The sequence below is a fragment of the Marinococcus sp. LNHM3E3-2.2 genome, from assembly GCF_056034385.1.
The window spans coordinates 1-57,671 of record NZ_JBQLIC010000007.1; the positions used below are offsets into that span (position 1 = coordinate 1).

Here is a 57,671-nt window from a genome sequence, read left to right on the forward strand (position 1 = left end):
TCAGCGAACGTTTTTTACTTCGAAAGAGTGGAGTCCTCCTCCAGCTTTTTCATCAGCTCCGTAATAACGTCATCCGGGAGCGAAAGCTGTTTAAAATCCTCAAAGGATGCCTCCTTCATTTTTTTCACGGAACCAAAATGCTTTAGAAGCATCTGCTTGCGCTTTTGTCCGATCCCGTTGATATCGTCCAGAAGAGAGGAAAACATCGTTTTTCCGCGCGTCTGACGGTGAAAGGTAATTGCAAAACGGTGCACTTCATCCTGCACACGCTGCAGCAAATAAAAGGCGGAGCTGTGCCGCTCAAGGGGCACTCTGACAGCCTCTTCTCCCATTATAAGCTCCGAGGTGCGGTGCTTATCGTCTTTGGCAAGTCCCGCTACCGGAATATTTAAACCAAGCTCATCCTCGATAACGCTGACGGCTGCACTCAACTGGCCTTTCCCGCCATCAATAAGAATCAGATCCGGCAGTGCCGCTTCGTCTTTTAAGAGGCGGATGTATCTTCTGCGCACAACCTCGCGCATGGACGCATAGTCATCCGGCCCCTTTACATCCCGGACCTTATACTTTCTGTATCCTTTCTTCCAGGGCTTGCCGTCCACAAAAGTAACCATTGCCGCTACCGGATCTGTACCCTGGATATTCGAGTTGTCAAAAGCTTCCATACGGTAAGGAGTATCAATGCCCATTGCTTCACCGAGCTGTTCCACCGCTTTAATTGTCCGTTCTTCATCCCGTTCAATTAATGCAAAGCGATCGCTGAGCGCCTGCCGGGCATTTTTTTCTGCCAGATCAAGCAGCTCCCTTTTTTGGCCGCGCTTTGGCTGCTGGACCCGGACGTTTACGAACTGTTCAGCCATAGAGGCATCCACCGAGCCCGGAATAAATATTTCCGACGGCTTTATATGCTGCTCCTGCATGTAGAACTGGCCCAGGAAGGTAAGAAAATCCTCCTCCGGCTCCTGATACATTGGAAAAAGGGAAACGTCCCTTTCGATCAACTTTCCCTGTCTTACAAAAAATACCTGCACGCACATCCAGCCTTTGTCGTAGCTGTAGGCAAACACATCGCGGTTCACCTGATCCTTTACAGACATTTTCTGTTTTTCCATCACAGAATCAATATGCTGTATTTGATCCCTCAGCTCTTTGGCGCGTTCAAACTCCAGCTGTTCAGAAGCGGTTTCCATTTTCGTTTGAAGCTCCGCCCGGATTTCATGATGGCCGTTGTTTAAAAACCGTGCAATCTGCTGAATCATATCGTCGTACTGGTCCCTCGTCACCGTAAACTCACACGGGGCCAGACACTGGCCGATATGGTAATACAAACAGACCCGGTCAGGCATCGTCCGGCATTTGCGCAGTGGATATAATTGATCAAGCAGCTTCTTCGTTTCATTTGCCGCCCCGGCGTTTGGGTACGGACCAAAGTATTTTCCGCCATCCTTTTTAATTTTTCTCGTAATGATCAGCCGGGGATGCTCTTCGTTGGTGATTTTAATATACGGGTAGGATTTATCGTCTTTAAGAAGCACGTTGTATTTTGGTTCGTACTTTTTAATTAAATTCATTTCAAGTATTAATGCTTCCAGGTTGGAAGAGGTCATAATATATTCAAAATCGGTAATTTCCATTACGAGCCGCTGGGTCTTTCCGTCGTGCGACCCTGTGAAATAGGATCTCACCCGGTTTTTCAATACCTTTGCCTTACCTACGTATATAACGGTCCCGTGTTTATTTTTCATTAAATAGCAGCCGGGCTGATCCGGCAGAATAGCCAGCTTTTCTTTTAATTGAGTCATGTGCCCAACCCCTCTTGGCGTGTAATATCTATGGTGTTCCTTTCCTTTTTTAAATCAGAAGAAACAAAAAACTGCCGGCCCAGAGACCAGCAGTTTCGTGTTTTACAAATGTTTGTTCAAAAGCTCCACCAGTTGTTCCTTAGGCTGGAAGCCGACAACCTGCTCGACGACTTCGCCGTCTTTAAAAATCATTAGTGTTGGAATACTCATTACGCCGTATTTTCCGGCTGTTTCCTGGTTTTCATCAACATCTAATTTAGCAATTTTAATCTGCTCGCCCATTTCGGTGTCGATTTCTTCGAGCACCGGAGCGATCATTTTACAAGGTCCGCACCAGGGTGCCCAAAAGTCAGCAAGTACTACACCATCAGACGTTTCACCTGCAAAGTTTTGGTCCGATACATTGACAATAGCCATGAATGGTTCCTCCTTTATATCTCTATCCTTGCATTTATTCTTCGTTATTATAGCATTCCCGTGCTTTACTGGCTAACGTTTAGCTTAAAATTTTTAAAGGCTCCATCTGATTATATTTCCGTCTTCAGTGCCTGATAAACTATTTCCGCAAGGGCCGGCCCCTGGGCTGCCAGTGAATAGCTTCCTTTTTCCATTACCCATGTCGTAATCGCTTCATTGAGTATGCCGACAAAACAGATTCTTCCGATTTCAATGGAAAGCGAGCGAGAAAAAACCTGTTCCTCTTTTCCCCTCTTTATAATATCAATAACCGCCTGAAAAAACGGGGATAGTATGCGCTGCATGTTGTCATGAATCTCACCCTTTGTCTGCAAAAGTTCAAAATGGGCAAGCGTAGCAAGCTCCGGCCGGCCTTCCATGAATTCAAGCTGCAGCTGGGCCATTTCAAACAGCTGCTCTTTAACAGAAATATCCTTTTGCATGATTATTTCAAGCTTCTGCATGAATTCCTGCATTTTTTCCTCGAAAATGGAAATTAATATGTGCTCTTTATTATTAAAATACAAATAAATCGTGCCGTCTGCCACCTTTGCCTCTTTAGCAATATCCGACACCTTAGCCTGATGATAACCATGTTCAGCGATTACTTTGATTCCCGCCTCAATAATCTGTGCATGTTTCCTGTTTGGATTTTTCCCCATATATATCTGCCACCCTTTCAAACAAAACCATCCATCATGCCGGTTCCTGCTTCACCCAACCGATATAATGCCTTTAAAAACGCCTCACTCCCGTAACAGAGTAAGGCGCTTCATTGCGTTTGGGTAATACTGGCACAGTATTTTAGTTAGTTATAAATGTACATAATCCATAAAGGGATGTCAACCAAAATGCACATACATAGTCCTAATTAATTAACTATTTGTGGATTTTTCGTTACATTTTCTTCTATTTAAATGATAATTCCGGCACCTATTACAAAAGAAACCCCTACCGAAATAATAAAGGAAATGATTCCCACTGCACGGTTATCTTTGCTGATTTCCTCATCCACCTTAAACATGGGAGTAAGAAATTCAAATATTAAATAGCTTAAAATTAATAATACAAAACCATAAAAACCCCATAGAAGCATAAACAGGATACCGTCGTTATGCATGATGGAATAATGAAGAATGTTGGAAACCCCAAACAGTTTCCCGCCCGTCGCCAGGGCGACAGCGATATTTCCTTTCTTGATTTCTTCCCAGTTACGGTAAGGAGTAATAATTTCAAATATCCACAGAAAAATTACCAGGGAGAGTACAGCAACGCTGAAGTTGCCAGCTGTATTTATAAAAGCATTATCCATCCACGCATCCACGTGCACCCCTCCGCTTACTTAAGTTCTGCCACCGTGTTACCGATGCCGCCTTCATTCATCCCGCCATCCCTGGTTGATTTTACGCTGGGATGGTTTTTCAAATATTCTTTTACACCCTTGCGTAGAGCGCCGGTGCCTTTTCCGTGAATAATATGGACTTCCCGGTAACCGGCGAGCACTACTTCATCGAGGTATTTTTCGAGGCGCTGTACGGCGTCTTCGTATCTTTCCCCGCGCAGGTCCAGTTCGGGCTTTGCCGGGGCGGCTGTAGAAGTCGTTGCGACCTGACGTTTAGGCTCTTTCACGGGCTCTGATTTGAGCTTTTCCATTTCTTCGGGTTTCGCTGTCATTTTCATGATGCCAAGCTGCACCTGAAATTCCTTGTCATTTACCTTTTCTACAATATGTCCACGCTGCCCGAAGCGAAGCACCTTCACTTCATCTCCTACTTCAAAGGTACGTTCTTGCTGGGCTTTTTGTTTCACCTGTTTCTGCTTTTTGGTCATCGCAGGAGCTGCCTGTTCCATCTGCCTGCGGGCTTCGATCAGGCGGTGTTCTTTAATTTCCGCGCCTTCCTTCTGCATCTCCTTCAGCTCGGCAATAATTTCCTCCGCCTGGGCTTTCGCCTTATCGACTTCGCTTTTTGCTTTACCTTCTGCGTTCGCAATAATCTGATCCCGTTTTTGCAGCACTTCATTCCAGGCAGTATTCAGCTCCTGCCAGAGCCTGGACGCTTCCTGCCGGAGGTCATCTGCCTCCTGCCATGCCGATTCTGTTTCTTTTCTTTGTTCATCCAGAGAAGCAATCATCGTTTCGACCTGCTTTGTATCTGTGCTCATTTCTTTTTCTGCATTGGAAATAATAGAATCCGGCAGGCCGATCTGCCTTGAAATAGCAAACGCGTTGCTTCGGCCCGGTACACCTACGAGCAGCCGATACGTTGGCCTCAATGTTTCCACGTCAAATTCGACACTTGCATTCATTACCCCGTCACGGTTGTACGCATACCCTTTCAGTTCACTGTAGTGCGTGGTAGCAATCAATCTGCCCCCGGCTTCCTGGACATAGTCCAGAATGCTGACGGCAAGAGCCGAGCCTTCCTCCGGATCGGTGCCGGCGCCTATCTCATCAAAAAGCACAAACGATTCGCTGTCCACCTGCTTGACGATATCTACAATGTTCGTCATGTGGGAAGAAAACGTACTTAAGCTCTGTTCAATCGACTGTTCATCTCCAATATCGGCAAACACTTTCGAAAATACAGCGGCTTCTGCTTCTTCTTCTGCGAGGACAAACAGCCCTGACTGGGCCATGAGCGTCAGCAGACCAGCCGTTTTAAGTGTCACGGTTTTACCGCCCGTATTGGGGCCGGTAATGACAAGCGTTCCAAACTCTTCCCCAAGCTCCAAGTCAAGCGGCACCATTTCTTCCGGGTCAATGAGCGGATGCCGTGCCTCCATGAACCGGAACCTTCCTTCATTGTTCAGCTCCGGCTGCACCGCTTTCTGATCTCTTGCATAGTAGGCTTTGGCAAATGTGAAATCGAGCTCGGTCAGCGTATTCATATTTACCAGAATCTCTTCCCCGTCTTCAGCAATATATGAAGACAGTTCCTGGAGAATTCGCTCAATTTCCCGCTGTTCTTTCAGTCTTGCCTCTCTTAGTTCGTTATTCATCGAAACGACCGCCTGCGGCTCAATGAAAAGAGTAGCCCCTGTGGACGACTGGTCGTGAACAATACCGCCAAATGACGAACGGTATTCCTGTTTTACCGGCAGCACGTAGCGGTCGTTGCGTATCGTTACGATGGAATCAGACAGGCGTTTTTGCTGGTCCGGCGACCTGGTGTACTGTTCAAGCTTCGAACGCACCGATGACTCGAGGCTTCTCATCTGCTGCCGGAGTCCGCGCAGGGCGGAGCTTGCACTGTCTAGCACCGCCCCGTTTTCATCTATACAGTCACGGATCTGCTTTTCAATCTCGGGGAGAGTCACTATCTGCCGCACCAGCCCCTCAAGCAGCGGGAGATCCACCGTCTCTTCTGTCATATCCAGAATAAACGACCGTATCCGGCGGCCGGCATACAGGGTGTCCGAAACCTCTGTGAGCTCGCCGGCGTTCAGCATCCCGCCGATTTGAGCCCGGCGCACATGGGCATGAATCTGGCGTATGCCGCCGAGGGGTGCCTGTCCCCGAAGCCGTATTACTTTGGCTGCTTCCGCGGTGAAGCTCTGTGCTTCCTTCGCTTCCGCAAGCTCCCGGTAGGGCTGCAGCCGTTCAATCCGTTCTTTGGCAAGAGTGGAGCCGGCATGAGCCTGCAACTGCTCTTTCATTTTTTCGTATTCCAGCACACGGAGTGTTCTATCATTCAACAATGCTCACCTCTTTGGTTGTTCTATTGTTTCTTGCGCTTCAGCCATTTTTTTAACTGCTCCGCCGTCATTGTATTTATGATCTGCTCTGGCTGAAGAAGCGCTTTTTTGGCAATGGATATGCCTACGTCCATATGATCAAGCATACCAGGGTTGTGGGCGTCCGTATTGATTGCAATAAGAACATTATGCTCAGCAGCCTTTCTCAGCCATTCAGCCGAAAGATCCAGGCGGTTGGGATTGGCATTCAGCTCCAGCGCTGTGTTTGTTTCGCCCGCCCGTTTCATCAGCCGGTCTACATCTACTTTGTATCCGTCCCGTCGTCCTAAAAGTCTTCCCGTCGGATGGGCAATAACATTTACTTCCGGATGCTCCAGCGCCTGTTCCATCCGGTTCATAATTTCTTTTTCTGTCTGGGAGAAGGAGGAATGGATGGAAGCAATGACGACATCAAGCTCTTCGAGAACTTCATCCTCAATATCGAGCGTTCCGTCGGGCCGGATATCCATTTCAATACCGGCAAATATCTGAATATTTTTTTCTTCTTCTCTGACGTTACGTATTTCTTCTATCTGCCTGCGGATTCTTTCTTCGTCCAGTCCGTGGGCGACCCGCAGGTATTTAGAATGGTCCGTAAGAGCCAGCCATTCGTAGCCGTGTTTCTTTACTTCCTCCACCATCTCACGGATGGAAAGAGACCCATCGCTCCACGTAGTGTGCATATGAAGATCACCGCGGATATGCTTCTTTTCTATATATGAATACGGCTGCCGGAATTTATCCGTTTCATCTCTCCCCAGGCGCGCTTCGGGAGGAATAAAGTGCAGACCAAAGTGGCCGTAAAATTCGGTTTCATTCTGAAACGTAGTTTTGCGTCCATTCTGATCTTCAATGCCGTATTCACTTAATTTTTCGTTTCGTTCCTTTGCGAGCTGCCGCATTTGTACATTATGGTCTTTAGAACCGGTGAAATGATGCAGGGTGCTTGCAAAATCTTCTTCCTTTACCAGGCGAATATCTACTTGAACATTATATTCCCCTTTAATTTCAATGCTGACCTTGCTTGTACCGTCATTAATAACCTTCGTTATTTCGGGCATCTCCACCAGCTGTTTGCGGACATTTTCGGCGTTTTCCACACTCATAATATAATCCAGGTCCTTCACCGACTCTTCCACCCGGCGCAGACTTCCAGCCCGCGCATACCTTTGCACCCCTTCCACTTTTTCGAGGGACGCTTCAAGCTTTTCGGCCATTTCCAGCATATAGGCAATCGGCAGTCGCTCCGGTCGCTTGCCTTCTTCTGCGAGCGCTTCGAGTATTTTCTGCTCGGTTTTCGCCCCGAACCCTTCGAGATTCTGTACTTCATGAGTTAAACACGCCTGTTCAAGCGAGTCCCGGTCCGTTATGTCGAGCTCCTGATAGAGCTTCGACACTTTTTTTCCTCCCAGTCCAGGCAGCTTCAGCAGCGGAATTAATCCCTCCGGCACTTCTTCTGTCAGCGTCTGCATCAGTTCTGTTTCCCCGTTGTTGTCCCGCCATTCTTTTATCAGCGCAGCTGTGCCTTTACCGATGCCTTTTAAGCTGCCAGCATCTTCAATTTCATTTAGTGAACGCTCATCATATTCAAGCGCTTGAGCCGCTTTACGGTAGGCAGAAATTTTAAACGGGTTTTCCCCCTTGATTTCCATATATACAGCAATTGTTTCCAAATGGCCGATCAGATCTTTTTTATTCATGCTATTCTCCTCCACATGTCAGCTTTAATCATGTTAGGCATTCTTTTTTGAGTATAACGGGAGTTAATAATTCTGTCTAAGCTCACGCCGCCGGGCTGAAGACATAAAAACAGACTTCCCTGTGAAACACAGGGAAGTCAGCCTTCATTCTCTATTGGGCCGTCCATGTTCCCGGGGTCTGCCGGCATGATTTGCTCGTACCAGCCGGAAAGCCATGGGGTTTCATGTAATATAAAGCTGGCGACTGCCGAATTGTTTATTACCGGCTCAAGAGCCGGAAACGGCATCAGCATAGCTGCAGCCAGCACAACGAATAAAATTACGTACGTTTCGAGCACCCCAAGCACACCACCAAGCCAGTAATTAATCGTTCTAAGCACCGGAAGTCTGGCAATGCCGCCTGCTGCTCCGGTTAAAAAGCCGGCGATGATGCGGGTGCCGATAAACAAAAGAAGAAAGGCAATCGCATAATAAAACAAGCTGCGGGTATCAAAAGCAGCCAGGAACGTCCCCTCCGCCTGCTGGCCGAATGGGTAGGGGACCCATTGTTCTAAAAACTGCGCGACTTCTTCATAGAATAAAAACGCAACAATAAACGCTGCCACCAGACTGACAAGGCGAAGCAATTGAAGAACAAAGCCTCTTTGAAGCCCTGTAAAAAAGCTTCCGATTAAAATCACAACAAGCAGAACGTTTATTACTATTTCCATAGCCATTACCCTTCAGAATCTTTGTCCTTGTTTACTTCTTCTTTGAGTTTTATATAGTCATCCACTACGTTTAAAGCCGTCAATACCGCCAGGCGGGTCGTATCCAAATAAGGATTGTATGCTTTATACTCTTTCATTCTCTTATCTAAATAATTGGCGACCTGATTAATATGCGAGGGTTGTTCATCACCGACAATCGTGTACTGCTGGCCGTATATTGTAACCGTAGTGCGTTTTTTACTTTGATCATCAGCCACGTCTTCCGCCCCCTGTTCTTGAATGTGCCTTTTCCTTAATAGTAACAGAATAAAAAGGCTCTGAATATCTTTCCCTTTACAGGCCCTTTTTTAAACCGGGAGATGCCCGGCAGCTGTTTACTGCCTGAGCTCTGCCCCGGTTTTTTCTTCAAGCATGCGAAGCACCTGGTTGTGCGCGGAGCTGACCTCTTCATCGGTCAGTGTTCTTTCCGGATCCAGGTAGACCAGCGTGAACGCCAGGGATTTTTTGCCGGGCGTTAGATTCTCGCCCTGATAAACGTCAAACAGGGAGGTGCTGTAAAGCGTGCTTCCACCTGCGGACTCAATGACTTCTTTTACTTCAGCTGCAGGCACATTTTCATCCACAACAATTGCAATATCACGGGTAGTGGAAGGGAAGCGCGGAAGCGTTTGATAACGAACCGGCGTTTCCACCGCCTGAAGCAGGGAGGTTAAATCAACCTGCAGGGCATACGTTTCGGCTATATCCCACTCACCAGCCGTTGTTGGGTGAATTTGGCCGACGTATCCCACCGTTTTTCCATCCAGCTGTATGTCTGCGGTACGGCCGGGGTGCATATCACTGTGCTCTGCCAAAGTGAACGAAGCACGGCTTTCTACGTGCAGCTCTTCAAGAATGCCTTCAGCAATTCCTTTCATCACGTAAAAGTCTGCATTTTTTGTTTCTCCCTGCCATAGGTGGCTTTCCCATCTTCCGCTTACTACCGCAGCAAGCATAATACGTTCTTCCGGCTGTACAGCAGCATTCTCTTCTTCGGAAAGAAACACCGAGCCCATTTCAAACAAAGCGATATCTTTCGTCTGGCGGTTGCGGTTATAGCTGACTCCTTCAAGAAGCTGAGGAATCAGGCTCTGCCGCAGTACTCTGCGGTCTTCGCTCATTGGCATGGTTACTTCCATCGTATACTTTTCCGGGTACAGCGTGAAACGGGAAGCTGAGCTGGCAGTCGTCAGGGAATAGGTGACAGCTTCACTCAGCCCGGCACTTTCCAAAAAACGGCGTACTGTCCGCTTTCTTTTCTGTTCGGCAGTCAGGCTTCCGGCCGTTGTAGCACCTTTAGGAAGTGTACTCGGAATGTCCTGATAGCCGTGCATCCGAGCGATTTCTTCAGCCACATCCTCTTCAATGCGGATATCCGGGCGGCGGCTTGGGATATATACTTCGATACTGCTCGTTTCCTTGTCGGCGGTCTGAAAGCCGAGACGTTCGAGAATACGGACCATTTCTGAACCGCTGAGCTCCATTCCAAGCAGCTGATTGATACGGCGATCACTCACCCGTACCCAGCGGCCGCCCGGCTCCCGGTGGTCCTCCTGCTCGATGCCCTGAAGCACAGTGGCGCCCGCATATTCAGCGAATAAATGCGCCGCCCGGTCTGCTGCCTGCTCCACTCTCTCCGTGTCGAGCCCCCGCTCATAACGGACACTTGCATCGCTTCGTATCCGCGTATCTTTAGACGCCTGGCGGATCAGGGACGGATGAAACAGGGCCGCTTCAAGCAGAATATTTGTTGTCTGGTCGCTCACCTCAGAGTGCTCTCCACCCATCACTCCTGCAAGGGCTGTCGGCTTTGTACCATTGGTTACGACCAGATGCTCCGTCGAAAGATGATGCTTATTACCGTCGAGCGTCTGTATTTCTTCGTCTTCGAATGCTCTTCGCACGAGCACTTCGTCGGAGCCGAAGGCGTCAAAATCAAACGCGTGCAGCGGCTGCCCGTATTCAAGCAGCACATAGTTGGTAATGTCCACGATGTTGCTGATCGGCCGGATGCCGGCAGCCATCAAGCGGTTCTGCATCCAGTACGGAGAAGGATTCACCTGAATGTTTTCCGCGACTCTCGCTCCGTAATAAGGAGTGTCTTCGCCGTTTTCGATTTTCACATTAACCGCTGCTGATGCAGGCTTTTCGCTTTCTTTTACCGAAGTCACAGGGAGCCGGACGGTCCGGTCCAGCTGAGCTGCCACTTCGTAGGCGACCCCGAGGATATTCAGGCAGTCGGCACGGTTTGGCGTAATATCCAGATCCATCACTGTATCGTCCCAGCCAAGAGCTTTTACCGCATCCGATCCCGTCTCCGGATCCTCGTCAAAAACGAAAATGCCTTCAGCCACATGCTTAGGCACCAGCTTGGCTTCCACGCCGAGCTCCTGGAGAGAACAAATCATGCCGTTGGACTGCTGGCCGCGGATTTCCGCTGCTTTAATTTCCATCCCCCCAGGCAGAACGGTGCCCGGCTTTGCCACTACGACCTTCTGTCCGGCTGCCACGTTGTCAGCACCGCAGATGATCTGTACTGTCTCTGCTCCCTGATGCACCTGGCAAATGTTTAAGTTATCCGCATCCGGATGCTTTTCGGCTTCGGTAACATACCCGACCACGCATCCCTCAATCGGTTCGGCACGCCGGTACAGAGCGTCCACCTCTACACCTCCTGTAGTCAGGCGATCGGCAATTTCTTCGGGGGTAATATCTTCAATATCCACATAATCTTTCAGCCATTTATATGAGATCAACATATCTGCATTCTCCTTCTATACTCGAGTGAATTGTTTTAAAAAGCGCATATCGTTCGTGTAAAAATGCCGGATATCATCAATGCCGTATTTCAGTAGGGAGAAGCGCTCTACTCCCATGCCAAAGGCAAAGCCGCTGTATACGTCCGGGTCAAAACCGCTCATTTCCAGCACGCGCGGATGCACCATCCCGCACCCGAGAACTTCAATCCACCCAGTATGCTTGCAGATGCGGCAGCCTTCCCCGGCGCAGATACCGCATGAAACATCGAGTTCTGCAGACGGCTCGGTAAAAGGGAAGTAGCTCGGGCGGAGACGAATTTCTCTTTCCTCTCCGAAATATTTTTTCACAAATGTTTCGAGCACCCCTTTTAAATCACTCATACGGATATTTTCGTCAACCATCAGCCCTTCGATCTGCATGAACTGGTGGGAGTGGGTAGCATCGTCATCGTCCCGGCGGTAGACCTTGCCCGGGCAGATGATTTTCACCGGCCCTTCGCCGTGGTGGCGTTCCATCGAGCGGGCCTGTACCGGCGACGTTTGTGTACGCAGCAGCAGATCACTGCTGACATAAAAAGAGTCCTGCATGTCACGGGCCGGATGATCTTTTGGCAGATTCATCGCTTCAAAGTTATAATAATCGGTTTCGACTTCCGGTCCTTCAGTCACTTCAAACCCCATACCGATAAAGATATCTTCAATTTCTTCCACAACGCTTGTCAGCGGGTGCTTCGCCCCTCGTTGGACCTTACGTCCCGGCAGTGTTACATCGAGCGTTTCTTTTTCAAGCTTTTCCTTTAATGCTTCGTCGGCAAGCGTTTTTGTTTTTTTCTCCAGACGCTCCTGAATAGCTTCCCGTACTTCGTTTCCTTTCTGGCCGACCACAGGACGCTCTTCCTTGGACAGCTGCCCCATCCCCCGGAGCACTTCCGTAATCGGACCCTTCTTCCCTAAGTATTTTACTCTCACCTGCTCTAATTCCTTTGTATCGCCAGCTTCTTCAATCTGCTGCAGCGCTTCCTGCTGCAGCTCCTCCAAGCGTTCTATCATATTCTGATTCCCTCCATTTTTATGCCAAATAAAAAGAGCCCTCTCCCTGAAAGGGACGAAGGCTCGCGGTACCACCCTTGTTAGCTGCAGTGCACAGCTCACTCTCCTGTAACGACAGGTTCCGGCACGCTTTTCTTCCACAGGGAATACTCCAGCGGCTGCTCCGAAGCGAATTCACAAATCCTTACTGCAAGGTATTTTCAGTCAGCGATACCTTTTCCCTGTTCAGCAGGAAGCGATGCTACTACTCTTCATCTGCGCATTTGTGTTTATATGTTTCAATATGAATTATTATAGAAAAAGCCTGGCCCGATTGCAACCATCACCAATCTGTCTGCTTCAAGTGATACAGCAGAATGCCGGCAGAAACTGCCGCATTTAACGATTCTGCCTGGCCCGGAATCGGAATGTACAGGTTCTGGTCGGTCCGCTCGAGCCATTTCTTTTGTACGCCGGCTCCTTCGTTGCCAATGATTAACGCAAAGTAAGGCTGCGGCTCAAGTGCCGAATACGACGTACCTTCATCAAGCGAAGTGCCAAAGCACGGAATGTCCGTTTCCTGCAGCCATTCCAGCCATTCACCCAGGTCCTCCTGCAGTACCGGGACATGAAACAGTGAGCCCTGGGTCGCCCGGACCACCTTTTCATTGTACGCATCCACCGTACCTGTGCCGAGAACGACTACCCCTTTTCCAAGCGCGTCAACCGTCCGGATAATTGTTCCCAGGTTACCTGGGTCCTGAATGCTGTCCACCAGCACGAAAAATGAATATCCACCGCTTCTTACATTAGAAAATTCAGGAATTCTGCATACAGCTACAATATTTTTCGGGGTTTCCGTCAAGCTTATTTCTTTCATTACGCTTTCTGTTACCTCTGTGGCCGGTGTTGGAATTTCATTAAAAACCTGCGGCCACTCTTTATGCTCTTCAATGAAAATTTCTTCAATCCAGGCCTCCGACCGGACGGCTTCTGTCAGCGCGTGGTCTCCCTCAATTAAAAAAAGCCCTGACCTTTCACGTTCCTTACGTTTATGAAGTTTTTTTATCTCTTTTACTTTCGGGTTTTTTGCCGATTCTATCCGCTTCACTTCGCTGTCTCCCCCAGTATTTTCTCTCATCGTAGCACACTTTGCCCCGCCGCAGAAAGAAAATAAACAGCCCTCCCGTCCCTCATGGACAGAAAGGCTGGTATTTTATGCTTCGTACGTTAACGAATCTACTGTGTCGCGGTCCAGACGCTTAGCAATTTCTACGATTAACTGCACGGCATGCTCAAAGTCATCCCGGTGCAGAATAGCCGCATGCGTATGGATATAGCGGGTCGGAATCGTAATGGCCATCGCCGGTACTCCTTCGCCGGACAGATGAATAGACCCTGCATCTGTGCCGCCGTTTGCCATCATGTCGAACTGAAAAGGAATTTCTTTCTCTTCAGCCACACCGACAACGAAATCACGCAGCCCTTTGTGTGCGATGACGGAGGCGTCCATCATAAGAAGCTGCGGGCCTTTGCCGATTTTCGCTCTGGCATCGTTACTTGTGACACCCGGCGTATCCCCGGCAATCCCTACATCGACAGCAAAGCCGATATCCGGCTGAATAAGGTTGGTTGCTGTTTTCGCTCCGCGCAGGCCGACTTCCTCCTGTACAGCACCGACGCCGTAAATTTCATTCGGATGGGATTCATTTTCGAGACGCTTCAGCACCTCAATCGCGATAGCACAGCCAATACGGTTGTCCCAGGCTTTTGCCATCAGCAGTTTTTCATTATTCATCACTTCAAAATCACATACCGGCACGACCGAATCTCCCGGACGCACGCCGAATGATTCTGCTTCTTCCTTGCTTGAAGCACCGATATCGATGAACATATCTTTAATTTCCATTGCTTTCTTGCGCTGCTCCGCCGGAAGAATATGCGGCGGCTTTGAGCCGATCACCCCGGTAATATTTCCTTTTCTCGTCATTACATTCACCCGCTGGGCGAGCATCACCTGGCTCCACCATCCCCCGAGGGTCTGGAATTTCAAAAAGCCATTCTCATCGATTCCCGATATCATAAAACCAATTTCGTCCAGATGTCCGGTAATCATTAATTTCGGACCGCCGGCCTGTCCGGTTTTTTTAGCAATCAGGCTTCCCAGCCGATCGGTGCTCATTTCATCGGCGTAAGGAGAAATATACTGGGTCATTACTTTTCTCGGTTCCTGTTCGTTCCCCGGAACGCCGTTTGCGTCCGTGAGGTCCTTTAGCATCTGCAATGTCGGGTCTAATTCTGCCATTTCGTGCTGCCTCCTTTATGTACGGTTGTTTTACACACACATGCAAAGGGAAAATATTATTAATGCTGCGGGCTAATATTCTCATCCATACAAGCGGTGTGGTGCGGGTTCTTCCATATTCAGTATAAAGAACTTTGCCGCAGGGCTCAAACATAATCTATCATACCCTGGTGCCTGTGAAACTTTTTAGCAGACTGTGCGTATATATTAGAAATGAGAAGGCTTATGTACGCTTAATCCGATAGATGCAGAGGAGGGTGTAAAGATTGGGTATTCTTTTACGAGTGCTGCTGTTGATCGCTCTTATTATTATCATATACTCGTTTTGGAGATACTGGAATAATTCTAGGAGAAAGCTGGAAGCAGCTCACCATAAAAAACAATTCTATCTGCTTGATGACCAGCAAAACGTGCGGAAAAATTTACTGGCGACCCATAAAGGCGTCATGTTTGAAGGCGAAAAATACGTAGGTACAACCGAAAAATCGTTTGAAGTCGTTACGATTTCGCTGTGGGTGATTGAAAGTGAGCATTTGCGCGGCTTCCAGCGCGAGGATTTCACCTTTCTCGAGCGGGAAATTTTATCCCTCTATCCGGAAGCTGCTATCGAGTGGAACAGCCCGGTGAAGGAGTTCATGCAGCAGCTTGAAGCAAAACAGCCCGAGAAACAATAAAAAGCGGAACGCCTGATTTACCGGGCGCTCCGCTTTTTTGTTTGATTATAAGTTTGATTTCGCTTTTTCAGCAAGCTCTGCAAATGCTTTTTCGTCATTTACCGCAAGGTCTGCGAGCATTTTACGGTTCATTTGGATACCGCCCTGCTTCAGGCCATGCATCATGCGGCTGTAGGACAAGCCGTTTAAACGGGCTGCTGCGTTAATACGTGCAATCCACAGCTTACGGAATTCGCGTTTGCGCTGGCGACGGTCCCGGTAAGCATACTGCAGGGACTTCATTACCTGTTCCTGTGCTGTTTTAAACAGTCTATGCTTAGAACCTCTATAACCTTTCGCGAGTTTTAATACTCGTTTACGTCTGCGACGTGCCACATATCCGCCTTTTACTCTTGGCATCGTCAACCCCTCCTTAGCTTATCTTAATTATTTGGTCGTGCTTATTTTTTCGTTTTCGGCAGCAGTGTCTTGATACGCTTGTAGTCGGACTTGGAAACAAGCTCCGGCTTACGCAGGTTACGCTTTTGCTTTTGGGATTTATGCGAAAACATATGGCTCGTGAATGCGCGTGCGCGTTTTACACGGCCGCTTCCTGTTTTGCGAAAACGTTTTGCTGCTCCGCGGTGAGATTTCATTTTTGGCATAAGTGACATCCTCCTTTTTTAATATAACGGGCTGACCGCTGTCTACTCTTTACTGGATTCTTCTTTTTGCTCCCGTTCCTGCTCTGCTTTTGGAGCGAGCATGAGGAACATGCTGCGGCCATCCATTTTCGGCTTCGTTTCAATCGTACTCACGTCTTCACACTCTTTTGCAAACCGGTCAAGCACCTCTTTACCGATATCAGAGTGTGTGATCATACGACCGCGGAAGCGGATAGCTGCTTTTACTTTATCGCCTTTAGACAAAAACTTTCTTGCGTTACGCAGTTTTGTATTAAAGTCGTGTTCTTCAATGCTCGGGCTCAAACGAACTTCTTTCACGTTGATCGTTTTTTGCTTTTTCCGGGCTTCTTTATCTTTTTTCTGCTGTTCAAAACGATATTTACCGTAATCCATAATACGGCAGACAGGCGGTTTTGCGTTTGGAGCGACAAGAACAAGGTCAAGGTTTTCTTTCCCGGCCAGCTCTAAAGCTTCGTTTCTTGATTTTACTCCAAGCTGCTCTCCGTTAGAGTCGATGAGTCGAACTTCACGGGCACGGATGCCCTCGTTTACCTTTTGGTCCTTACGAATAATAAGCCACCTCCAGAAATTTAGTGCGCGGGGCTTCCACGCAAATACATACCATTGGCACAACGAAAAAACGTGCAGACACCCTCTAAAACAGAGAAGCGCCCACACGTATACAGAATATATGCTCTACACATTCAATATATTAGTAATAACCAGCCAACGTTTGTCGGTCAGGTGAGAAGCGGGCGCTTCTTCTTTAGGGATTAATTATTTTCACACTAGGACATCTTAGCACGGCCCCATTAGGACGTCAACCTTTTTATCGATATTCGTTGATAGCCGCTGTTACATTTTCCACGAAATCATTCAGCGGCTGTGAGTCCGAATCCTGCTGACCGTATCTGCGTACATTTACGGCGTTCGCTTCCTGCTCTTTGTCACCAAGCACAAGCATGTAAGGAATTTTCTGCGTCTGGGCTTCGCGGATTTTATAGCCGAGCTTCTCATCCCTTGTATCCACTTCCACCCGGACATCCGAGGCCTGCAGTGCCATTTCCACTTCTTTCGCGTAGTCAAGATGAACGTCAGGCGAGACCGGTATGATTTTCACCTGTACAGGGGAAAGCCACGTCGGCAGGGCGCCTTTGTACTCTTCAAGCAGAAAAGCGATAAAGCGTTCCATCGTGGACACAATGCCACGGTGGACGACTACCGGACGGTGCTCGCCGCCGTCGCTTCCCACATACGTGAGATCAAATCGTTCAGGCAGGTGAGTGTCGATCTGGACAGTGGAAAGTGTCTCTTCTTTGCCCATTGCTGTCTTTACCTGGACATCGAGTTTCGGACCGTAAAATGCTGCTTCGCCTTCTGCTTCCACGTATTCAGCGTCAATCGCATCCATCGCTTCTTTCAGAATGCGCTCGGAATTTTCCCACATCTGGTCATCGTCCACGTATTTTTCTTTATCCTCCGGATCCCGGTAGGAAAGCCGGAAGGTATAATCCTTGATACCGAAATCATGATAGACTTCACGAACCAGGCGTACAGCACGAATGAACTCATCCTTCAGCTGATCCGGACGGGCAAAAATGTGACCGTCGTTTAGCGTCATCGCCCGCACCCGCTGAAGACCGGCAAGCGCTCCGGATTTTTCATAACGGTGCATCGTTCCGAGCTCTGCAATGCGTACCGGAAGATCGCGGTAGCTGTGCTTTTTATTTTTGTAAACCATCATGTGGTGCGGACAGTTCATCGGCCGAAGCACAAGTGTTTCATTATCCATTTCAATCGGCGGGAACATGTCGTCCTGATAGTGGTCCCAGTGGCCCGACGTTTTATAGAGCTCGGAGGAACCAAGTACCGGCGTATACACGTGATCATAGCCGAGACGCACTTCTTTATCCACAATATAGCGCTCGATAATCCGACGGATCGTGGCACCGTTTGGAAGCCAGAGAGGAAGGCCCTGTCCGACTGTCTGACTTGTCGTAAATATGTCGAGCTCTCTGCCAATTTTACGGTGGTCGCGCTCCTTAGCTTCTTCGAGCATTTTCAAATGATCGTCAAGCTGGGACTGTTTTTCAAAGGCGGTTCCGTAAATACGCTGCAGCATTTTGTTGCTGCTGTCCCCGCGCCAGTATGCCCCGGAAATATTCATCAGCTTAAACTTTTTTAATTTGGATGTCTGCGGCACATGAACGCCGCGGCATAAATCGACAAATTCTCCCTGCCGGTAAAGCGCGATCTGTTCTCCTTCCGGGATATCCTCAATTAATTCCAGCTTCAGCTCGTCGCCAAGCTCTTTAAAAAAGCGGACTGCTTCTTCCCGGGACACTTCCTCGCGAATAATTTCAAGATTTTCATCGATGATTTTATTCATCTCTTTTTCGATTTTAGGAAGGTCTTCCGGCGTCAGCTGGTGCGAGGTATCAATGTCGTAATAAAATCCGTTTTCAATCACCGGGCCGACACCAAGCTGCACATCATCAAACAAGCGCTTCACCGCCTGGGCCATCGCGTGCGCGGTGCTGTGCCGGAGCACTTCAAGGCCTTCCGGGGACTGATACGTGATGATTTCAATCTGACCGTCCTCCCGGAGCGGAGTGCGGAGATCCACCATTTTTCCATTAATTTTTCCTGCCAGCGCACTCTTTTTCAGTCCCGAGCTGATCCCGCCGGCTACTTCTTCTGTCGTCGTGCCAATGTCATATGACTTTTCATTTCCATCTGGAAATATGAGCGTAATTGCCTGTTCTGCCACTGTGATTTATCCTCCTTTTATTACTGTAATATACAGAAAAACACATAAAAAAACCGCCCCCTCGAAAGGGGCGGGCTCAGCCGCGGTTCCACCCTAGTTTCCCTCCCCTGTAAAGGGACGACTCTATCCGGGTAACGGCCGGGGATCCGCCGGCAGATACTGCTGTTCCCTGCCGAAGCTCCGAGGGGGTAAAAATAAAACGGTTCGTAGAGAACTTCCAGCCATGGTTCTCTTCTCTGGGACGCCTGTTTTATTTTCATGGCCTCATCCTTGCATTTTCCTTTTCGCTATTTCAGCATAGCGAAAAGCTTCTTTTCATGCAACCTGTATTTAGTTTTGCATTACAAAGTCTTTTTCGCTGTTCTCTTCTCCCTCAAACACCCGGAGTGTATGATACTTCGTATTACGTTGAGCCGGCGTGTAGCCTGCTTCCCGTATTAAACGAAGAATACGGTTGATGTTCACTTTGTGTGTGGTACCGGCTGAAGAAACAACGTTCTCTTCCATCATAGTACTGCCAAAGTCGTTACAGCCGTAGGAAAGGGAGCGTTTCCCCGTTTCTGGTCCTGCTGTTACCCAGGAGGACTGGAAGTTCGGGATATTGTCCAGGAACAAGCGTGAAATGGCAACGTTACGGAGATAGCCTTCCGGTGTAATACGCTCGCCTTTCATGCTTGTGTAATCCTGCTGGAAGGTCCAGGATATGAAAGCCAAAAAGCAGTTGGATTCATCCTGCGCCTCACGAATGCGCCACAGGTGTTCTGCCCGCTCTTCATTGGATTCGCCAAAGCCGATAACCATCGTTGCAGTGCCGTGCATACCGACCTCTTTAGCCATTTTCATGCAGTCAATCCATTGGTCGGCCGTGCATTTCAGGCGGCTGATCCGTTTTCTCGTTTTCTCTGTGAGAATTTCGGCGCCGCCGCCCGGAAGTGAATCCAAACCTGCTTCGTGAAGAGCCGTTAATACCTCTCTCAAGGACAGGCCGGACACTTCCATCATTTTGTACACCTCTGCCGGTGTAAACGAGTGCATCGTCACATCAGGGAAATGACTTTTAATTTTTTTGAGCAGGTTCGTATAGTATTCAAATGGGAGGTTCGGGTTGGTCCCGCCCTGCATTAAAATTTCGTCTCCTCCTACATCCTGAAGCTCTTTAATCTTCTGCAGAATCTGGTCATCCGAAAGAAGGTATCCCTCTTCCGATCCCGGCCGGCGGTAAAATGCACAGAAACGGCAGAAGGTATCGCAGACGTTTGTGTAATTGACATTCCGTCCTATGTTAAAGGTAGCAACAGGCTCGGGGTGCCAGCGTTTTTTAATTTCATCTGCGGCAGCTCCCATTTTTTCTATTTCATCGCTTTCATACAAGCGCACAGCGTCATCCATTGTCAGTCGTTCTCCGTTTAATGCACGTTCCAGTATTCCATCAATGCTCATTTGTATACCCTCCAGAAAATTCCTTTGTGGCGCTCGCATGAAAATACCGCGAATCCAACCCATTTTCTGCATGCTGGGCGCTATCATCATGGTAGCATATTTATTTGTATTATACACTTAGAATGCCCTATGCATTTCCAATTATCCCCGGCGGTTCTGTCCGTCCATGAACACTTCTTCTGTGAAAGGGCGGATGCGCTCCATGATACGCTTAGCTTTCAGCCGCTCGTTACCACCCTTCTGGGAATACGTCAAATGCTCTTCAAGTTCACTGTAATCATAGTTGGAAGTATAAACAGTAGGAAGCTTTTCCATCATCCGGTACTGCAGAATAACTCCTAAAATATCGTCTCTTGTCCAGGCACTCATCGATTCGGCTCCAAGATCGTCGAGTATGAGCACCGGCACGCCTTTGACGCTGTCCACCTTTTCCCTCACCGTATTATCCGAAAGCGATTCTTTGATCTCACGGAAAAAGTCCGGCACGTGTACAATCATCGAGCCGATGTTTCGCTCCGCCAGTTCATTCATGATGGCTCCGGCAATATACGTTTTACCGACCCCGAATTTTCCATACAGGTAAAGCCCCTGTCCGTCTTCTCCGGGCACGGTGGTCGATGCGAAATGCAGTGCTGCGGTTCCTGCCTTCGCTCTTGATTCATGGTCCATATCCACCTGGTCAAAGGAAGCATGCAGTATCTCTTTTGGAATATAATAGCTTTTAATAAGTGCCTGTCTTTTTTTCTTTTCATCATCGTGTATCTTTAATGAACAGCGGTGATAGGCAACCGTTACTTTCCCTTTGTCTTCCATCAATTCCGGCTGATAGCCCTGCATCAGGTTCGGGCAGTTTTCAAGCCCAGGACAGGCATCGCAGTTACTGCGCTCCCTTTTATACTCAAATAAAGCTGCCTTGTTTTTTTCGTATTCTTCCGCTGGTATGTGCGGATGACGGCGCTTGAAATCGATAACTCCCGGATAGGCAAACACTTCTTTTTCAAGTCTGGCCATCCGTTCCTTCCAATCCTTATCCATCCATCTGTTCAACGAGGATCCGATCGAATCCATCCAGCCGCCTCCTTTCTTTTAACGGTTTGCTCTTTCCCGTCGTTCCTTAAGCATTTCTTCAAAGCGCTCTCTTTCCTTCGACAGCTGCTCCTCCTGCGTGGAATTTTCACCTTCTGCCGGTTTATTCTCTGCCTGCTCTTCTTTTTCCAGCCACTTAGGCAGCTTATCGTTTCGGACGTAGCCCTGAGACCGCTTATTCGTATAATTGTTTTTAGGTGCCTGGCGTTCCTGGGCCTGCTTGTGTTCTTCCTTTGCGAGCTTCATGGCATCCTCTACGGTATGTACTTTTTTTCTTGTCCACTGGCCGGCAATTTTATAGACAAGCGCTTTGCTTAATTTCATATTATTTTTCTTCATCACGTAATCTGTCAACACGTTCACAACTCCCGGGGATAAACGGTAGCTGAATAAAAGCTCCTCCACGAGATGGATATCCGACTCCGGCACAGTAGCTCCTTCGGCCACCGAACGAAGAAACGTCACGGGGGACGTCTGTTCATAAAACTGCTTCATTTGCTCCTGTTCAGACACCGGGCGGCCCTTTGCCGGTGCCGGCTCCTGACTTTCTGTACGGTTCCCGAGCGCAGGCGGGGCTGCTCCGTGCTCCATACGGTAATGATTTTTTGCCTTTTTACGCAGGTCTTCTATATTTACTTCATCGTCTGCTGATAGGGACTCCTGAATCACTTTTCCCATATCAATCGGCGATAGCTGATACACAAAAGCAAGCCGGCGGACGGTCTGCTGCAGCGAAGGTGTTAACAGCCGGGAGCTGTCGAGAAAGGAAGGAAGCGAAGCTTTTAGCAGCTCCATGTCGAATCCATTCTCTTCAAGCTGCAGGCGCGACGGCTCACTGCCACCGACAAATTCTGTTCCTTCATCTGCCGGAGGCGGCTCGGAAGCCATTTCCGACGCATGCAGGGAAGCAAATACTTCATTGAACGAAGCCGTAATTTCTTCTGCTCCTTCAGGCACAGCCGAAATGCCAAAACGCTGGCGCAGCTGAATGTATTTGCTTTTCCCAAGACGGTTATATAAAAATACGCTTAACACATCGTCCTGAAAAAAAGCCCGCGGCGACATAGGCGGCTGGATATCATAAACAAATGTTTTATCCTGTGAGTGTGTTTCGAGTTCATAAACCCTGAGAAGCCCGATGCCTTCAAGCAGGCGGCGGGCAGCGTAAATCTCATTTAAAGGCATCTGCAAAAAAGCCATCAGTTCATGATGGGTTGCTTCGGAGCTTTCATAGCAGTCTTTTTCAAGCTTATTCTGCAGAGTCTGGTAGAGAGCGATCGCTTTGCTTCCGACTAACGGCTGGTAGAGCATAGACATCGTTTTATCCGTGCTCTCGCTGAATTCTTTACTTGTGCGAACGTAGTACCCGTCCACCGGTTTTACTTCCATCCAATGCAGACTCAAAGCGCCGCCCTCCTTTTTATGATTTTGATGAATCTTCTTTATTTTCTTTATCAATCAGTTCTTTTAATTCATTGATGAATACATTTATATCACGAAACTGCCGGTAAACAGAAGCAAAACGGACATAAGCGATTTCATCAATATCCGCTAGCTCTTCCATGACAAGCTCCCCGGCTTCCTCGCTTTTCACTTCTGTTCGTCCTTCTTCCCGCAGTTTATTTTCAACCCTCGAAACGATGCCCTCGAGCGTTTCCATTGGGATTGGCCGCTTTTCACAGGCTCTGATCAAGCCTCTCAGCATTTTTTCCCGGCTGAATTCCTCCCGGTTCCCATTTTTTTTCACTACGACAAGCGGCAGTTCTTCCACAATTTCAAATGTAGTGAAGCGGTGGTGGCACGTATCACACTGACGCCGGCGCCGGATGGAACGGCCTTCATTGCTCGGCCTCGAATCCAATACACGTGTGCCATTGGAGTAGCATACAGGGCATTTCATTATTATCATCTCCAATTTGATGGGCGGTCTCTATTTTTATTGGTTCTATCATATCACATTCGCTCCTGGCGGGAGGATGACAATTTGTGTATTTCTTTGAATCCCTTGTACTGCAGGCAATAAAAAACCGTTCAAGCAGCTACCTGTGCTTAAACGGTGTTCGTATGCGTATTATAGGGCATTCGCTTCCGGGCGCTCTACACGGATAGGGCCTGTACCGCGGGGGATTTCTATTGTTTCTTCCGCTTCGGCACCGAGTGAACCGGCAATATATTTAGCCGCCGTGTTCGGATCAATATGGTCTCCGCAAGTATACACATCGATGCTTGCATAGCCGTGTTCCGGAAAGCTGTGAATCGTTAAATGCGATTCTGAAATGATGACTACTCCGCTTACACCCTGCGGTGCAAATTTATGAAAAATCACTTCTCTTATTTCAGCGCCTGCTTTTAAAGCGGCGTTTACAAAGATACGTTCGATTGCATTTACATTGTTTAAAGTTTCTTCGTCACAACCCCAGAGCTCGGAAATGACATGGCGTCCCATTGTTTCCATGGTACGTTTCCCCCTTTGTTTCTTTTTATTACATCATTAGGTCGTTGTATTTTTATCGGCCCGTCACGTTTTAAAGGCTACTCTGGGGGAAAGTTAGTCCAATTTGGCACTAACCCTTACAGTAACCGCTAGTATACCTGTATACGCCTGAAAACTGTGCATTTCTGCCGTCAAATTCAAGGACGCACAGGCACGAAATTCAGTATACGATGTTTATTTGCAATTTGCAACCAGTTTTCACATGCAGCATCTTTAAAGCTTTGATCCAGGGCTTTAATGCCTGTATATACTCCATAACTTCTGTACATAATTCCCCATAGAGGATAAACAAAAAAGCGCCCCACTTACGGGACGCTTTCCCACATTAACGATTTTTAAAACGAAGCGACGGAGGAGTAGCCGACAGCTGGTTCTCCGACCATTTTTACCAGATCCACTACCCGGCAGGAGTAGCCCCACTCATTATCGTACCATGCAAGCACTTTAACCTGGCGGTCGTTAATGACCATGGTGGAGAGAGCATCTATAATAGATGAATTTTCGTTTCCATTAAAATCTGTTGATACGAGCGGGTCCTCGCAGTAGGAAATAATACCCTTTAACTTTTGCTCAGAAGCTGTTTTCAGCGTTTGGTTGATCTCTTCTTCGGTGACCGGGCGCTTCATATCAATGACCATATCCACAAGTGACACGTTCGGCGTTGGCACCCGGAGAGCCATACCATTCATTTTTCCCTCCATGGAAGGAATCACTTCTGAAAGAGCTTTAGCTGCTCCGGTAGACGTCGGGATAATCGACTGGCCGCAGGCTCTCGCCCGGCGCAAATCCTTGTGGGGATTATCCATATTGTTCTGGTCATTGGTGTATGCATGTACAGTTGTTATTAAACCGCTTTCAATACCGATGTTATCCTCAAGCACCTTGACGACCGGCGCAAGGCAGTTCGTCGTGCAGGATGCGTTTGAGATTACGTGGTGGCGTTCCGGATCGTAGTCTTTTTCGTTTACTCCCATTACGATGGTTGTATCGACTTCTTTGCCGGGAGCAGTCAGCACGACTTTTTTAGCTCCGGCTTCTATATGCATTTCAGCGTCAGGGCCACGGTTGAATTTCCCCGTCGCTTCGACCACAATATCTACACCCAGTTCTTCCCACGGAAGTTCGAGGGGATTTCGGTTTTGAAGCAGGCGGATCCGTTTTCCGTCCACGATCATTTCGTCCCCTTCGGATTTTACTTCAAGCGGAAACGGACCGTGCACACTATCGTATTTCACTAAATGAGCCAGCGTTTCAGGAGGATACATGGCATTGATGGCTTTCACTTCAATTTCAGGGTCCATCATTGCCTTTCGAAAAACCATACGCCCAATTCGTCCGAAACCGTTGATCGCTATGCTTGTTTTCATTTAATATCCTCCTCTGGAAATATGTTATACTTTTATAAGTAAAATCTAAAAATAGTATAACACATTGATAGCGCATTCTTGCAACCTATTTTTAAAAAATAACCACTTTCTTTTACGAAAAGTGGTTATCCATCCGTTTTTATTTTATTTTCCATTGATGGAGCAGCTCGTTCACCTGGGTTTTGGTTTCCTTTTCTGTCCCCGAATTATCGATCACTGCATCCGCCAGCTCTCTTTTTTCTCCGAGAGGCATTTGCGATTTGATTCTCGCAGCCGCATCTTCTTCTCCCCGGCCGTCACGCTCCACGAGCCGCTGCTTTTGCGTTGCTTCATTGACATAAACGACGATAATGCGGTCGACCAGAAAGTTTAAATTGTTTTCGAGCAGAAGCGGGATGTCGAGCACGACATGTTCATTTCCTTCACGTACGAGATCATCCCGTTTGCTCATCATGCGCTGCCTGACAGCCGGGTGAATAATTTGATTAAGCACCTGGCGTTTTTCAGTATCATTAAAAATGACAGAGCCTAATTTTTTTCTATCGAGCGTTCCATCAAACTGGAGAATTTCCGGGCCGAAGTGCTCAATAATCTGCTCCAGGGCAGGCTCCCCCGGCTCCACCACTTCCCGTGAAATCACATCAGCATCAATCACGGGAAGGCCCTGCTCCCGCAGAGCGTCTGCCACCAGTGACTTACCGCTTGCTATTCCGCCTGTAAGGCCGATAACCATTCCGTCCCCTCCTTCGTCTGGCAGACTGGACAGTAGTGCGTACCCCGGCCCGCTACTACAGCCCGCTCAATTTCATGACTGCATACTTTGCACGGCTCCCCTTTTCTTCCATATACAAACAGATTTAATTGAAAAGCGCCGGCCTGTCCGTCTCCATTCACATAGGAGCGTACCGTGCTTCCTCCCTGTTTGACTGCCTCTTCGATCACTTCTGTGATCTGCTTTCGAAGGATTTCTACCACAGGCTTTTCAAGTCCTGCGGCCGGAGCGTCCGGCAGAACACCCGCCCGGAACAGCGCTTCATCCACATAAATGTTTCCGAGACCTGCAATAATTGATTGGTCGAGCAGTACCGCCTTAATACTGCGCGAGGTTTTTTGAAACCGGGCGTGCAGGTAATCAGCGGTAAAAGAAGCATCACGATAAGGCTCCGCCCCGAGCTGGTTCAGCGGTTTTTCGTTCCACTCCTCTCCTCGGCTGAACACGTGCATCGTGCCGAATTTACGCACGTCACGGTAGCGGAGCTCCGTACCGTCGGTGAAATAAAAGCGCACATGCGTGTGTTTATCCGGCTCCCCGCCGTCACTCCATTCGTAACGTCCTTCCATACGCAAGTGGGAAACAACAGCCAGATCTTCAAGATAAATTACTAAAAATTTCCCTTTACGGTGCACGCGCTCGATCGTCTTTCCTCCAAGCATCATTGAAAAGGCTTCATGGTCATCGGGGCGTTTAATAATATTAGGCCAGTATACTTTCACGGTCTCCACCGTTTTTCCAACGGCCGTGTCTTCTAAATTCCGCCGGACCGTTTCTACTTCCGGTAATTCAGGCATCGTTCTCTCTCCTTATTTCGCATCATACCATGTCGGGCCCTGGGCCACGTCTGCTTTTAAAGGCACCGACAGTTCAATTGTCTGCTCCATCAGCTCCGGGACAAGCTCCTGCATGGTTTTCACTTCATTTTCGGGTACTTCAAAGATCAATTCGTCGTGTACCTGCAGCAGCAGCCGGCTGTTCAGTCCTTTTTCTTCAAGGGCTTTGCTTACATCCACCATCGCTTTTTTAATAATATCAGCCGCCGTGCCCTGAATAGGAGTGTTCATAGCTGTTCTTTCTGCAAAGCTGCGCTGGTTAAAGTTGCGGCTGTTCATGTCGGGCAGATACCTGCGGCGGTGCAGAAGTGTCGTTACAAACCCGTCGCGTCTCGCTTCATCCTTGATCTCATTCATGTAATTCTGCACGTTGGGATAGCTTTTTAAATAGCTCTCAATAAATTCTTTCGCTTCGTTTCTCGTAATGCCAAGGCTCTGCGAAAGGCCGTAATCCGAAATGCCGTAAACGATTCCGAAATTTACAGCTTTCGCACTTCTGCGCATGTTGGATGTCACTTCGTCGTGCCCTACGCCAAACACATCCATCGCAGTTTTTGTATGAATGTCCATATTGTTCTGGAAAGCTTCCTTGAGCCCCTCATCATCTGCAATATGAGCGAGCACCCGGAGTTCAATCTGTGAATAGTCTGCCGATAAAATAGACCACCCGGATTCAGAAGGAATGAAAGCCTTCCGGATACGCCGGCCTTCTTCAAGGCGGATTGGGATGTTCTGCAGATTCGGCTCAGTAGAACTCAGCCGTCCTGTCTGCGTAATCGCCTGGTTGAACATCGTATGAATTTTGCCCGTAGTTGGGTGAATAACTTTTAGGAGCCCCTCAATATATGTCGAACGCAGCTTCGAAATCTGGCGGTACAACAACAGACTTGGAATAATTTCATGCTGGTCACTCAGTTTCTCGAGCACATCCGCCGACGTGGAATAGCCGGTTTTCGTTTTCTTAACAGCCGGCAGTCCGAGCTCTTCAAACAGAATTGGCCCAAGCTGCTTCGGCGAATTAATGTTAAATTCACGCCCGGCTTGTTTGTAAATTTCTTTTTCAAGCTCTGTGAGGCGGCCGTCCAGCTCATCACCGATCACCTCAAGCTGCGAACGGTCCACAGAGATGCCCTGGGTTTCCATCTGTCCGAGTACAAGCGACAGCGGCATTTCCAGCTCCTTAAACAGTTCGAGCTGCTCGTTCTGTTTTAAGTCCTCTTCAATTTTCCCCTGCAGCCGGTAGACGGCTTCACCTTTCCGGATCAGATGCTCTGCCAGTGCTTCTTCCTCCGGCTTCGTACGTTTGGCCCCTTTACCGTAAACAGCTTCGTCGGTGTCCACCACCTGCAGATTCCGACGTTTTGCTATATCAGATACGTGATGCGAAGATACAGAGGGATCAATTAAATAGGAGGCTATCAGCGTATCATGGGTGATACCCCGGAGTTCCACGCCTTTCCAGCCCAGAGCAACGACAGCACGCTTTGTATCAAACGTATATTTTTCTTTGGATTCGTCTTTAGCCCATTCCTGGAATGCTTCACTCTGCAGCGCGTCTTCTGTGGAAACAAAATACCGGCCGGTTTCATTAATAACCGCTATGCCCCAGATACTCCCGTGGTGATAATTTTCTTCCGGCACTTCCACCACCAGGGCAGACGGGGAAACGAGCATATCCTCCTGCACGTCTTTTACATGCTTGTATGCCAGCTCATCGAATGTCTGCTGCGCTTCATCAACGTCATCAAATTTGTTTAACAGCGTTTGAAACTCCAGCTCGCGGAAAAGATCTGTCACTTCTTTTACGTCATAGTCTTCATGCTTTAATTGCTGAAGCTCTAAATCGAGCGGCGTTTCCCGGTAAATAACAGCGAGTTCTTTGCTCATTTTCGCCTGTTCTTTATTTTCTTCGAGCCGTTCCTTCATTTTTTTTCCGGAAATTTTATCAATGGACTCCAGTACTTTATCCACGGAGCCGTATTCCTGTAACAGCTTTAATGCGGTTTTTTCCCCGATCCCGGGCACGCCTGGAATATTATCCGAGCTGTCCCCCATCAGCCCCTTCATATCAGTAATCTGAAGAGGAGTAAGGCCGTACCGATCCTGAATCGCATCCGGGTCATACAGTTCGGTGTTTGTTATTCCTTTTTTGATAAAGGAAACATGCACGTGAGGACTGACCAGCTGCAGCAGGTCCCGGTCACCAGTATAGATGCGCACGTCCCAGTTTTCATCCTCGGCCCGTTTCGAAAGGGTGCCGATAATATCATCTGCTTCATAGTTCTCCTTTTCGATATAAGGAACTTTAAAAACGTCCAGCACTTCACGAATGACTGGAAGCTGTTCGGATAACTCAGAAGGGGTTTTTTCCCGGCCGGATTTGTACTCGCTGTAAGTATCGTGGCGGAAGGTTGTTTTCCCGGCATCAAAGGCCACCAACACGTGGCTTGGCTCCTCGTCCTCCAAAATTTTTAAAAGCATGGTTGTAAAGCCGTAAATCGCATTTGTATAAACGCCTTTATCGTTATTTAAAAGAGGCAGGGCAAAAAAGGCCCGGTAAGCAATACTGTTTCCATCCAATAATACTAGTTTACTCAAATTATTGTCCTCCTTATTACAAAAAGCCGAACCGGCTTCTTATGTACTTCATCAAGCGGGCTTTCACGTTCATCGTTATATTTTATCATACACCGTGGACAGCGTCAGAATGTCTACCTGAAAAAAGCATAAAAAAAGAACGAAAGCCAAGGGGTGCTTTCGTTCCAGAGGGGATGCAGCCCGCTACAAAAACAGACAGCGGATGAAAACCCGTTCGACCACTATGTTATCGCATAAATGTAAATAGGTCGTTTACCGGAGGTTAAGAATTTGTAAATTCTTCCTCTACGGGCTGTCTCTCCCCGGGAAAACGCAGTGTGAATACCGTTCCTGCGTCCCTGGTGCTATTCACTTCGATACGGCCGCCGTGGGCGTCCGTCAGATGTTTAACAATAGCAAGTCCGAGCCCGGTGCCGCCCGAACCGCGGCTTCTCGCTTTATCAACACGATAGAACCGCTCAAAGATACGCGGCAGCTGCTCGGGACTGATACCGATGCCGTTGTCTTCTACTTCAAGCACTACTTCCTCTGCTTCTTTAAACAACCGGACCTGCACTTCCCCGCCTTCTTTTGTATAAATAATGGCGTTATTGACCAAGTTGATAATAATTTGTTTCAACCGGGCTTCGTCCCCATCCATATAAATTCCTGCGTCCACACGCGAAGTAAGCAGCAAATGTTTATCAATCGCTTTAGGCTCAAGCAGGCGGACGGCTTCTGCAGCCGTATTGCTCACATCGAATCGTGACCGGTTTAATTCAAAATAATCCTGCTCAATTCTTGAAAGCTCCAAAAGATCACTGATTAAATCCTGGAGCCGGTCGCTTTCTTTCCAAATAATATCCAGGAACTGTCTGCTTAGCGCTTCGTCATGCATAGCCCCGTCCAGGAGCGTTTCGGTAAAGCCTTTTACGGAAGTAACCGGCGTTTTTAATTCGTGTGATACGTTCGCGACAAAATCTTTCCGCACTTCCTCCAGCTTTTTCAGCTCTGTAATATCATGCAAAACAAGCACAATGCCGCGCAGCTCATCTTTTTCCCCCAGCACCGGAGCACCGTAGACGTGGAAAAAACGCACTTCAAGTTCATGAAGCATCTGCACAGTGGCACTGGACCGGCTCTCTGTTAAAAATATTTTCTGGATAAGCTTAATGATCTCTTTCTCGTCCATTGCTTCATAGTACAGTAAATCGAGCCACTGGCTTGTGTCTTCCTTAAAAATACGGGCACAGTAGGCATTCATCAACGTAATTTCGCCGCGGCTGTTTATAAATACCAGGCCGCTTTCCATCGTATTGATCAGCGTTTCAAGCCGTTCCTGCTGCTCCTGATTTTCCTTTGTCACACTTTCAAGATTAAATGCGAGCACGTTAATCGAACGGGTCAGCTGACCGACTTCATCCTGCGTACTTCCATAAGCCCTGGCGCTGAAATTTCCTTTAGCCAGTTCATTGGCCGTTCTTGTAGCCTGAGTAATTGGTTTCGTCAACTGATTTGTCACTTTTGTTGTAATATATAAAATGATCAGAAGCGCGATACCAAAGCTCCCAATCAAAGTTCCCCAGATCAGCCAGTTAGTGGCATTGATCCGTTCAACAGGAATAGCCAGCCTCATATAATGCGTATCGTTTTCATACGAAAATGGCACAGCGTAATAAAGGAGCTCTGCTTCCACCGTCTCACTGTACCGCAGATTACTGCCTTCACCGTTTTCCCGCGCTGATTCTATTTCCGGACGCCCGAAATGGTTATCGAGTTCTTCAGGCTCCGCTTCAGTTTCTCCAATCACGGTTCCGTTTTCATCCATAATCGTCACACGGACATCCAGCTGGCTGCTGATATTCTGTGCCAGTGCTTCCCAGCTTTCTTCATTTCGTTCTTCAGCAATCGAGGCAGAAAGGTTGGCCTCCCTTTCCAGACTGTTCTCGAGCTCATCCACGTAAAGAGAACGGACAATCTGTCCGATCACAAGCCCTACGACGGTCAAAACGATTAAAATAATCGCCATCAGAGCTACGATCAGGCGGGTACGGAATCTCCTCATGCAGGTGCCGGCTCCTCAAATTTATAGCCAAGGCCGCGGACCGTTTTGATGTATACCGGTTTTTTCGTATTCGGTTCAATTTTTTCACGCAGATGACTGATATGTACATCAACGATTCTCGTGTCTCCGACAAATTCGTAATTCCATACTGCATTCAACAGCTGGTCACGCGTAAGCACCCGTCCTTTATGGTTAATTAAGTACACGAGCAGCTCAAATTCCTTCGGCGTCAGCTCAAGCGCTTCTTCTTTTACATATGCTTCATAATTTTCCGGATACACTGTTAAGTGGCCGATGCTTTTTCTTTCTATCTTTTCCATTTCCGTTTCCTGTCCGGAATAGTCCACTCTGCGCATGATCGCCTTGACACGGGCAACCAGCTCACGAGGACTGAACGGCTTTGTCATATAATCATCGGCTCCCAGTTCAAGACCGAGTACTTTATCAAACTCTTCGTCTTTTGCCGTCAGCATCAAAATTGGTACCTGAATCTTTTCTGTCCGGATTTTCCGGCACACTTCAAGGCCGTCGATCTCTGGAATCATTAGATCGAGCACAATTAAATCGTACTTTACCTCCTGTGCTTTCCGGAGTGCTTCCACGCCGTCGTAAGCTGTATCCACCACGTATCCCGACTGCTCAAGATTGTATTTTAACAGCGTTACGATGGATTCTTCATCGTCTACTACCAATAACCGTGTTGCCATATGAACCCTCCGCCTCTCAGCGCCCCCCTTGGCACTGATTATTTTCCCGAGCTGCTACATCTGTCACATTCATCATACTATAAGCGAGTCATACAGCTCAATGTTTATCGCTTTTCTCCTGATGGCATAAAAAAAGCTGCCTGTATCGTACAGGCAGCTTCAGCACTTCTTTAATCGTTCGGTAATGCCTTCATGACATCACGAACAGAATCAGCAGAAGTATTCAATTGATTTTGTTCTTCATCTGTCAGCTCGAGCTCGATAATTTTTTCCAACCCGTTACCGCCAAGAATGGTCGGTACCCCGAGGTAAAGATCATTATATCCATATTCGCCTTCAAGAAAAGCAATAGATGGAAGCACTCGCTTTTTATCTTTTAAAATCGCTTCAACCATTTCCGTGAGAGCGGCGGCTGGGGCGTAATAAGCACTCCCATTACCGAGAAGCTGCACAATTTCCCCTCCGCCCTTGCGCGTGCGTTCAATGATTGCGTCAATACGTTCCTGGGATATGAGCTTAGTCAGCGGCACTCCGCCAGCGTTAGAGTAACGGATCAGCGGTACCATGTCATCTCCGTGGCCACCAAGAACGAATCCCTGGATGTCTTCAACGGAAATGCCGGTTTCCTGGGCGACAAACGTACGGAAGCGTGCCGTATCGAGTACTCCGGACTGACCGATAACACGGTTTTTAGGAAAGCCGGATTCTTTGTACACCGCATATGTCATTGCATCTGCCGGATTGGTGAGCACGACAATAATGCATTCCGGCGAATGCTTCACCACTTCTTTTGTGACAGATTTCATGATTTTTGCGTTTGTATTAATCAGATCATCCCGGCTCATCCCCGGCTTTCTTGCAATACCTGCTGTGATTACGACAATGTCCGATCCAGCTGTATCAGCGTAATCCGAGGTGCCGGTCACATTAACATCCGACCCATATACTGGAGTCGACTCGAGCATGTCGAGTGCTTTTCCTTTTGTCGGCCCTTCATTGTCCGGGACGTCTACAAGCACTACATCCCCAAGCTCTTTCTGGGCAACCATAAGAGCCGTAGTAGCACCTGTAAAGCCGCCACCTATAACTGATACTTTTCTGCGCGTAATAGCCATGCATGCTCATCTCCTATCAATTGATTGGATTACATATTGCTGATTAGAGCGTCACCGAATTCAGAGCACTTCACTTCTTTTGCACCGTCCATCAGACGGGCGAAGTCATAGGTTACGACTTTGCTTCCGATGGTTTTGTCCATGGATTGAAGCACAAGCTCGGCAGCTTCATTCCAGCCAAGGTGACGAAGCAGCAGTTCTCCGGAAAGGATAACAGAGGAAGGATTCACTTTGTCCAGGCCGGCATATTTTGGCGCTGTGCCATGTGTAGCCTCGAAAATAGCGTGTCCTGTCTCATAGTTGATGTTGGCGCCTGGAGCAATACCAATGCCGCCAACCTGCGCAGCCAGTGCGTCGGAAACATAGTCTCCGTTTAAGTTCATAGTGGCTACTACATCAAACTCTTTCGGACGTGTCAGAATCTGCTGCAGGAAGATGTCTGCAATAGCATCTTTTACGATGATTTTGCCTTCGCTTACCGCTTTATCCTGAGCAGCGTTTCCTGCTTCCTTGCCTTCTTTTTCTACGATTTCATCGTATTCGCGCCATGTGAAGACTTTATCTCCGAATTCACGCTCTGCAAGGTCGTAGCCCCAGTTTTTGAAGGAGCCTTCGGTGAACTTCATAATATTTCCTTTGTGTACGAGGGTTACACTTTCACGGCCTTCATCGAGTGCGTATTGAATAGAAGCACGGACGAGGCGCTCAGTGCCTTCTCTGGAAACAGGTTTTACACCGATACCGGATGTTTCAGGGAAACGGATGTTTTCGGAGCCCATTTCATTTTGCAGGAAGTCGATTACTTTTTTCACTTCATCTGTGCCTTCCTGGAATTCAATACCGGCATAAATGTCCTCAGTGTTTTCACGGAAAATAACCATGTTAACGTCTTCCGGACGCTTTACCGGGGAAGGTACGCCTGTAAAGTGCTGTACCGGACGCAGGCATGTAAACAAGTCAAGCTTCTGGCGAAGTGCTACGTTCAGGGAACGAATGCCTCCACCGATAGGAGTGGTGAGCGGGCCTTTAATAGCGATTAAGTATTCACGGATAGCATCCAGGGATTCTTCCGGGAGCCATTCGCCTGTTTTATCGTAAGCTTTCTGACCTACAAGAATTTCTTTCCAGTGAATTTTCTTTTCACCGTTATAGGCTTTTTCTACAGCTGCATCCAATACTTTCTCTGCTGCAGCCCAGATGTCCGGACCAATGCCGTCCCCTTCGATATAAGGGATGATTGGTTCGTTTGGCACCGTTAAATTACCATTATTAGTTTGAATCTTTTCTCCGTTAGACATAAAATAAATCCTCCTTTAATGTGATCAACTTTTCTTTTTTACCCGGACATCAAATCATGCCCGGGACGCTGAATAAGCGGAAGCAGGAAAACGAAGCACCGTTTTCCACAATTTCAGTTCCAGTTTACCGTTCGTCAAGAGAAACATACGTTTTATTTTCCGGGCCGACATATTCTGCACGCGGACGGATTAAACGATTATTTTCATACTGCTCAAGAATATGAGCGATCCATCCGGACGTACGGCTGACGGCAAAAATCGGTGTAAACAAGTCGTGGTCAATGCCGAGACTGTGATATACAGACGCTGAAAAGAAATCCACGTTCGGCAGAAGACCTTTTTCGTTTTCGATTTTTTCTTCAACTTTCATCGACATGTCATACCATTTTGATTCACCGGTAACTTCTGTCAGCTGACGGGACATCTCGCGCAGGTATTTGGCACGAGGATCGCCATTTTTATATACCCGGTGCCCGAATCCCATAATCTTTTCTTTGTTATCAAGAAGCTTCTGCACATAGCTGTCCACATTTTCCGGGGTTCCGATTTCTGTCAGCATCCCCATTACACGCTCATTGGCGCCGCCGTGAAGCTCGCCTTTTAATGCGCCGATAGCCGCTGTTACTCCAGAATACATATCCGAAAGGGTGGCTACACAAACACGGGCAGTAAATGTAGATGCATTCAGTTCATGGTCAGCATGCAGAATCATCGCTTTGTTAAACGCTTTAATCGATGTTTCATCTGGTGCTTCTCCGTTTAGCATATACAAAAAGTTTGCAGAAAAGCTCAGTGCAGGATCAGGCTTAATCGGGTCTTTTCCTTTTCGAACTCTTGCAAAACCTGTAACGAGAGATAGAATTTGTGCCTGCAGCCGCACCGCTTTACGCTGGTTTGCTTCTTCGCTCATGTCATCAGCTTCACTGTCGTAAAGGCTCAACTGCGAAACTGCAGTACGAAGAGCAGCCATAGGGCGCACTTTATCGACCGGATACTGTTTCATATATTCAAAAATTTCATCCGGTACACTCATATTATCCATGAGCGACTGACGGAAATTATTATATTCTTCTTTGGTTGGAAGCTCCCCGTACCAAAGCAGATAAATAACTTCTTCAAAAGAGGCATTTTCTGTCAGGTCATCAATATGATAGCCCTGGTATCTCAATACATCATCAACAATGGAGCTGACACTGGAAGTAGTAGCTACAACGCCTTCTAAACCACGAGTTGAACTCATTACACAATCTCTCCTTTAATTCAAAAAGTATAGCGTATGTACTGAAGAAGAAAATGCTTACATTTTCCTTTTAATAAAACATACGCTTCGAAAACAGAACGGTTGGTCTGTTTTTGACATAAAAGCCCATTGCACTGCAACTTTTTGGAGGTATAGCGCATTCAATTGTGTATACAATAATGACTTTTTCCCTGTTAAGGCAGCCGGAGATACCTCCGGCTGTTATTCAGCCGTCTATCCGCCGAGAGAGGAAAACCACTCCACGGCTCTCATTGCAATATAAGCGATGCCGGCCCCGATAAGAGGCCCGACGGCAATACCGTTAAACAGAGCTACTGCTAAAATGGTGCCAAGCACAAGTGCAGTAGTGATATGCGGATCTGTCTGAAGAAGCTCTACACCACCCTTGGCAATAAGCGCCACCAGTATGCCCGAGGCGAGCGCAATCCATGCATAATAGGAACGAACTGCTTCACCGAGCTGGCGAAAGCCAATGTCCCCAGTAGCAATGGGGACCAGAACCGCAAATGTCAAAATAGTAACAGCAATTTCAATGCCTTTTGCCTGCATAAACGGAAATATTTTATCGCCCAGTCCTGTCCATTTAATAACGATTAAAGCAGCGACAGCTATGATTAATGACTGGTTTTTTGCGAAAATCCCCACCGCAAGCAGTATAAGTAAAAAAACTGAGGCTTGCGATAACAATGCATGGTCATCCTTCCAAATTAAACGCTCCTAATAATCCTACCACATTTGACAATTTCATGTCATGTACGCCCGGAAAGTTTTCAGAAGTTTCAATCGGGAGCAGGCTTACCACCTGCGCCCCATCACTCTTATATTCCCGTTATCCACCATTTTTTTAAACCATTTCTTTAAAACGGCTTTCATTCCTCTTCTCGACCACGGAATTAACAGGCTGAAACCGAGAGCGTCTGTGATAAATCCCGGGGTGAGCAGCAGCGTGCCGCCAACAAGAATACAGACACCATCCAGAACAATATCCCCAGGCATCTCCCCCCGCTGCGTCTGCATCTGCAGCGTACGGAACACCTGCAGGCCTTCCCGTTTCGCAAGCCAGGCCCCAAGCAGCCCGGTCGCAATAATGAGTGCAATTGTCGGCCATATGCCGATCGTGTTGCCGGATAATATTAATACACCTACTTCTGCGGCCGGTACAATAATCAACAGCAATAAAAACCATTTACCCATCTGCCCGCCCCCTTTCATTTAAAAATTTATCCAGATTTCTTCGTCGTTTCAGCATTACCGGGTTATAGTTAGTTCTCAGAATCTCTTACAATACACTCGCATGTCCGCGGTAAATGTCGCCTCTTGAAGCGTCGACTGTAATTTCTTCGCCATCTTCAAACAAGTTTCTGGCTTCTTCAACCCCGACTACTACAGGGATACCCAGATTCAGTCCTACAACAGCAGCATGGGATGTCAAGCCGCCTTCTTCTGTCACCACAGCCAGCGCTTTTTCCACAGCAGGCATCATATCTTTATCCGTTGCTTGAGTGACGAGCACCGCGCCCTCTGTCATTTTGGCATTTGCCTCTTCTGCACTGCCTGCAACCACTACTCGTCCTGATGCAGTGTAACGGCCAATGCCCTGTCCTTTTGCCACTGTTTCTCCGATCACGTGGACCTTCATCAGGTTAGTCGTTCCTGTTTCACCTACAGGTACTCCGGCAGAGATAACTACAAGGTCCCCACGACTGACAAGCTCTTCCGACAGAGCTTTGCTTACGGTGACATCAAGCATTTCATCGGTAGTACTCGATTTTGTGCCAAGCAGTCCCTGAACGCCCCAGATTAAAGCGAGCCGGCGATAGACACGTTCATTACTTGTAACTGCAATGATCGGTGACTCCGGACGGTATTTTGAAACAATACGTGCAGTATACCCGCTTTCGGTGGCGGTCAGAATCGCTGAGGCATTTAATGCATAAGCCGTATAGGCAACGGACTGCCCGATGGAGTTGGTAATTGAAGGCTTGCTTTCTTTGGTTTTTTCATCAAGCGTATTCCGGTACTGCAGGGAGGATTCTGCTCTAAGCGCGATGTTGCTCATTGTTTCCACGGATTCCACTGGATAGTCCCCGGCTGCTGTTTCCCCGGAAAGCATGATAGCATCTGTACCATCGAAAATGGCATTCGCCACATCACTTGCTTCAGCACGGGTTGGACGCGGGTTGTGCTGCATGGAATCGAGCATCTGAGTAGCTGTGATGACTGGCTTTGCCAGGAAGTTGCAGCGTTTAATCAGACGCTTTTGTACGAGTGGTACTTCTTCTGGCGGAATTTCAACTCCCATATCTCCGCGAGCCACCATCAGGCCGTCAGATACTTCCAGAATTTCCTCGACGTTGTCGATGCCTTCCTGGTTTTCAATTTTCGGCACGATAAACGTGTCTTCAGCTCCGTGTTTTTCCAGGAGCTCCCGGATTTCCAGCACGTCAGAAGCCCTGCGCACAAATGAAGCTGCAATAAAATCTACGTTGTTTCTAATTCCGAATTCGATGTCATCCGCATCTTTTTCTGTGATCCCTGGCAGATTGACCTTCACATTTGGAAGGTTAACGCCTTTTTTATTTTTCAGTTCGCCGTTATTCAGTACTTTCGTATGAACTTCCTTGTCTTCGATACCGGTTACTTCAAGCTCAATCAGTCCATCATCAAGAAGAATTTTTTTGCCGACCTCCATATCATCAGTAAGGCCATCGTGGGTGACAGAGATTTTTTCTTTTGTCCCTACGACTTCTTCTGTGCTGATGATCAGCGGCTGTCCTTTTTCAAGCTGAATAGCGCCGCCTTCCATCGTATGAGTCCGCACTTCCGGACCCTTGGTGTCCAGCAGAATAGCAACGTTTTTTTTCAGGCGGGCAGAAACTTCACGTATGCTGTCAATCCGGGCCTGATGCTCATCAAAGTCCCCGTGGGAAAAGTTGAGTCTCGCTACATTCATGCCGTTTTCAATTAATTTCTCCAGCGTTTCCGGCGCTTCACTTGCCGGTCCTATCGTACATACAATTTTTGTTTTTCGCATGATTTTCCTCCTGTTCTCTCTCTAAAATCCTAGTTCATTGTACCATAGAAACTTTTCATCCGTGACACTGCGTTGACCCCGGAATTAAATCGACAGTTCCTGTGACAATTTATACATGCCGGAGTCTACCTGATGCTTTTGCCTAAGCACCTCCGGAATGGATTTATCAACAATCTCATTTTTTTCAATGCCGACCATCCGTCCTTCTTTACCGTTTAAAAGAAGCTCCACGGCCCTTGCTCCCAGACGGCTTGCGAGCACACGATCAAATCCGGTTGGCGAGCCTCCGCGCTGGATATGGCCGAGCACGGTCACCCTCGTTTCAAGATTCGTCGTTTCCTGAATTTTTTGGCCGAATTCTGTTCCGCTCCCCACGCCTTCAGCGATAATGATGATACTGTGTTTTTTGCCCCTCGCGTGACCACGGCGGAGACGGCTTACTACCTGATCCATGTCATACTCTTCTTCTGGAATAAGAATCGTCTCTGCGCCGTCGGCGAGCCCGGACCAGAGTGCGAGGTCACCGGCATCTCTGCCCATTACTTCAATAACGTATGTACGCTCATGTGAAGTGGCGGTATCACGGATTTTATCAATAGCGTCGATGACTGTGTTCAGCGCCGTATCAAAGCCGATTGTGTAATCCGTTCCCGGAATGTCATTATCGATTGTGCCCGGCACGCCAATCGTCGGATAGCCAAGCTCGGTCAATTTTTCAGCACCGCGGAAGGAACCGTCACCGCCTATGACGACCAATGCTTCAATGCCTCTTGCATTCAGCTGATCCACTGCCTTCTGGCGTCCTTCGGGTGTACGGAACTCTTCACAGCGGGCGGTATACAATTTCGTTCCGCCGCGGTGGATAATATCCCCAACGTCGCCAAGCTCCATTTTTTTGATATCGCCTTCGATCAGCCCGGCATAACCGTACTGAACCCCGTAAACCTCAAGATCGTGATAAATCGCCTTCCGAACAACAGCACGTATGGCTGCATTCATTCCCGGAGAATCTCCTCCACTAGTTAGTACTCCAATCCGTTTCATTCCATAACTCCTTCCCTTTGCATTCCTGTTTATCATTATACCCGTTATAGACCCGATGACACAAAAGTAATTGTATTTAAAAAAACCGCTTTAATCAAAAAGCCGCACTAACAGGGGGCCTCTGTGACAGTCCCCGGTACGGCTTTTTCAATATCAGCTGAACAACAAGGGCCCGTTCGATTTCATAAAAAAAGCGCCACCCGGCGCTTTCCTAAAAATCACTTTCTTCAAACGTACCCATCTGCTTAAATTTTTCATACCTTGATTCTATTAATTCATTCGGCGTTAATACGAGCAGATCCTTCAAAGACTGCTGAAGCGTTTTTCGCAGAATAGCCATCTGTTCTTTCGGATCATGATGGGCCCCTCCCCGGGGTTCCTTCACAATCTCATCAATTACTCCAAATTCCTTCAGATCTCCGGCTGTGATACGCATAGCTTCAGCAGCTTCCCTTGCATATGAAGCATCCTTCCATAGAATAGAGGAAGCCCCTTCTGGAGAAATCGTCGAATACCATGAATTTTCGAACATATGTACATGATTCGCTACTCCAAGCGCTAGACCGCCTCCGCTGCCGCCTTCTCCGATAACAACACTAATTACCGGCACTTTCAGCCCGGCCATTTCCATCAGGTTACGCGCAATAGCTTCACTTTGGCCCCGCTCTTCCGCTGCTTTTCCGGGATAAGCGCCCTTCGTATCAACGAAGCAGATCACCGGCCGGTTGAACTTTTCGGCCTGCTTCATAAGACGAAGCGCTTTGCGGTACCCTTCCGGATGCGGCATACCGAAATTCCGGCGCACATTTTCCTTCGTATCCCGTCCACGCTGATGTCCAATAACAGTTACCGGGCTTCCTTCAAAAAAGGCAATGCCTCCGACAATCGCTTCGTCATCGCCAAAAAGCCGATCGCCGTGCAGTTCAATGAATTGTTCAAACAAACTGTCGATATAATCCAGCGTGGTGGGCCGCTCCGGGTGCCTCGCGATCTGCACCCGCTGCCACGGCTTTAAATTATTATATACTTCTGCTTCGAGCTGCTCCAGCCGCTGTTCCAGTTTTTCTATCTCTCCGCTTAAATCAATGTCCTTCTCATCTGTGAAGCTTTTTAATTCATCGATTTTGTTCCGAAGCTCCATGATTGGTTTTTCAAAAGGAAGATGATTTTCCATTGTCACTTACTCCCTTCACGTATGCATCTGCACGATTGCGGACAAAACATTTTTCATGTCCTGCCTATGCAGTACCTTGTCGAGCTGTCCGTGTTTAAGCAAAAATTCCGCTGTCTGAAAGTCTTCGGGAAGCTCCTGGCGTATTGTCTGTTCAATTATTCTTCTTCCGGCAAAGCCTATCAATGCTTCCGGCTCGGCAAAATTGTAATCTCCGAGAGAGGCAAAGCTTGCGGAAACGCCGCCGGTAGTAGGGTGAGTCATAACTGATACAAATAAAAGCCCTGCTTCATCCATTTTTTTCAGCGCTGCACTCGTCTTGGCCATTTGCATGAGACTGAGAATCCCTTCCTGCATACGGGCTCCGCCTGAAGCTGAAAACAGAATAAAGGGTGCATGGAGGTCAAGCGCCCGTTCGATTGCCCGTGCGATTTTCTCTCCGACTACCGACCCCATGCTCCCCATCCGGAACGCCGGGTCCATGACACCAAGAACCACCGGGGTGCCTCCGATCGTCCCTTCACCTGTGACGACAGCTTCTTTATGACCAGTCTTTTTCTGATCCTTTTCAAGCTTTTCTTTGTATTCCGGAAACTCCAGAGGATCTGCCGAAACCATATGAGGGTTTAATTCCCGGAAGGAATCTGTATCGAGGATCAAATCGATCCGTTCGGAAGGAGTCATCGGCATATGATGACCACAGTGCATACAGACATTGGCATGCTTCATTAATTCCTTCGTATACACAATTGTTTTACATTTAGGGCACTTTGTCATAACGCCTTCATTCATTGTTTTCGGCTGTTCCCGTTCAGCCGGCATTGAAGCATATTTCCGCCTTTTGCTGAATAAATCTTTGATCATCATAAAGACACCTTCTTCATATTTAATGCTTGGCTGCTCCGCAAATAATAAAAACGCAAGCAGACTGCAGCGTCCCGGAATGCAATTCACCGTTCAGCGGGTGTACATAACGCAGCGCTGTTGTTTTATTTGCAGACGTACATCAGGAGCGACCGTTTTGTCAGCGATCGCTCCTGCTATTAGTCTCCCACATAGTCTATCACATACAGGCTCTAATATATAGGAAAAGCCAGACATCTTCAATGGCTAAGAGTATAGGTCTTTACTATTCTTCGATATCAGAAAGAGCTCTTGTTTTTTCCTTGATTTTTTCCGGATCAGCATTTTTTCGCGCCACACCCGTTTCCATCGCTGTTTTCGCTACTGCTGCTGCTACTTCTGGAGCGACTCTCGGGTCAAAAGGATTTGGAATAACATAATCTTCGTTCAGCTCATCTTCGGTAATCAGCTCTGCAATAGCATATACAGCTGCTTTTTTCATGTCCTCGTTAATGTGGGTCGCGTTTACATCAAGGGCACCCCGGAAAATACCCGGAAACGCAAGCACGTTGTTTACCTGGTTCGGAAAATCGGAGCGGCCTGTGCCAATTACTTTCGCTCCGGCTTCCTTGGCATCGTCCGGAGTGATTTCAGGGTCCGGATTAGCCATCGCAAAGATGATAGGGTCATCATTCATGGACTCTACCATTTCCTTCGATAATACTCCCGCCACAGAAACACCAATAAATACATCCGTATTCTGTACAACCTCTTTTAATCCCCCGGAAACATTTTCATTGTTCGTTACTTTTGCGACTTCCGCTTTCATGTCATTCATGCCTTCCGGACGACCTTCGTAAATCGCTCCCTTGGAGTCGCATAAAATTACGTCTTTCACTCCAAAGCGGCGCAGAAGTTTAATAATAGCAATGCCGGCTGAACCTGCCCCGTTAATAACTACGCGGATTTCAGACATATGCTTTTTGTTGAGTTTCAGGGCGTTGATTAACCCGGCTACAGTGACGATTGCTGTGCCGTGCTGATCGTCATGAAAAACAGGAATATTCGTTTCTTTTTTCAGCCGTTCTTCAATGACAAAGCAGTTAGGAGCGGCGATATCTTCAAGATTCACGCCGCCAAAAGTCGGCTGCATTAATTTTACCGTTTCTACAATTTTGTCGACATCATTTGTTTCGAGGCAGATCGGAAAAGCATCCACACCCGCAAAGGATTTAAACAGAACCGCCTTTCCTTCCATAACAGGCAGAGACGCTTCCGGGCCGATATTACCCAGCCCAAGCACGGCAGAGCCGTCGGATACAACCGCTACCATGTTTCCTTTCATTGTATATTCAAATACCTTTTGTTTATCATCAAAAATTTCTTTGCACGGCTCGGCTACACCTGGAGAATAGGCCAGACTTAAATCTCTTCCATTTCTTACTGGTACTTTCGAGACCGTCTCCAGTTTTCCCTGGTTCTGTTTATGAATATGTAGTGCTTCCTCGCGGGTTGTCGGCATGGTGCCACTCTCCTTCAGCATATTTTATATTTTAATTATAACCCTGTGCTTTTAGAAGCACATCAAGTGTTTCATTCATTTTAATTATAAACGTTACCTATTATAACAGAATAATCAGTCAGCGGCATCTTTATTTGGTTTTAAAATAATGGAGTCTTTTGAAACAACCTTTTCAAGTTCGCGCAGGCATGCTTCCCCGGCGTTTGTTTTCAAGCTGTTTCCGAGCTGAATGGTGCGCTCCTGCTGCTCATCATAGACGATGACAGGTACAGCCCCGGGCGACTGCCGCAGTATGTGCTTAATCCGGCTCAGCGCCTGTTCCCCGCTTTCTGCCGGCAGTTTAACAAACAGCGTATTCTCCGACTGTTTTTCAAGCTCCTGCAGGGAAAGACAGTCCTCTGCAATCAGTTTGCTGGTGCGGGCCTGTTTATCGGTGCGCCCCTGAATCAGAAGGATCGATTTTTCTGTCAGCAGTGATTTTACATTCCGGTAGACGTTCGGAAATACGACCACTTCAAGCTCCCCGGAGCCATCATCCATCGTCAGAAAGCACATGGACTGTCCATTTTTCGTTCGCACGGTTTTTACGGTCCGCACGAACCCGCCGGCCCAGCGCAGCTGATTATCCGCTGGAAGCGAGCTTCCAAGGTCCCATAACCGGAAGGCAGCAAAAAGTTCATTGTAGGCATCCAGCGGATGGCCGCTTAAGTAGTATCCGGAGGCTTCTTTTTCCATCTCAAGCTTTTCTTCGCGGGTAAGGGGCTCAGCTTCAATCCAGCGCATTCTCGGGGCCAGCTCTGTGCCAAACTCCTGGAATTCCTGTTCTCCCTCGATCATCCGCAGGGAACGGTCAAGCGAAGCGAGCAGCGTCGACCGTTCAACACCAAATTCATCAAACACGCCAGCCTGAATAAGATACACAAACCCCTGACGGCCAATCGCTCTTGTATCCACGCGGTGAAGAAAATCAAGCCAGTATTCAAAACTTCCACCGCTTTTTCTTTCATTTAAAATCATCTGGATATTGTTTTTACCTGCCTGTTTAATGATATTCAAGCCAAAACGAAGATTTCCTTCCTCAATACGAAACCCATAGCCGCTTTGATTGATTGAAGGCGGAAGCAGCCTAATACCAAGCTCTTTTGCTTCCCGCTGATATTCCAGGAATTTTTCTTCACTTCGCACATGACTTGTCATTAATGAAGAGAAAAACACGGCCGGATAATGGGCTTTAATATAAGCCAGCTGATAGGAAATAACGCTGTAGGCCACTGCGTGGCTTTTATTGAAGCCGTAATTGGCAAACTGTTCAATCCAGCTGAATATTGTTTCTGCTTCCGTTTTCGGCACTCCTGAAGCTGCTGCTTTTTCGAGAAACCGTTTTTCTTCTTTTTTCATTTCAACAGCGTTTTTTTTGCTGATAGCCCTCCGGAAGGAGTCCGCTTCCCCCATTGTATACCCTGCCACTTGCACCGCAATCTGCATAATCTGCTCCTGGTATACGATAATGCCATATGTAGACCCTGCAATATCTTCAATATGTTCAGGGAGCTCAGGCATTTCTTTTATTCCATGCTTGCGCTCTGCATACAACGGGATCTGAGCCATCGGGCCCGGACGATAAAGAGCACTCACTGCGGCAATATCCTCGAAACGGTCGGGCCTGATCTGCTGCAGAGCAGATTTCATCCCTGCCGATTCAAGCTGAAATATTCCGTTAGTTTTCCCCCCGCTCAGCAGTTGATACGTTTTTTCATCATCCATAGGTATGCGTCTTAACTGAAAATTCTTCTCTATCTTTTGAACAGCCTCGGTCATATATTCAAGCAGCGTTAAATTCCGGAGCCCCAGCAGGTCGATTTTCACAAGTCCGAGAGCTTCAAGGTCCTCCATCGGGTACTGCGTTAACAGCAGCGATCCGTTTCTCTCCATTAAGGGAGTGTAGGCTTCCAGCTGTTCGCTGCTTAACACGATGCCAGCGGCGTGAATAGATGTCTGACGCGGCAGCCCTTCCAAAAAGGAAGCCGCCCGAAGGAGGGAGTCAACTTTTGGTTCGTTCTGCTGCCACTGCTGCAGCTGTTTGTCACTGGCAATTTTTCCGGCAATGGAATCGGCGCTTGAAAACATACCAGCCGTCCGGTTAATGAGCCCCTGAGGAATTTCGAGCACCCTTCCCGCATCCCTTATTGCCGCCCGCGCCCCGAACGTATTGAATGTAACGATCTGAGCCACATGGCTGTCCCCGTATTTATTCCTTAAATAATGCAGCACCTCTTCCCGCCGGTGATCCGGAAAGTCAATATCTATGTCCGGAAGCGCCGCACGTTCCGGGTTTAAAAACCGCTCAAAAAGAAGATCGTACTGCAGGGGATCCACATCCGTAATACCGATAAGGTAGGAAACGAGCGACCCCGCTGCCGACCCTCTTCCCGGTCCTACATACATTCCCTGCTTTTTGGCAAAAGCAACAAAATCCTGCACAATTAAAAAATAATCAGCGAAGCCGGCATCGATAATGACATCCAGTTCATGCTTCAAACGCTCTCTCATTTGTTCTGAGACTGCATTATAACGCTTTTGCATTCCTTTTTCTGCAAGTTTTTTTAAATACAGGCCGGCAGACTGCCCGCGCGGAGCTGGAAATACCGGAAGGTGCGTTTCCCCTAATGAAATATCTACGTGGCATTTATCAGCTGCCCGCTTCCAGTTACTGATATGTTCAGCTTCATACATAACGGATGCTTCCTGCTGCCACATTTCGAGCGAGAAAGGTCTCTGTTCTATCACGGTATCTTTCCAGACACTGCCTTTCTTCACTGCATGCAGCAGCTTGTAGGCCCGCTCCTCTTCGGTTGTCTGCATATTGATTAATGGAGACGCTGCCATTGGGAGCCCGAATTGCTCTGCAGCCCTTCTCCATTCTATTTCTTCTCCAGCCCGCGGTGCTTCAAGCCAAAGAACATCAGCCCCGAACCGTCTGCTCCATTTTTCAAAAAACGCATGTAACTCGTCTTTGCGATTCTTAAAGGTACCGGGCTCACTGTTTTCAAGCGGCAGGATAAAAAGACAACCGGCAGACTCTGCCAGTTGTTTCCATGTTACCTTTCTGTCCTGCTGCTTGTCCCCGGCCCACCGCATGAGCTGCCCGTATCCCTGGTTATCCTGCGGCAGCGCAACCACCGGAAATTCTTCGTCCTCTTTAGTGTCTCCCTGGACCCACAATTCAATCCCTGGGAGACCCTTCACCTGGTACTGCCGGCAGAGACGGTAAAAAGCCACTGCCCCGTGCATCGTGTCCCGGTCAGTAACCGCTGCCGCCGGCCAATTGTACTCTTTTGCTTTGCGGACAAGGTTTTCAAGCCGGATAGTACTTTGTAAAATGCTGTATTCCGAATATGCGTGCAGTGACATGCGCCTCCACCTCCCTTCGGCCTGGTCTGTGATGAACGTTCTTACCGCCGCTTCCAATTTCGGCAGATATTTTCAAGCTCCTGTATAATATCTTCCGTTTCTTTCCTGTTCTCTGCTTGCGCTCCTGCAGCCATTGTATGGCCGCCTCCACGGTATTTAACAGCCAGCTGATTGATCACCGGCCCGCGCGAACGAAAACGCACACGGTATGAACCCTGCTCTTCTTCTACAAAAAATACCCATGCAATGACTCCTTCTGTATCAGCAAACGAGTTAATTACCGCTGAAGATTCATTAATGGTTACATTGTATTTTCCGAGCAGCTCCCGGGTTAAGTACATGTAGGCTGCTCCGTCTTCGGTAAGCGTAAAGTTTTGAAGCACTTCTCCGCGCAGGCGCACCAGACTCTCGGGATTTTTATACATTTCGGCATAGATTGCTCCCGGGTCAAAATCAAATGCAAGCAGTTCAGCTGCCATGTGCATCGTGTTCGGCGTGGTGTTACTGAACTGGAAACGTCCGGTATCTCCGATAATCCCAGCATAGCACAGGCGGGCAGTTTCATTTGGGATTGTCCAACCGTAAGACTTTTGGGCATACAGCACCAGCTCAGTAATCATTTCGCAAGTGGAGCTTTTTTTCGTATCTACCCACATCGGCTCGCCGTATGGATCTTCGTTTGGATGATGGTCGATTTTTATAACCGCCGCTCCCTGATCCCAGCCTGCACCGTCGATTCTTGCCATATTGGCAGTGTCACACACGATAACCAGGGTTTCGGCGTCCACTTCAAACGAATGTTCATCCATCGTCGTTAAAAACGAAAGAGAGGGTTCATTTTCACCTGTAGTACCCACCTGCTTGTCTGGAAACTGTTTTCTAATCCATGCCGCCAATCCAGCCTGAGAACCGAGAGCATCCGGATCCGGACGTTCGTGCCGGTAAATCATGATTTTGCTGTATTGTTCTATCGTTTGTATGATTGCCTGAAACATCTGCATTATCTTTCCTCCATTGATCAGCGGTCGAGCAGCTGTACCATCATCATCGCCTTACCGACGATTGCACCTTCGTAGTACAGTTCTACATCCACTTTTCCGTGTTTTCTTCCCACTTCAAGAATTTTTCCGTTCAAATCAATTTTACTTTCAATCTGTACCGGGCGGATAAAGTAAAGTGTTACATTTTCTACAACCATGTCACCCTTTTTGTATTCTCTCAGCAGGCGCCGGCCGGTTTCTGTAACAAGAGACATAATAACTCCATTTGCCACTGTCCCAAGCGCATTAGTCATCTGCGGGGTAACATCGCATTCAAACATAAAGCCTGACCCGGGATGGGCCTCCCGAAAACGGCTTGTCACCGTATCTTCGATGGTTTCCCCAACGTGCGGCTGGCGCTGCACCATCTGCAGTGCTTTTAATACGTCCTGCCGGCTGATGACTCCAAGCAGCTTTTTCGCATCGTCCATCACTGGGAGCAGTTCGATTCCCTCCCACACCATCGTGTGGGCTACCGAAGCTACAGACGTTCGTTCACTCACCGTAATCGGAGACTTCGTCATTACTTTTTCAATAGGGGTCTGCACAGAAGCCCCCAGGACGTCCTTCGCTGCCACCATCCCCTGGATTTTCATGTCTTCACTGATCACCGGGTATCTGCTGTGGCCTGTTTTCTGGTTCATTTCGTGCCATTTTTCCACAGTGTTATCCACTGTCATAAAATAGGTGTCCTGAAGTGGAATTAAAATATCGTTTACTACCACGATTTCCTTTTTAATCAACTGGTCATAGATCGCCCGGTTAATCATGGAGGCTACCGTAAACGTGTCGTACGTCGTTGTAATTACCGGCAGCCCCAGTTCATCCGCCAGAGAAATAACATGTTCATTTGTGTCAAATCCACCGGTGATTAAAACAGCTGCTCCGGCTTCAAGCGCAAGCTTATGCACCTGATAGCGGTTACCGACAATCAGAAGATTCCCGGGCTCCACGTAGCGCATCATCGCTTCGAGCTTCATGGCCCCGATAACGAAACGGTTCAGGGTTTTATGCAGGCCGTTCCTGCCCCCGAGCACCTGACCGTCGATAATATTGACTACTTCAGCATACGTCAAGCGCTCAAAATTTTCTTTTTGCTTTTTTTCGATACGTATCGTGCCGACTCGTTCGATCGTACTGACAATCCCCTGGTTTTCCGCTTCTTTGATCGCCCGGTAAGCTGTCCCTTCACTTACCTCTAAATTCTTTGCAATTCCACGGACCGAAATTTTTTCTCCTACATCCAGGGCAAGTATGTAGTTTAATATTTGTTCATGTTTGGTCGCCATAGGCACAGTACCTTCCTTTTTATTTACGCATTTACCGGGGGCGTTCTGTCTGCGTAAATTTCTAACTGTATTACTTCTGTTATATCATCTGTACTATTACATTATACGGTTCAAGAACCCTCCCTTCAACTGCCTGTCGTCAATTGCATTAAAAAAAACCGCTCAGTCTGTTTTAATGACTGAACGGTTTTTTTAATTGTTACAGTTCGACGGATTCGCCTGCTTTCAGCGCCTTTCCCTTCAACGGTGAAAGCGAGTCCACAAACTGCTGCGGATCCTGTTCTATAGGAGGGAACGTATTATAGTGAACAGGAACGGTGTAATCCGCGTTCACCCATTCCGCGGCGGTTTTGGCATCCCTTGGCCCCATCGTGAAGTTATCACCGATAGGAACGAACAAAAGGTCAATCTTGTTTCTTTCAGCGATAAGCTTAATATCAGAGAACAAGCCGGTATCACCCATGTGATATACTTTTTTGCCATCTGCTTCGAAGATAATTCCTCCTGGCATACCGGTATAAATTATCTTTTGCTCTTCTTCAAGGAAGTAGCCGGAACCGTGAAACGCCTGTGTGAACTGCACGTGACCGAAATCAAACGTATAACCGCCGCCAATGTGCATTGGGTGTGTTTCTACGCCCTGCCAGCCAAGGTACTGTGCAAGCTCAAACGGTGCCACAACAAGCGCGTTATTGCGTTTAGCGATATCCACGGTGTCGCCAACGTGATCAAAGTGCCCGTGAGTCAGCAGAATAGCATCTGCTTTTACTTCGTCCGCATTTAAATCAGTTTGTGGGTTGTCTGTAATAAATGGATCAATCAGGATCGTTTTGCCGTTCGTCTCAATCTTTACTACTGAGTGACCATGATAAGATACTTTCATGTATATCCTCCTCCGCAATCAAAAACTGTTTCCGGGTAACTATACCTTTTACAGAGCTAACTTAAACTGCCTTCCATCTACCTGCGTTTATGAAGCACATCCACACCGCCGGTTACTTCAATTACAGAACCTGTAATCATATCTGCATCGTCATCCGTTAAAAACAAAATAGTTCTAGCAATATCACCGCCGGTTGCCGGCCTTCCTACAGGAATGGAGTCGTCGGTCACCTCTCTGCCTTCATGAATATCTGCTTCCTTAAAATCCCCGGTCACTACACCCGGGCATACCATATTTGCGGTAATGCCATGAGAAGCTTCTTCAATTGATATTGATTTTGTCAGCGAGACCAGGCCGCTTTTCGCTGCAGCGTAGGCTGAACGATAAATCCACCCCGGGGCTGTTGGGGCGTTTTGGAAACCATAGGTGACGAAACGCCCGAACTGCTGATGTCGCATAATAGGTATTGCCTTTCTTGCCAAATGAAAGGCAGCGCTTAAATTACCATCAATCATCCGGTGCCATTCTTCATCAGAGTAATCTGCCAGCTTTTTTTCTCGAATATGTAGGGGCCGGCGTTATTCACGACAATATCGAGACGGCCAAAGGCTGCATAAGCCTCCTCCACCATCCGCTCAACATCCTGCTTGGACACCATATCTCCCTGAACAAACTGAACACGGCTGCTTTCTTCTTCCCACTGCTTTTTCATCCTGTAATAGGCTTCGTCTTTTTTTCGGTAAGTAATAGTCAATGTATATCCTTTTTCTTTTAAAGCTTCAGAAACTTTTCGGCCGAGGCCTTTGGTGCCTGCTGTAATTAACGCATGCCTCATCGTTATTCACCCGCCTTTATATCATCCATTAGTCATTTAATAGTGAAAATTATTTGAACATTTTTCACTTGTTTCTCCGGCACATCCTTTTACCTACACACAATCGTTTTAAATTAAAAAAATAGGGAAAAATATCTATAGGAAAGAGAAATCCTACGACAGAAGGGGAGGATGGCATTGAGTAGATACGAAGTTATTATTGTTGCCGTCGACGGCTCAGATGAATCCAGAACAGCGTTCAAAAAATCTGTTGAGATCGCACAGGAGCAGCAGGCGAAACTAATCATCTCTCATGTTATTGACACAAGAACATTCGCTACAATGGAACGGTATGACCGTACTATTATTGCACGAGCAGAAGAATATGGCAACGAACTGCTCGAGAACTACACAGCAGAAGCAAAAAATGCAGGAGTCCCTGACGTCGTCTCCTCGTTGGAGTTCGGTTCTCCAAAAACAAAGATCCCGCGTGAGCTGGCCAAAAACTATGAAGCAGATTTAATCATCACCGGGGCTACAGGCCTGAATGCTGTTGAACGTGTGTTTATCGGCAGCGTCTCTGAAGCCATTGCCCGCCACGCAAAATGTGACGTCTTAATTGTACGTAAATAAGAACCGGTAAAGTCCCCCGTATCCTTAAGGATGCGGGGCTTTCTATTGGTGTTGCAGGCGGCAGGCCCTTCCGCGCCCAAAAAAGCCCCGTCCGGAGGGTCACTCTGGACGGGGCAGAAGCAGTGCTTATTACGCTTGGTTTATTATTTTTTTGCCCTGTGCGATTGCAGCACGCACCTGTTCAAAGCCGGTGCCGCCTTCACTGTTTCTGCGGCTCACGACAGTTTCTGGCTTTAAAACATCATAAATGTCTTCTTCAAATGCTTCATTAGCTTCTTTAAATTCCTGCATGGAAAGATCCATAAGATACTTGTTGTTCTGAATGCAGTCGAGTACTAACTTGCCGACAATCTCATGGGCTTCCCGGAACGGAACTCCTTTAACAGCAAGATAATCCGCCAGTTCTGTCGCATTGGAAAAGTCTTTGCTGGTTGTTTCCGCCATTTGTTCCGTATGGACTTCCATTGTTTCCACCATTCCCGCAAAAATGTCCAGAGATCCTTCAAGCGTCCGCACGGTATCAAACAGTCCTTCTTTGTCCTCCTGCATATCTTTGTTATACGCAAGCGGCAGCCCCTTCAAAAGCGTATACAGACCCATCAGGTTACCGTATACTCTCCCGGTTTTCCCACGAATAAGCTCTGCCATGTCCGGATTTTTCTTCTGAGGCATAATACTGCTTCCTGTCGCAAAGGAATCATCGAGCTCAATAAACTGGAATTCCTGGCTTGACCAGAAAATCATTTCTTCGGCCAATCTTGATAAATGCATCATGACCGTAGAGGCCGCACTCATAAATTCCAGGGCAAAATCTCTGTCGCTTACTGCGTCCAGGCTGTTCTGGTAAATATCGTCAAAGCCGAGTTCTTCTGCAGTCTGCCTGCGGTCGATAGGGAACGTGGTACCGGCGAGGGCCCCCGCCCCAAGAGGAGAAATGTTCGTGCGTTTTAAGCTGTCCTCAAAGCGCCCGTAGTCCCGCTCAAGCATCCAGAAATAAGCCATCATGTGATGGCCGAAGGATATAGGCTGGGCCCGCTGCAAATGAGTGTAGCCGGGAATAATGGTCTCCACATGCTCCTCTGCCTGCAGGAGCAGTGCCTGCTGCAGAGCCCGGATGGAATTCATAACGGTGTATGTATGATTTCGCACATACAGATGAACATCTGTGGCCACCTGGTCGTTCCGGCTCCGTCCTGTATGGAGTTTGCCCCCTACCGGACCGATTTCATCAATTAAAAACTTCTCGATATTTAAGTGAATATCTTCATTTTGCACCGAATACTCCAGTTCTCCATTTTTTGCTTTGGTAAGTACCGCTTTCAAGCCGCGGTGGATTTCGGAGGCTTCTTCTTCAGTGATAATTTCCTGATTTTTCAGCATATGTACGTGCGCAATACTTCCCTGGATGTCTTCTTCCACCAGTTTTTGGTCAAAAGGAATGGATGCCCCGAAGGCATCCACCCATTCTTCCGCTTGTTTTGTAAAGCGCCCGCCCCACAGTTTGGTCATACATTAACACCTTTCTTGTTAACTGCACTTTGTACTTTGGTAGGCAGACCCCACAGCTGAATGAATCCGACAGCTGCATTATGATCAAATTCGTCGTGTGTTGAGTAGGTAGCCAGATTTTCATTGTACAAGGAGTAGTCTGATTTTCTTCCTTCAATGATAGCATGGCCTTTAAATAATTTCACCCGTACAATACCTGTCACATTAGTCTGTGTTTCTTTCAAAAACGCTTCAAGAGCCGGCCGTACCTGGGAGAACCACAGTCCTTCATAAATCACTTCACTCAATTTTTTCTCAATAACCGGCTTAAAGTGTGCTACTTCTTTGGAAAGCGTCAGATCTTCAAGCTCTTTGTGCGCCTGAATCAGCGTCATAGCTGCCGGGCACTCGTAAATTTCTCTTGATTTAATTCCAACCATTCTGTTTTCCACGTGATCAATTCTGCCCACACCGTGCTTACCGGCAACGTCGTTTAACTCCAAAATCAAATCCTGCAGTTCATAGGCCTGGCCGTTAAGTGCCACCGGCTTGCCCTGCTTGAATTCAATTTCGACGATATCTGCTTCGTCCGGTGTTTTTTCGAGCGGGTTCGTCAGATCATACGCGCCTTCCGGCGGTGTAGCCCACGGGTCTTCAAGAACACCGCATTCGTTGCTTCTGCCCCAGAGGTTCTGGTCAACAGAATATGGATTATCGAGGTTTACCGGAACAGGAACATCATTTTCTTTCGCATAAGCAATTTCTTCATCTCTCGACCATCCCCACTCCCGGACCGGGGCGAGTACTTCAAGATCCGGATTAAGAGCCTGAATGCTTACTTCAAATCTTACCTGGTCGTTTCCTTTACCCGTGCAGCCATGCGCTACGGCATCAGCATTTGTCTGCTCAGCAATTTCCACAAGCTTCTTTGAAATCAACGGCCGTGACAACGCAGACACGAGCGGATATTTTTGTTCATACATCGTATGTGCCTGAAGGGCCGGAAGTACGAAATCCTCGGCAAATTCTTTCTTTGCATCTACCGTATATGACTGTACCGCCCCTACTTCCAGTGCTTTATTTTTTACAAACTCCAAATCTTTTCCTTCACCTACGTCAAGTCCTACTGCTACCACTTCGTACCCTTGACTGCTCAACCACTTGATTGCTACTGATGTGTCCAACCCGCCTGAATAAGCGAGAACTACTTTTTTGTCTGCCATTCTTATTTCCCTCCAGATTATAATTGAATATTCATACTTGATTAATTATTTTTATACATCGTTTTGAAAAAATTAAAAGGACCAGCGCCTTTGTTTATGATTACTGTATTCAACTTCTTTCATTACTTTAACAAGCCCGCAAAGAATTTGCAACCGGAAAATACAATTTTTTAGTATAAAAATTTATTTTTTTGATATTTTATGCGTTATCTGCCCAATATCATGCATTTCGGTGTATGTGCATGCACGAATCATAATCAGTGTTGAATGTTTCTGCTAAGCAGGCGGAGGCATACACAAATAAGCAGAGACGCCTGCCCGGGCCTCTCTGCTGCATTTATTCCTGATGTTTTTCTACCATTTCCATTAACCGCTGCTGCACATTACCGTAAACAGTATTAGAAGCGTAAAATCCATTTTCTCCTACTTCACCGGCATGTTCACTCATAAGTATTTCCATGCCTTCCTTTACAGTATCCACCGCCCAGATATGGAAATCACCTGCTTCCACGGACCGCCTGATTTCGTTTCGAAGCATCAAATGCTTAATGTTCTGCGTCGGTATAATTACCCCCTGGGTTTTTGTGAGGCCCTGTTTCTTGCATACATAATAAAAGCCTTCAATTTTTTCGTTCACTTCTCCAATCGCCTGCACATCACCAAACTGATTGACCGCCCCGGTTACAGCAATGTCCTGACGGAGCGGTACCTCTGCCAGAGAAGAAAGGAGCGCGTACAGTTCTGTGCTTGAAGCGCTGTCCCCGTCCACTAAATGATAGGATTGTTCGAAGGTGATGCTTGCCGCAAGCGGGAGAGGCCGGTCACTTGCAAATTCCGCCTGCAGATAGCTTGTCAGTGTATGAAGGCCCTTCGTATGAAAGGCTCCGGTAAGCTGCGATTCCCTGTCGATATTAACGATACCGCCGCTGCCGGCATATGTACGCGCCGTGACACGGGTCGGATAACCAAATGAATAATCTCCTGTGTGGGCTACCACCAGCGCATTAATCTGGCCAATTTTTTCTCCGTTCGTTGCAATATTGATTGTTCTGTCTTCAATTGCTTCATGAATGGCTGCTTCCGGCTGAGCCGAACGGTAATTCGTTTCTTTTAAGGCAGCGTGCACATGCTCTTGTTCAATTATGGCTGACTGTTCCTGCGCCGCCCAATAATTCGCTTCAATCAATAGAGATGTCACTTCGTGAAATTTAATGGAAAGCTTACGCTGGTGACCTGCTTCCCTGGTGCTGTAATCAACAAGCCTTGCGACTGCTTCCGATGTCAGAGGACGCAGCCGTTTGTTATCACAAAAGCAGGCCAGAAAAGTCGCGTACTGCCATATATTTTCTTTTGTCCGCTCCATGGTGGTAGTAAAATCCACCTTCACTTTAAAAAGCTTGCGGAAGGTTTCATCTTCTTTTTGCAGCTTCTGGTATAAAGCATTCGTACCGACAAGAAGCACTTTCGCCTGAAAAGGCACGGGCTCGGGCTCAAGGTAAGTACTGGCAAATATATCAGAGTCCTCATAAGGCGTCTCGAGCCGGATATAGCCAAGCCGCATGGCTCTTTTTAATGCTTTCCATGCAAATGGATGCGACATCAGCTCTGCGGCATGAAGGATTAAGAATCCGCCATTCGCCCGGTGAAGAGCGCCGCCTCTGATGTGGGAAAAGTCCACCGGCGAACCTCCATTACGGCCAATTTCTACCTTTCCAAACAGGTTGACGTATGTCGGATGGGACTCATAAATGACAGGCGCCCCCGAATTACCGCTGTTATTCACCAAAATATTAATTTCATACCGGCGGAACGAAAAGTTCGATGCGGCCGGACGCCCTTCCTGGGTTTCTTTTGCCGGGAGGAATTCCTGCCAGTGCTGAATAACGTCCTTTTCCATATCCGAAAGAAAATTATGTAAGTCTTCATTGATATATTCATCTTTTAAAGTCGATATAAAGCCCTGAATGGACGCTTGAACCATCTGCTCGTCGGCTTCCCTGAGCTGGCGTCTTAAAATACGCTTCGCCACCTGCTGTTGTCTCAAAAAGTCGTTCACCTGTCTGGTAATCGCCTGAGATTCCTCCATGATGTAATCCTGCCGGCTTTTTGAAAGTTCATTATAGCTTTCGTCACTATGAGGGTCACCGTCTTCTTTAAGAGGCACCGCCACGATGTCTTCTTCTGTTTTTTCAAGAGCAAACCCCTTTGCCGCGGCTTCCTCTTCAAGCTTTTCCCAATGCTCATTAATCACTTTTTCATGCTTTTCTGCCATAGATACTTTTTTCCGCTCAAAGGACTTACTGCGAAGTGTCGCAGCAATCTCTTCCTGCAGGTCCTCAATCAATTCTTTAATATCTTTAGCAAATGGCTCAGCCATTCCGGCGGGGATGCTCATCACCCTCGGCCGCCGGGGATCCTCAAAAGAATATGTATAAATCCAGTCAGCCGGCACCTGCCTTTTTTCTGCTGCCTGCTTTGCTTTTCTTCGGGCATATGTCGTTTTCCCAAGCCCGCTTGCTCCGGTTAAAAACATATGATAATTTTCATCCTGAATCTCCAAACCCATCTCCATAGCTTTCACTGCACGCTCTTGTCCAATCATTCCCTGAGTTCTATCTGTTAATTCTTTCGTTGTGTGAAAGGAAAACATGCGCGGATCGCAGCGCTCCGCTAATGCTGAGACAGGAAGTTTGCAGCGCATTTCGGCTGTTTGCATAAATCTGTCCCCTTTCAAAGTACTGTTACTCCTTCTTTCCCATTATCCAGAGAATATATGCAGAAATATCATATATTCTGTAAAAAACTCCTGCTTCATCGAAACAGGAGTTGAGTCTGACTTATTGAATCTGGCCGAGCCGGACTGTGTCCCGGGCAATCATTACTTCTTCATCCGTAGGGACCACTGCGACAGCCACACGGGAGTCATCTGTCTGAATAAACGCCTCTCCCGAAGCCTCGCCGTTTTTCTCTTTATCAATTTGAATGCCCATAAATTCAAGGCCTTCCATTACTTTTTCACGGACTAGGGCGCTGTTTTCCCCTACACCGGCAGTGAATATAACTGCATCGACGCCGTTCATACTGGCCGCATAGGTACCAATATATTTATGCATCCGCGTCAAATATATATCAAGCGCTGTCTGGGCTCTTTCATTACCTTCCCCTGCCTGCTGAACGACATCGCGGAAATCACTGGATGCTCCGCTTACGCCAAGCAGGCCGCTCTTTTTATTTAAGGTGTCAATAACTTCTGCAGCTGTCTGACCGGTTTTTTCCATTAAATATGGGATCAGGGCCGGATCAATGTTGCCGGAACGTGTGCCCATCATTACCCCTGCAAGCGGGGTGAAGCCCATCGACGTATCGACAGAAGCGCCGTGGTCCACCGCCGTGATGCTGGCACCGTTGCCGATATGGCAGGAAATGATTTTCAGATCATTCTCCGGCCGATCCATTAACTCTGTCATCCGCTGACTGACATATTTATGGGAGGTTCCGTGAAAGCCGTATTTACGCACACCGTACTTTTCGTAGTACTCATAAGGGACACCGTATAAATACTTTTCTTTTGGGATCGACTGGTGAAACGCTGTGTCAAACACGGCTACAGATGG

47 protein-coding genes, 1 pseudogene and 2 other annotated features (1 of these 50 running past the window's edge) are annotated in these 57,671 nt (G+C 47.7%); of the genes and pseudogenes, 2 read left to right on the forward strand and 46 right to left on the reverse strand.

The annotated features are described in order from the left end of the window. Window positions 1-14: 14 nt before the first annotated feature. The 12 genes from uvrC to ACTRXF_RS10495 form a co-directional block, all read right to left on the reverse strand. Complete coding sequence (uvrC, locus tag ACTRXF_RS10440) at window positions 15-1,802, reverse strand: excinuclease ABC subunit UvrC (RefSeq protein WP_474261926.1); 1,788 nt, start codon at window positions 1,800-1,802, stop codon at window positions 15-17. A gap of 102 nt (window positions 1,803-1,904) precedes the next feature. After that, window positions 1,905-2,219, reverse strand: a complete 315-nt coding sequence (gene trxA, locus ACTRXF_RS10445) for a thioredoxin (protein ID WP_022793132.1) — start codon at window positions 2,217-2,219, stop codon at window positions 1,905-1,907. A 110-nt stretch (window positions 2,220-2,329) separates the two neighbouring features. Then, window positions 2,330-2,920 carry a TetR/AcrR family transcriptional regulator gene (locus tag ACTRXF_RS10450; protein ID WP_474261925.1) on the reverse strand — a complete coding sequence of 197 codons (591 nt, stop codon included), beginning with the start codon at window positions 2,918-2,920 and terminating at the stop codon, window positions 2,330-2,332. A 251-nt stretch (window positions 2,921-3,171) separates the two neighbouring features. Beyond that, entirely contained in the window at window positions 3,172-3,570 is a 399-nt protein-coding gene (locus ACTRXF_RS10455) for a DUF350 domain-containing protein (protein WP_322526574.1), read from the reverse strand. A gap of 26 nt (window positions 3,571-3,596) precedes the next feature. Then, window positions 3,597-5,954 (reverse strand): endonuclease MutS2, encoded by a 2,358-nt coding sequence (locus ACTRXF_RS10460; RefSeq protein ID WP_474261924.1) that lies wholly within the window; start codon window positions 5,952-5,954, stop codon window positions 3,597-3,599. 23 nt (window positions 5,955-5,977) lie between these two features. Then, the gene (polX, locus tag ACTRXF_RS10465; protein WP_474261923.1) at window positions 5,978-7,693 is read right to left on the reverse strand and encodes a DNA polymerase/3'-5' exonuclease PolX; all 1,716 of its coding nucleotides are present in this window, start codon (window positions 7,691-7,693) and stop codon (window positions 5,978-5,980) included. A 137-nt stretch (window positions 7,694-7,830) separates the two neighbouring features. Beyond that, entirely contained in the window at window positions 7,831-8,403 is a 573-nt protein-coding gene (locus ACTRXF_RS10470) for a CvpA family protein (RefSeq protein ID WP_474261922.1), read from the reverse strand. 5 nt (window positions 8,404-8,408) lie between these two features. Further along, a complete protein-coding gene (zapA, locus tag ACTRXF_RS10475; RefSeq protein WP_022793126.1) occupies window positions 8,409-8,660 on the reverse strand; it encodes a cell division protein ZapA in 252 nt (83 codons plus the stop codon). Window positions 8,661-8,777: 117 nt separating this feature from the next. Continuing rightward, on the reverse strand, window positions 8,778-11,201 hold the full coding sequence (gene pheT / locus ACTRXF_RS10480; protein WP_474279099.1) for a phenylalanine--tRNA ligase subunit beta: 2,424 nt from the start codon (window positions 11,199-11,201) through the stop codon (window positions 8,778-8,780). A 15-nt stretch (window positions 11,202-11,216) separates the two neighbouring features. Further along, on the reverse strand, window positions 11,217-12,251 hold the full coding sequence (gene pheS, locus ACTRXF_RS10485) for a phenylalanine--tRNA ligase subunit alpha (RefSeq protein WP_474261919.1): 1,035 nt from the start codon (window positions 12,249-12,251) through the stop codon (window positions 11,217-11,219). Window positions 12,252-12,299: 48 nt separating this feature from the next. Then, window positions 12,300-12,518: a binding site (T-box leader), on the reverse strand. Between the two features lie 55 nt (window positions 12,519-12,573). Next, the gene (locus ACTRXF_RS10490; RefSeq protein ID WP_474261918.1) at window positions 12,574-13,341 is read right to left on the reverse strand and encodes a TrmH family RNA methyltransferase; all 768 of its coding nucleotides are present in this window, start codon (window positions 13,339-13,341) and stop codon (window positions 12,574-12,576) included. A gap of 105 nt (window positions 13,342-13,446) precedes the next feature. After that, window positions 13,447-14,535, reverse strand: a complete 1,089-nt coding sequence (locus tag ACTRXF_RS10495; RefSeq protein WP_474261917.1) for a M42 family metallopeptidase — start codon at window positions 14,533-14,535, stop codon at window positions 13,447-13,449. Between the two features lie 266 nt (window positions 14,536-14,801). On the opposite strand from ACTRXF_RS10495, the gene ACTRXF_RS10500 reads away from it, so the two are divergent. After that, window positions 14,802-15,209: a sigma-w pathway protein ysdB gene (locus tag ACTRXF_RS10500; protein WP_474261916.1), complete on the forward strand. Its 408-nt coding sequence runs from the start codon at window positions 14,802-14,804 to the stop codon at window positions 15,207-15,209. 45 nt (window positions 15,210-15,254) lie between these two features. On the opposite strand, the gene rplT is transcribed toward ACTRXF_RS10500, so the two are convergent. The 30 genes and pseudogenes from rplT to ACTRXF_RS10650 all read right to left on the reverse strand — a co-directional run bounded on the left by rplT (window position 15,255) and on the right by ACTRXF_RS10650 (window position 50,734). Continuing rightward, entirely contained in the window at window positions 15,255-15,608 is a 354-nt protein-coding gene (gene rplT / locus ACTRXF_RS10505; RefSeq protein ID WP_298783507.1) for a 50S ribosomal protein L20, read from the reverse strand. Window positions 15,609-15,649: 41 nt separating this feature from the next. Beyond that, window positions 15,650-15,853: a 50S ribosomal protein L35 gene (rpmI, locus tag ACTRXF_RS10510; protein ID WP_022793119.1), complete on the reverse strand. Its 204-nt coding sequence runs from the start codon at window positions 15,851-15,853 to the stop codon at window positions 15,650-15,652. Between the two features lie 42 nt (window positions 15,854-15,895). Beyond that, entirely contained in the window at window positions 15,896-16,507 is a 612-nt protein-coding gene (gene infC / locus ACTRXF_RS10515; RefSeq protein WP_322526529.1) for a translation initiation factor IF-3, read from the reverse strand. 196 nt (window positions 16,508-16,703) lie between these two features. Further along, the gene (gene thrS / locus ACTRXF_RS10520) at window positions 16,704-18,644 is read right to left on the reverse strand and encodes a threonine--tRNA ligase (RefSeq protein WP_474261915.1); all 1,941 of its coding nucleotides are present in this window, start codon (window positions 18,642-18,644) and stop codon (window positions 16,704-16,706) included. 63 nt (window positions 18,645-18,707) lie between these two features. Then, window positions 18,708-18,924: a binding site (T-box leader), on the reverse strand. A 50-nt stretch (window positions 18,925-18,974) separates the two neighbouring features. Continuing rightward, window positions 18,975-20,084: a cyclic dehypoxanthinyl futalosine synthase gene (mqnC, locus tag ACTRXF_RS10525; protein ID WP_322526531.1), complete on the reverse strand. Its 1,110-nt coding sequence runs from the start codon at window positions 20,082-20,084 to the stop codon at window positions 18,975-18,977. A 141-nt stretch (window positions 20,085-20,225) separates the two neighbouring features. After that, window positions 20,226-21,152, reverse strand: coding sequence for a primosomal protein DnaI (gene dnaI, locus ACTRXF_RS10530; protein ID WP_474261914.1), 927 nt, complete (start codon window positions 21,150-21,152; stop codon window positions 20,226-20,228). Between the two features lie 18 nt (window positions 21,153-21,170). Next, entirely contained in the window at window positions 21,171-22,574 is a 1,404-nt protein-coding gene (locus ACTRXF_RS10535; RefSeq protein ID WP_474261913.1) for a replication initiation and membrane attachment family protein, read from the reverse strand. Window positions 22,575-22,590: 16 nt separating this feature from the next. Further along, on the reverse strand, window positions 22,591-23,070 hold the full coding sequence (nrdR, locus tag ACTRXF_RS10540; RefSeq protein WP_022793114.1) for a transcriptional regulator NrdR: 480 nt from the start codon (window positions 23,068-23,070) through the stop codon (window positions 22,591-22,593). 171 nt (window positions 23,071-23,241) lie between these two features. Further along, a complete protein-coding gene (gene speD, locus ACTRXF_RS10545; protein ID WP_022793113.1) occupies window positions 23,242-23,625 on the reverse strand; it encodes an adenosylmethionine decarboxylase in 384 nt (127 codons plus the stop codon). Between the two features lie 374 nt (window positions 23,626-23,999). After that, window positions 24,000-25,031 (reverse strand): glyceraldehyde-3-phosphate dehydrogenase, encoded by a 1,032-nt coding sequence (locus ACTRXF_RS10550; RefSeq protein ID WP_474261912.1) that lies wholly within the window; start codon window positions 25,029-25,031, stop codon window positions 24,000-24,002. A gap of 139 nt (window positions 25,032-25,170) precedes the next feature. Further along, the gene (gene coaE / locus ACTRXF_RS10555; protein ID WP_474261911.1) at window positions 25,171-25,764 is read right to left on the reverse strand and encodes a dephospho-CoA kinase; all 594 of its coding nucleotides are present in this window, start codon (window positions 25,762-25,764) and stop codon (window positions 25,171-25,173) included. After that, a complete protein-coding gene (gene mutM / locus ACTRXF_RS10560) occupies window positions 25,737-26,600 on the reverse strand; it encodes a DNA-formamidopyrimidine glycosylase (protein ID WP_474261910.1) in 864 nt (287 codons plus the stop codon). Before mutM ends, coaE begins: the two co-directional genes overlap by 28 nt. Before the next feature lie 12 nt (window positions 26,601-26,612). Beyond that, window positions 26,613-29,237, reverse strand: a complete 2,625-nt coding sequence (polA, locus tag ACTRXF_RS10565) for a DNA polymerase I (protein WP_474261909.1) — start codon at window positions 29,235-29,237, stop codon at window positions 26,613-26,615. Between the two features lie 262 nt (window positions 29,238-29,499). Then, window positions 29,500-31,281, reverse strand: coding sequence for a two-component system histidine kinase PnpS (gene pnpS / locus ACTRXF_RS10570; RefSeq protein WP_474261908.1), 1,782 nt, complete (start codon window positions 31,279-31,281; stop codon window positions 29,500-29,502). Continuing rightward, on the reverse strand, window positions 31,278-31,988 hold the full coding sequence (locus ACTRXF_RS10575; RefSeq protein WP_474261907.1) for a response regulator transcription factor: 711 nt from the start codon (window positions 31,986-31,988) through the stop codon (window positions 31,278-31,280). Before ACTRXF_RS10575 ends, pnpS begins: the two co-directional genes overlap by 4 nt. Window positions 31,989-32,158: 170 nt before the next feature. Continuing rightward, on the reverse strand, window positions 32,159-33,103 hold the full coding sequence (gene mdh, locus ACTRXF_RS10580; RefSeq protein WP_474261906.1) for a malate dehydrogenase: 945 nt from the start codon (window positions 33,101-33,103) through the stop codon (window positions 32,159-32,161). Window positions 33,104-33,132: 29 nt separating this feature from the next. Next, entirely contained in the window at window positions 33,133-34,401 is a 1,269-nt protein-coding gene (gene icd / locus ACTRXF_RS10585) for an NADP-dependent isocitrate dehydrogenase (protein ID WP_022793105.1), read from the reverse strand. A 124-nt stretch (window positions 34,402-34,525) separates the two neighbouring features. Further along, complete coding sequence (citZ, locus tag ACTRXF_RS10590; protein WP_474261905.1) at window positions 34,526-35,641, reverse strand: citrate synthase; 1,116 nt, start codon at window positions 35,639-35,641, stop codon at window positions 34,526-34,528. 234 nt (window positions 35,642-35,875) lie between these two features. Next, window positions 35,876-36,349 (reverse strand): DUF441 domain-containing protein, encoded by a 474-nt coding sequence (locus tag ACTRXF_RS10595; RefSeq protein WP_022793103.1) that lies wholly within the window; start codon window positions 36,347-36,349, stop codon window positions 35,876-35,878. A gap of 108 nt (window positions 36,350-36,457) precedes the next feature. After that, window positions 36,458-36,856: an FxsA family protein gene (locus tag ACTRXF_RS10600; protein WP_474261904.1), complete on the reverse strand. Its 399-nt coding sequence runs from the start codon at window positions 36,854-36,856 to the stop codon at window positions 36,458-36,460. Between the two features lie 85 nt (window positions 36,857-36,941). Continuing rightward, the gene (pyk, locus tag ACTRXF_RS10605; protein WP_474261903.1) at window positions 36,942-38,696 is read right to left on the reverse strand and encodes a pyruvate kinase; all 1,755 of its coding nucleotides are present in this window, start codon (window positions 38,694-38,696) and stop codon (window positions 36,942-36,944) included. Window positions 38,697-38,780: 84 nt separating this feature from the next. After that, window positions 38,781-39,740, reverse strand: coding sequence for a 6-phosphofructokinase (gene pfkA, locus ACTRXF_RS10610; protein ID WP_474261902.1), 960 nt, complete (start codon window positions 39,738-39,740; stop codon window positions 38,781-38,783). Window positions 39,741-39,951: 211 nt separating this feature from the next. After that, window positions 39,952-40,914: an acetyl-CoA carboxylase carboxyltransferase subunit alpha gene (locus ACTRXF_RS10615; RefSeq protein WP_022793099.1), complete on the reverse strand. Its 963-nt coding sequence runs from the start codon at window positions 40,912-40,914 to the stop codon at window positions 39,952-39,954. Between the two features lie 15 nt (window positions 40,915-40,929). After that, window positions 40,930-41,775: an acetyl-CoA carboxylase, carboxyltransferase subunit beta gene (accD, locus tag ACTRXF_RS10620; RefSeq protein ID WP_462865667.1), complete on the reverse strand. Its 846-nt coding sequence runs from the start codon at window positions 41,773-41,775 to the stop codon at window positions 40,930-40,932. 265 nt (window positions 41,776-42,040) lie between these two features. Further along, on the reverse strand, window positions 42,041-43,276 hold the full coding sequence (gene ystJ, locus ACTRXF_RS10625; protein WP_022793097.1) for an NADP-dependent malic enzyme: 1,236 nt from the start codon (window positions 43,274-43,276) through the stop codon (window positions 42,041-42,043). A gap of 114 nt (window positions 43,277-43,390) precedes the next feature. Further along, complete coding sequence (locus ACTRXF_RS10630; protein WP_474261901.1) at window positions 43,391-46,687, reverse strand: DNA polymerase III subunit alpha; 3,297 nt, start codon at window positions 46,685-46,687, stop codon at window positions 43,391-43,393. Between the two features lie 41 nt (window positions 46,688-46,728). Then, window positions 46,729-47,688 (reverse strand): DHH family phosphoesterase, encoded by a 960-nt coding sequence (locus ACTRXF_RS10635; RefSeq protein WP_474261900.1) that lies wholly within the window; start codon window positions 47,686-47,688, stop codon window positions 46,729-46,731. Window positions 47,689-47,705: 17 nt separating this feature from the next. After that, entirely contained in the window at window positions 47,706-49,016 is a 1,311-nt protein-coding gene (locus tag ACTRXF_RS10640) for a DRTGG domain-containing protein (protein ID WP_474261899.1), read from the reverse strand. Between the two features lie 199 nt (window positions 49,017-49,215). Beyond that, on the reverse strand, window positions 49,216-49,899 hold the full coding sequence (locus ACTRXF_RS10645; protein ID WP_474261898.1) for a metal-dependent hydrolase: 684 nt from the start codon (window positions 49,897-49,899) through the stop codon (window positions 49,216-49,218). Between the two features lie 77 nt (window positions 49,900-49,976). Continuing rightward, window positions 49,977-50,734, reverse strand: a pseudogene (locus ACTRXF_RS10650) (SDR family oxidoreductase). Window positions 50,735-50,905: 171 nt separating this feature from the next. On the opposite strand from ACTRXF_RS10650, the gene ACTRXF_RS10655 reads away from it, so the two are divergent. After that, a complete protein-coding gene (locus ACTRXF_RS10655) occupies window positions 50,906-51,346 on the forward strand; it encodes a universal stress protein (RefSeq protein ID WP_091614868.1) in 441 nt (146 codons plus the stop codon). Between the two features lie 129 nt (window positions 51,347-51,475). On the opposite strand, the gene argH is transcribed toward ACTRXF_RS10655, so the two are convergent. The 4 genes from argH to ACTRXF_RS10675 all read right to left on the reverse strand — a co-directional run. Beyond that, on the reverse strand, window positions 51,476-52,855 hold the full coding sequence (argH, locus tag ACTRXF_RS10660; RefSeq protein WP_474261896.1) for an argininosuccinate lyase: 1,380 nt from the start codon (window positions 52,853-52,855) through the stop codon (window positions 51,476-51,478). Beyond that, window positions 52,852-54,057 (reverse strand): argininosuccinate synthase, encoded by a 1,206-nt coding sequence (locus ACTRXF_RS10665; RefSeq protein ID WP_322526553.1) that lies wholly within the window; start codon window positions 54,055-54,057, stop codon window positions 52,852-52,854. Before ACTRXF_RS10665 ends, argH begins: the two co-directional genes overlap by 4 nt. 337 nt (window positions 54,058-54,394) lie before the next feature. Further along, entirely contained in the window at window positions 54,395-56,773 is a 2,379-nt protein-coding gene (locus ACTRXF_RS10670) for a Lon protease family protein (protein ID WP_474261895.1), read from the reverse strand. Window positions 56,774-56,894: 121 nt separating this feature from the next. Next, a protein-coding gene (locus ACTRXF_RS10675) for an acetate/propionate family kinase (protein ID WP_474261894.1) crosses the window boundary here: on the reverse strand, window positions 56,895-57,671 show its 3' portion. 417 nt of this gene lie beyond the right edge of the window; only the last 777 of its 1,194 coding nucleotides appear in the window; its start codon lies beyond the right edge, outside the window; it ends in the stop codon at window positions 56,895-56,897.

Coding starts and splice junctions, on each gene's coding strand:
- ACTRXF_RS10575 (WP_474261907.1), bottom strand. CDS start 31,988: ATGGCAACACGGTTATTGGTAGTAGACGATGAAGAATCCATCGTAACG.
- ACTRXF_RS10470 (WP_474261922.1), bottom strand. CDS start 8,403: ATGGAAATAGTAATAAACGTTCTGCTTGTTGTGATTTTAATCGGAAGC.
- pyk (WP_474261903.1), bottom strand. CDS start 38,696: ATGCGAAAAACAAAAATTGTATGTACGATAGGACCGGCAAGTGAAGCG.
- coaE (WP_474261911.1), bottom strand. CDS start 25,764: ATGGTTATCGGCCTTACAGGCGGAATAGCAAGCGGTAAGTCACTGGTG.
- ACTRXF_RS10615 (WP_022793099.1), bottom strand. CDS start 40,914: ATGGAAAATCATCTTCCTTTTGAAAAACCAATCATGGAGCTTCGGAAC.
- ACTRXF_RS10655 (WP_091614868.1), top strand. CDS start 50,906: ATGGCATTGAGTAGATACGAAGTTATTATTGTTGCCGTCGACGGCTCA.
- nrdR (WP_022793114.1), bottom strand. CDS start 23,070: ATGAAATGCCCTGTATGCTACTCCAATGGCACACGTGTATTGGATTCG.
- ACTRXF_RS10640 (WP_474261899.1), bottom strand. CDS start 49,016: ATGGCGACCAAACATGAACAAATATTAAACTACATACTTGCCCTGGAT.
- ACTRXF_RS10670 (WP_474261895.1), bottom strand. CDS start 56,773: ATGCAAACAGCCGAAATGCGCTGCAAACTTCCTGTCTCAGCATTAGCG.
- trxA (WP_022793132.1), bottom strand. CDS start 2,219: ATGGCTATTGTCAATGTATCGGACCAAAACTTTGCAGGTGAAACGTCT.
- citZ (WP_474261905.1), bottom strand. CDS start 35,641: ATGAGTTCAACTCGTGGTTTAGAAGGCGTTGTAGCTACTACTTCCAGT.
- pnpS (WP_474261908.1), bottom strand. CDS start 31,281: ATGAGGAGATTCCGTACCCGCCTGATCGTAGCTCTGATGGCGATTATT.
- uvrC (WP_474261926.1), bottom strand. CDS start 1,802: ATGACTCAATTAAAAGAAAAGCTGGCTATTCTGCCGGATCAGCCCGGC.
- rplT (WP_298783507.1), bottom strand. CDS start 15,608: ATGCCAAGAGTAAAAGGCGGATATGTGGCACGTCGCAGACGTAAACGA.
- ACTRXF_RS10450 (WP_474261925.1), bottom strand. CDS start 2,920: ATGGGGAAAAATCCAAACAGGAAACATGCACAGATTATTGAGGCGGGA.
- argH (WP_474261896.1), bottom strand. CDS start 52,855: ATGACCAAACTGTGGGGCGGGCGCTTTACAAAACAAGCGGAAGAATGG.
- ACTRXF_RS10600 (WP_474261904.1), bottom strand. CDS start 36,856: ATGGGTAAATGGTTTTTATTGCTGTTGATTATTGTACCGGCCGCAGAA.
- ACTRXF_RS10630 (WP_474261901.1), bottom strand. CDS start 46,687: ATGTCACTGCACGCATATTCGGAATACAGCATTTTACAAAGTACTATC.
- icd (WP_022793105.1), bottom strand. CDS start 34,401: ATGTCTAACGGAGAAAAGATTCAAACTAATAATGGTAATTTAACGGTG.
- rpmI (WP_022793119.1), bottom strand. CDS start 15,853: ATGCCAAAAATGAAATCTCACCGCGGAGCAGCAAAACGTTTTCGCAAA.
- ACTRXF_RS10495 (WP_474261917.1), bottom strand. CDS start 14,535: ATGGCAGAATTAGACCCGACATTGCAGATGCTAAAGGACCTCACGGAC.
- ACTRXF_RS10665 (WP_322526553.1), bottom strand. CDS start 54,057: ATGGCAGACAAAAAAGTAGTTCTCGCTTATTCAGGCGGGTTGGACACA.
- mutM (WP_474261910.1), bottom strand. CDS start 26,600: ATGCCTGAATTACCGGAAGTAGAAACGGTCCGGCGGAATTTAGAAGAC.
- ACTRXF_RS10550 (WP_474261912.1), bottom strand. CDS start 25,031: ATGAAAACAAGCATAGCGATCAACGGTTTCGGACGAATTGGGCGTATG.
- accD (WP_462865667.1), bottom strand. CDS start 41,775: ATGATCAAAGATTTATTCAGCAAAAGGCGGAAATATGCTTCAATGCCG.
- mqnC (WP_322526531.1), bottom strand. CDS start 20,084: ATGAGCATTGATGGAATACTGGAACGTGCATTAAACGGAGAACGACTG.
- ACTRXF_RS10645 (WP_474261898.1), bottom strand. CDS start 49,899: ATGAAAGTATCTTATCATGGTCACTCAGTAGTAAAGATTGAGACGAAC.
- dnaI (WP_474261914.1), bottom strand. CDS start 21,152: ATGGATTCGATCGGATCCTCGTTGAACAGATGGATGGATAAGGATTGG.
- mdh (WP_474261906.1), bottom strand. CDS start 33,103: ATGGCTATTACGCGCAGAAAAGTATCAGTTATAGGTGGCGGCTTTACA.
- polX (WP_474261923.1), bottom strand. CDS start 7,693: ATGAATAAAAAAGATCTGATCGGCCATTTGGAAACAATTGCTGTATAT.
- pheT (WP_474279099.1), bottom strand. CDS start 11,201: ATGTTGATCTCATATAAATGGCTGAAAGATTATGTGGATATTGAAGAT.
- ystJ (WP_022793097.1), bottom strand. CDS start 43,276: ATGCCGACAACCCGCGAGGAAGCACTACATATTCATAAACAGAACCAG.
- pheS (WP_474261919.1), bottom strand. CDS start 12,251: ATGATAGAACGCTTGGAGGAGCTGCAGCAGGAAGCGCTGCAGCAGATT.
- pfkA (WP_474261902.1), bottom strand. CDS start 39,740: ATGAAACGGATTGGAGTACTAACTAGTGGAGGAGATTCTCCGGGAATG.
- ACTRXF_RS10455 (WP_322526574.1), bottom strand. CDS start 3,570: ATGGATAATGCTTTTATAAATACAGCTGGCAACTTCAGCGTTGCTGTA.
- speD (WP_022793113.1), bottom strand. CDS start 23,625: ATGGAAACAATGGGACGCCATGTCATTTCCGAGCTCTGGGGTTGTGAC.
- ACTRXF_RS10635 (WP_474261900.1), bottom strand. CDS start 47,688: ATGCAGATGTTTCAGGCAATCATACAAACGATAGAACAATACAGCAAA.